This is a genomic window from Chryseobacterium oncorhynchi (assembly GCF_002899895.1).
GTDB classification, from domain to species: domain Bacteria; phylum Bacteroidota; class Bacteroidia; order Flavobacteriales; family Weeksellaceae; genus Chryseobacterium; species Chryseobacterium oncorhynchi.
Map to the genome: position 1 here is coordinate 57,672 of NZ_PPEI02000008.1, position 57,671 is coordinate 115,342.

The window sequence follows — 57,671 nt, forward strand, 5'->3', positions numbered from 1 at the left end:
TTATACCTTTTCAATAACCATTGCATATCCTTGTCCGACACCGATACAAAGGGTACACAGCGCATATTTCTTATCTTGTTTCTGAAGCTCCATAGCCGCTGAACCAATAATTCTTGCACCGGAAACCCCTAGTGGGTGACCGATAGCAATAGCTCCACCATTTGGATTTATTCTTGCGTCATCATCCTGTAATCCTAAGCTTCTTGTTACTGCTAAAGCTTGTGCAGCAAAGGCTTCGTTTAACTCGATAACATCCATATCATCAAGGGAAAGGTTTAATCTTTTTAAAAGCTTTTGTGTAGCTTCTACAGGTCCTATTCCCATGATTCTAGGTTCTACACCTGCTACTGAAGATCCTAAAATCTTAGCTTTAGGTTTTAGACCATATTTTTTTACCGCTTCTTCACTTGCAAGGATCAAGGCTGCTGCTCCATCATTCATTCCTGAAGCATTTCCGGCAGTTACCGTTCCTTCTTTTCTGAAAGCCGGACGAAGTTTTCCTAATACTTCCATTGATGAAGTTGGCTTAATAAATTCGTCTTTTTCAAAAACGATTGGATCTCCTTTCCTTTGTGGGATTTCAACTTTTACAATTTCTTCAGCCAGTCTTCCATTTTCCTGAGCTTTTGTTGCTTTTTGCTGAGACCACAGGGCAAATTTATCCTGATCCTCTCTGTTGATCTGATGCATATCAGCCAGGTTCTCTGCTGTTTCACCCATCCCATCTACGCCATACATTTCTTTCATCTTCGGGTTAACAAAACGCCATCCGAAAGTTGTATCATACATCTGACTGTCTCTTCCGAAAGCTACGCTTGGTTTTGACATCACGTAAGGAGAACGCGTCATGTGTTCTACTCCACCTGCAATATAGATTTCTCCTTCTCCTGCTGCAATGGAACGAAATGCATTAGCCACAGCAGACATTCCAGAAGCACAAAGCCTATTTACCGTTTCGCCTCCAATTTTATAAGGAAGTCCAGCCAATAAAAGTCCCATTCTGGCTACGTTTCTATTATCTTCACCTGCTTGGTTCGCACATCCGAAAATAACATCCTCAATTTCCTCAACAGGAACTTCAGGGTTTCTTGCTACCACTTCTTTGATAACAATGGCAGCCAAATCATCTGCTCTTACTTCCGATAGTCCTCCTTGTAGTTTTGAAATAGGAGTTCTGACATAATCTATGATGTATACGTTGTTCATAATGATTTTAATGTGGCAATCTAACAGTGTAACAATTATCGATACATTGTCATATTGGTTATTGATTTTTATTTAAACTTGTACTTAATATTTCTTTAGCCGCAATTTTAATTTTATTTACAAATTGTTAGATTGGTAAATTATTACATTGCGACATTGAGCTTAAAGCTCTGTTACTTTCTTTCCGATTTTATAGACTGTTCCGACAAATTTTGCAATCAGCTCATCATTTTGATTGGTGATTTTAATGTCATAAACAGCTGTTTTTCTTGTATCATTTACCAAAATACTTTCTGCCCTGAAGATATCACCTTCCTTTCCCGCTTTGGTAAAATTGATGATACAGTTCAAGGCTACGGCTGCATCTCCTGTATTATTAGAGGAAAATGCCAGAGCAGAGTCAGCAAAAGCAAACGTAACACCTCCGTGAACTGTTTTAAGCCCATTGATCATGTCCTTTTTGATGGGCATTTCTATCAGGCAATAATTTTCTTTTACTTCAATCATTTTGATATTCATCCATTGGGAAAAATAATCCTGATTGAACATATAATCTGCAACTTGTCTTGGATTCATTTCTATAGGTTTGTTATTTCTTCATATAACTCATCAGATAATCTGTCGTAAACATTCATCGTCTTACCCAGAATAATCTGTTCGTATGAAAGATCTTCTGATTCTGATAAATTTTCCGAGGGATAGGATGCATTTAAATCAATTCCACTTTCGTTGGCTAATCTTTTGATCAGCTCTTTGTATTTCTCATTAAACTGTCCAAGTAACTCAAGCCTTTCCGATTCATCAATAGATGTTGCTTCCTGAGTTAAATATTGCTTTTCAATGGAAAGCCTTACCTCCAATTCATCCCTGAATTCTTCTATATTCATTTTTTAATGTAACTATTTAACCATCTAACAGTTTACCAATATGATACCTTGACAAGCTCAGCATAGTCACATTATGATATTGGTAAAATGATACATTGGTACATTTTATAGCTTACGAAGTAAAGGACTTTGTCTGTACCTTTCTTCCTGATATTCTTCGTAAAGATTCTGCAGCGTTTCAGAAATTTTTGAATATCCGATTTCTTTTCCCCAACTTAATAATCCTTTTGGATAGTTTACGCCTTTCTGCATTGCCAATTCGATATCATCATCGTTTGCAACGCCTAATCTTTTAGCTTCTACAGCTTCATTAATCAACATTGAAATGATTCTTAAAAAAATCTGCTGATAAAGCGCATCATCTTTTTGAGCTTCCGGCTTTACCACTCCTTCACTATAGTCATAGAAGCCTCTTCCTGTTTTTCTTCCGTGAAGTTTTGCCTCAGACATTCTCTGTTGCAATAGAGATGGTTTATATTTCGGATCGTAGAAATAATCTTTGTAAACAGTAGTTGTTACAGCAAAGTTAACGTCAACTCCAATAAGGTCCATTAATTCAAAAGGCCCCATTTTGAAGTTTCCAAGAGTCTTCATTGCTTCATCTACCTGTTCCGGTGTTGCAATATTTTCTTCAACAATTCTTAATCCCTCACCGTAATAAGGGCGGGCAATTCTGTTGACAATAAATCCTGGAATATCCTTAGCAATAACAGGTGTTTTCCCCCAGTCTTTCATGAGGTTATAGATTTTTTCTGCTAACGTTTTTTCTGTTAATAAAGAAGGAATTACTTCCACTAATGGCATCAGCGGAGCCGGATTGAAGAAGTGAATTCCGATGAAACGCTCCGGTTTCTTTAATTCTGCCCCCAGAGAGGTAATAGAGATGGATGATGTATTGGAACCAATGATACAGTTTTCAGAAACATAGGTTTCAAGTTCTGTAAAAACCTTGGTTTTGATGTCTTTATTCTCAATGATTGCTTCAATAACCAGATCAGAATCTTTTAAATCCTGCAGGGTTTCACCTTTAGCAATATTGTTTCTGATATCTGTAGCTTTTTCCTGAGAAATCTTGCCTTTTTCGACAAGTTTTTGAAGTGTTTTCTCTAAGCCTGAAAGTGCTTTATCTATTTGTGGAGCATTAGCGTCAAATAAAACGACTTTGCATCCTGCTGTTGCAGCGACCTGAGCAATTCCAACGCCCATGGTTCCTGCCCCAATAATTCCAATATTCTTCATTTTTGTACAATGTAAAATGTACAATGTAAAAAGTATTTAACTGTACATTATACATTTTACTTTCTACATTGTACAAATTTTTTATTTTCCTTTATAATTAGGTTTTCTTTTCTGTAAAAAGGCATTTACTCCCTCCAGGAAGTCTTCTGTTTCTGCAGCTTCCTGTTGTAGATCTCCTTCAAGTTCCAACTGCTCTTTCAAAGTGTTTGTATAAGATTGAGCAAAAGCTTTTTTCGTCAGTTTAAGGGCTGCTGTTGGCATGTTTGCCATTTTCTCAAGGATTTCCATTGATTTTGGTCCAAATTCTTCTTCACTGAAAACCTCAGCAACAAGACCGTAAGATTTAGATTCTTCGGCAGATAATTTTTTACCTGTGAAGGCTAAATAATTCGCCAATTGTCTACCTAAAAGTTTCGGTAAGAAATAAGTTCCTCCTGTATCAGGAATCAAACCGATATTTGAAAACGCCTGTGAAAAATAGGCTTTATTGTTTGCCAATACAAAGTCGCAGATTAATGCTAACATTGCGCCTGCTCCTACTGCTGGTCCGTTTACCAATGCAATAACCGGTTTTTTACAACGAGTAACTTCGGTAACCAACGGGTTGTAGTAATCTACCACAATTTTTCTGATGATATCCTGATCATGGTGTTCTTTACCAGTCACGAAAGCTTCATCCAGATTCTGACCAGAGCAAAAAGCTCTTCCTCTTCCGGAAATAGCAACACATCTTACGGTTTCATCATTACTGCATTCTTTTACAAAATCTCTCAAGTCTGCCAAAGCAGGCTTTGTAAGAGCGTTCATTGTTTCAGGCTGATTAAGATATGCTATTTTGAGTTTCCCGTCAAAATGCGATTCAATATCGAGTTGTGTATACATAAAAACATCTATTTAAGTTCAGATAAATATAATAATTTAACAGTATAACAATGTAACAATTTACCAATTAGAGTGCGAATATTTCAATGCTATGCATTATTGGTATGATTAGATTGTCACATTACTAGATTGCTACATTTCTTAATGGCATTTAAAATAATCAAAAGGCTCCAGACAGTCTAAGCATTGATAAGAAGCCTTACACAAGGTAGACCCAAATCTGCTGATCTGTTTGGTATGCTCAGAACCACAACGCGGACATTTTTTTGGTTTCCCAATATGATGTTCGTCTGCTCCTTTTTCAGGAGGCGTGATCCCGTAAACCCTAAGTTTTTCTCTTGCTTCATCTGTCAACCAGTCTGTTGTCCAAATAGGAAACATTTTGGTTACCACCTTTGCATCCCATCCATTCTCTTTCATCATTTTGATAATGTCCTCTTCAATGGTGAACATTGCAGGACAAGCGGAATAAGTAGGCGTAATTATTACTTCACAAGTATTTTCACCTGTGATTTGTGCCTCTCTTACGATCCCTAATTCCACAATATCAATGACCGGAATTTCCGGATCTGGGATTGTTTTTAATAAGTTTAATAAATCGTTCATTATTATCTGAGAATTACCTCATTTTTTCTACCATGTACATCCCGGATACGCTCTCTGCATATACTGAAGTTCACAAAGAATGAATCCAAAATACTCTGTATGGTATCCTGTTCTTGATTTTGGCTGCATAAACGGATTGATCGGATATTCTAATCCAAAATCCTGAAAATCTTTCTCTGTAATGGCAACGAAGTCTTTGTATAACTCATCAACATTGGGAACGATATTTAAAATAGCCAAATCATCTTCTCCGTCTACTTTTGCGAATAATCCTTTTGAATATTCCCAGATATCTTCAATCGCTTTTTCTAAACGAGTTTTGCTTTCTTCTGTTCCCTGAGCAAAAATTTTCATCCAGGAAGCTGTATGAGTGTAGTGATATCTTACTTCTTTTAAAGATTTTTGAGCAATTGCAGAAAGTTCTTCATTAGCAGAATTGGATAATGCTTCATACATCAGCTTTTGATAGACTGCAAAAACATACACTTTCAAAATAGTTTGTGCATAATCTTCATTGGGAAGTTCTACCCAGTGTGCATTTAGATATTCATGCTCGTATCTTAGGAAAGCCAAATCATCCTCACTTTTGCCGTTATCAATCACTCTGGAAGCGTAAACGTAAAAATTGTTAGCCTGGCCAAGCTCATCCAAAGCAATGTTCGTCAATGCAATATCTTCTTCCAGATAAGGACCTTCACCGCACCATGCAGACAAACGCTGCCCCATAATGAAACTGTCGTCTGCTAGTTTTAATAAATAATTATATAATGGGTTCATTGTTTTTCTATTTGTAAAATGACTCAATGTAAAATGTATTAATGATTTGTAAAAGAACCTGTCATTTTACTTTAATACGTTTTACATTAATACTATTTTCTACATATTTTTTACATCGTTTGGAATATCATAGAAAGTCGGGTGACGGTATAGTTTGTCATCAGCCGGATCGAAGAAAGCTTCCTTATCTATCCCTTCTGAAGTCACTATATATTTACTTGGAACTACCCAAACTGATGTACCTTCTTTTCTTCTTGTATAAACGTCTCTTGCATTTTGCAAAGCCATTTCTGCTGTTGGTGCCTGTACTATTCCAACGTGTTTGTGAGATAATCCCGGTTTAGTCTGAATAAACACTTCCCACATATCTAATTGACTCATTATCTATTTTTATTTTTTAATTTAATTTGATATTGAAATTATTTTCAACATATTTTAAAATCTTCATGAAGCTTTCATATTCATCTATCCCTGGAATATCATTTAAATAACTTTCAGGATTAGAATAATGAAATTCATTCTCGTCGTTATTTGATTTATATTTTACTAAAAAGTCTACCCCGCCTGTAATACTACGTTCTCTTGTAAATAATCCATATCTTTTTTCATCATTATCGTATACAGCCTTTGATTGGGATGTCTTATATCTGAAAAAATCTTCTTTAGGGAGATAACCGATATTCATTGATTCCAAAGTAACAAAAGCTTTTTCAAGTATATCTTTAGATTTTAATGGAGTAACTTTTGCCGGAGTGATTCTATATTCATCCCTACTTACGTAATAGGGTGAAAACCATTGTATCAACTCAGCATTCCAATTCTCATCTTTTCCTTGATAAATTCTGAAAATTTTTCCTCCGATTGTCATTTCGGAACCTTGATAAATTATTATTTCTTTTTTATTTTCAATATTAATAGGAAGACCGGCAAGTTTATTTACATCCTGTCCTTTCAATACTGAAACCATAAGGAAAAATAAAATTTGAAATAAAACTTTCACTAATTTCTTAATTTACTTTCTCGTTTTGTTTTTCTGCAAAAGCTGCAGCTGCTTCTTTTACCCAAGAATTTTCTCTTTGCGCTTTTCTCTTCGTTTCGATACGCTTTTTATTACAAGGTCCGTTACCTTTTAAGATTTCCATGAATTCTCCCCAAGGAAGTTCTCCGAAATCGTAGTGTTGTCTTTCCTCATTCCATTTCAGATCTTTATCAGGAATTGTTAATCCTAAGAATTCTGCCTGAGAAACAGTAACGTCAATGAATCTCTGACGAAGACTGTCATTACTTTCTCTTTTTACTCTATAATTCATAGAGATTTTAGAGTTTGGTGAACTGTCATCATTAGGTCCAAACATCATTAGAGCCGGCCACCAGAAACGATTTAACGAAGCCTGTGCCATTTCTTTCTGTTGTTTTGTACCACGGCAAAGTGCCATCAGGATTTCATACCCTTGTCTTTGGTGAAAAGACTCTTCTTTACAGATTTTCACCATCGCTCTTGAATAAGGGCCATAAGAATTCCCCATCAGCATTACCTGATTCATGATAGCGGCACCGTCTACCAACCAGCCGATGGCACCGATATCTGCCCAGCTTAATGTAGGGTAATTAAATATACTTGAATACTTGGCTTTCCCTTCCAGCATATCTTCATAAGTGGCATCTCTATCTGCTCTGATAGTTCCGTTTCCTAACGTTTCTGTTGCAGAGTATAAATACAAGCCATGTCCTGCTTCATCCTGAACTTTAGCCAAAAGAGCCATTTTTCTTCTTAATGAAGGAGCTCTTGAGATCCAGTTCGCTTCCGGCAACATCCCGACAATCTCAGAATGTGCATGCTGCGAAATTTGACGAACCAATAATTTTCTGTAATCATCAGGCATTACATCTTTTGGTTCCACTTTATTTTCGTCGTGAACGTATTGAACAAATTTTTCTAAGTCCATTTCTTTTGTTTTTTGTACTAAAGTAAAATGTCGGTTGTACAATGTATCTTTGATATACTTTTTACATTATACATTTTACACTTTACAAAAAATTAAACATCATAATTAAGCATCACCACATTCGTTGTCGGGTGACATTGACAGGTAAGAACGAAGCCTCTGGCTACTTCATCTTCGGTAAGCGCATAGTTTTTCTCCATGAAAACTTCTCCCTCCAAAACCTCTGCCTTACACGTACAACAAACTCCTCCTTTGCAAGCAAAAGGTACAGGAAGATTGTCTTTCAATGCTTTATCTAAGATACTTTCTTTTTTGGAATTAAGGTGAAACGAATATTCATCATCATCAATGATTACCGTTACCATACTTTCAATATTGGCAATTGCCTTGAATTCATCACTCATCTCCTCCGTATTTTCTTCATCCGGAGCAGTGAAGTATTCAAATAAAACCTGAATTGCAGGCACTTTTTTATCTTTTTTCAGATAATCAGCAATTCCTTTGATCATTTCAGAAGGACCACAAATGAAGTAGGTAGCCTCTTTTACATCAATATCTGTATATCTTTCAAACAGCTGATCTAATTTTTCTGGAGAAATTCTTCCTTCAAAAACAGGGTCCTCATGTTTTTCTCTACTTACGAGATAAACCACTTTAAGCCTTCCATTGAAATGTTCTACCAATTTATCAATTTCAGCCTTTCTCAAAATATGGTTCATACTTCTGTTGCTGTAAAACAAATAGGCATTGCTGCTAGGTTCCTGATAAAGACTTTCTTTAATATTGGATAAAACCGGAGTGATACCACTTCCTGCCGCTAAACCAACATACGTTTTTACGTTTGTAGGGTGATAAGAAGTATTAAAACCGCCCATTGGAGGCATTACTTCCAACACTTCATCCATATGAAGATGCTCATTGAAATATCCTGATACTTTTCCACCTTCCAGTAATTTTACCAGAACCTCCAGCGTATTACTTTTTTCGCTTGGAGCATTGCAGATAGAATAAGAACGTCTCTCTTCATTTCCGTTGATCATCATTCGGAAATTCAGATACTGTCCTTGTTTGAACCTGAACTTGTCTTTCAGTTCCTCCGGAATTTCTACCGCTACACTCACGGCTTCGGAAGTATCTTTCTGAACTTTTACAGTTTTAAGTTTATAAAATGAGTTCATTATTTTTTTAGTATTCTATTAATTTTTCCACCTTCGCACTTCGGCAAACTGTCTTGGGTATGAACTTTCACTTTTGTGGTGATCCCTACCCGTTTTTTGATTTCGTTTTCTATATTTTTTCCGAAGCTTCCGACAAAATTAAAATAATCATCGGTATTTGCTTCTATTTTTTGAGCGTTTACAAGATCGTCTGCAATTTCTACATCAATATCTAAAGCTACACACATTTGTTCTTTTTCAATCGGAGTCAAATAATAATTAGGAACTACTCCTTTTACATGGGAAAAAGCTTCTTCAATCTGACTTGGATAAACGTTCACTCCTCTTACGATCAACATATCATCTGCTCTGCCAACAATCGGTTTCATTTTCACCATTGTTCTTTTGGCATTTTCATCGTAATAAAGGCTGGTGATATCATTAGTCCAATAACGTAGAAGTGGCATGGCTTTCTTCGTTAAAGTAGTAATCACCAAAACTCCTTCTTCTCCAAAAGGAACCGGTTGCTTGGTAATTGGATCTAAAATTTCAGGATAGAAATGATCTTCCCAAATGTAAGAACCTCCTTTTTCTTCAAAGTCTTCCATGGAAACTCCAGGGCCGATAATTTCACTTAAACCATAGATATTGGTTGCATGTACTCCCAATCTTTCCTCAATATGACCTCTGATGATCTCAGTCCAAGGTTCTGATCCTAACACTGCATATTTAAGACTAATTTCATCTGCTGAGATTCCTCTCTTAGCAAACTCGTCAGCAATGGTTAAAGCATAAGATGGTGAGCAACAAATCACTTCAGGTTTAAAATCTACAATCAGATCAACCTGTCTCGCAGTCATTCCTCCAGAAATAGGAAGAACACTCATTCCCAGCATTTCTGCACCATAATGAAGCCCTAGTCCACCGGTAAAAATCCCATAACCATACGCGTTATGCAGCTGCATTCCCGGTCTGGCTCCTGCTGCGTGTAAAGATCTTGCTACAACTTCACTAAAAAGATCTACATCTTCCTTGGTATATCCCACCACTGTTGGTTTTCCTGTTGTTCCGCTTGAGCAGTGAATTCTCTGAAGTTCACTTTTTGGAACGGTAAATAAACCAAACGGATAGTTATCTCTTAAATCCTGTTTGTAAGTAATCGGAAGTTTCGTGATATCTGCGATCGTCCTTATCTCATTGGGAGATATTTCCAATTCATCAAGTTTTCTTTTATAAAACTCTGACTTCTCTCCTAGATAACCGATCAAATTAATCAACCGGTCAGATTGAAGCTGTCTCAACTGACCCAGCTCCAGATATTCAACTGAAAAATCCATAAAACTAACTAACATTTGTTAGGTGTAAATTTAAAAAGATTTTGGAAGCTGGCAAAATTTTCATGACTTTTATCATATTTTGAATGATTCTAAATAACAAAACACAATCTGAGCCACCTTACTTCTGTAAAATTACAATGTAAAATGTATGATGATTTCTTTTGCCTAAGGCTATGATTTTTGGTTTCCTAATAATCCAAAAAGTATTTTTTCTCTTATCTCATCCGTAATTTCATCGGTAGAGTCGCTGCTTCTCTTGAACCAGAAATAGGAATTATTAAGGGTATGAAGAATGAATCTTGTGGTAAATGATGGTGACTTTAGTTCCCAGTTTTCAGCTTTGTAAATTTCAGAAATTAATGCTTCAACTTCCTGTTGATAATTCTTTCTTAATTCTACAAATTCTGGAAGTCTTTCTTCAAGGTGTCTCCATTCCACAGAATAGATGTGCGTAACATCGCGGTTTTTAAGAACAACAGACAAATGTTTATCCAGAAATAAATCCAATTTCTCTCTTGGAACCACATTCGTGTTTTTTACTTCCTGAAGCTTATCGAAAAACTCCTGCGCTATACCAAAACATACCCACTCCAGAATTTCTTCCTTTGAACGGATATGCGCATATAATGATGCAGCCTTGATATTAAGCTTCGTAGCTAAATCTCTTACTGAGCTTCCCATATAGCCTTTCTCTTTGAAAAGCTCTACTGCTACGTCTAATATTTTCCTTTGTTTTTCTTTAAGTTCCATCTGTAAAAATGCAAAAGTAGTTATTCTCTTAATAAAAAGTTGAAATTTAACATAGTGATTAAACAAATTCACTCATTTACAAACTTACGTTCGAGGTCATTATTTTTAAATCTGACTATTTGTTCATGAATTCCAAAGTAAAAGTTGAAGAATCGGAAATTTTGTCAAGTTAATTTTACGTTAAAAATGGTGAATTCGGAAATTTTGTCCATTTTTTTTGTAAATTTAATAATTGAACAGTTTTTGCGATACAGTCATCAAATAAATGATTAAATAATTGATGGCATTAAGAAACTAAGCCTGAAAATTTAGTTTCTTGATGTTTTTTTAAAGCTAAACTTTGAACAAATCATTACCAAAAATATATAAAATATGAACTTAAACCAATATACTGTAAAATCACAAGAAGCCATCCAGGCAGCACAACAAGTTGCAATGGAACTTGGCAATCAAAGTATTGAACCTCAACATCTCCTTGAAGGAATTTTTCAGGTAGATGAAAATATATCGCCTTTCCTATTAAAGAAATCTGAAGCAGATGCTAATTTAGTAAGAGAGCGAAATCGTGAAAATTTAGAAAAGCTTCCTAAAGTACAGGGAGGAAATATTTACCTATCTCAATCAGCAAATAAAGTGTTGCTAGACGCACCAAACATTGCCAAAAAAATGGGCGATGAATTTGTAACGATTGAGCACTTATGGTTATCTCTTATTGAAACCAGTTCGGAAGTTTCTCAAATGTTGAAAGACATGGGAGTAACTAAAAAACTATTGGAAGGGGGAATTAAAGAATTAAGAAAAGGAAGTAAGGCAACTTCTGCAAGTTCAGAAGAAACTTATCAATCCTTAAATAAATATGCTAAAAACTTTAACGAGTTAGCAGCTGAAGGAAAACTGGATCCCGTAATTGGACGTGATGAAGAAATTCGAAGAGTTCTACAGATCCTTTCCCGAAGAACAAAAAACAACCCTATCCTGATCGGAGAGCCTGGTGTAGGTAAAACAGCAATTGCTGAAGGAATTGCCCACAGAATCATCAGTGGAGACATTCCTGAGAATCTAATGGATAAAACATTATATTCATTGGATATGGGAGCCTTAATCGCCGGTGCAAAATACAAAGGTGAGTTTGAAGAACGTCTGAAATCTGTGGTAAATGAAGTCATCAAATCTGACGGACAAATTATTCTTTTCATTGATGAGATCCACACTCTGGTAGGTGCCGGAGGAGGCGATGGAGCAATGGATGCTGCCAATATTTTGAAGCCAGCCTTAGCAAGAGGTGAATTGAGAGCTATTGGAGCAACAACCTTAAATGAATACCAAAAGTATTTTGAAAAGGATAAAGCATTGGAAAGACGTTTTCAGAAAGTGATGGTAGAAGAACCGGATACGGAGTCTGCTATTTCAATTCTTCGTGGAATTAAGGATAAATATGAGGCTCACCACAAGGTAAGAATCAAGGATGAAGCAATCATTGCTGCTGTAGAAATGTCTCAAAGATATATTTCAGACAGATTTTTACCAGATAAGGCGATTGACCTTATTGATGAAGCTTCGGCTAAATTGAGAATGGAGATCAATTCAAAACCGGAAGAGTTGGACGTTCTAGACAGAAGATTAATGCAGTTGGAAATTGAACTGGCCGCTATTTCGAGAGAAGGTAACCAAACTAAAATTGACCATTTAAAAGAGGATATTTCGAAGATTTCTGAAGAGAGAAACGAGATCAATGCAAAATGGTTGAAAGAAAAGCAAAAAAGTGAAGATCTTACCCAGATCAAAAAAGATATTGAATCTCTGAAATTGGAGGCGGAAAGAGCTTCCAGAACAGGAGATTATGCTAAAGTAGCGGAAATCCAATATGGAAAACTTCGTGAAAAAGAAGACCAGCTTGAAAAGCTTGAAATTGAAATGCAAAATCATCAGAACGAGCTTATTAAAGAGGAAGTAACTTCTGATAATATCTCTGAGGTAATTGCAAAATGGACAGGTATTCCTGTCACTAAGTTATTGCAATCAGAAAGAGACAAATTATTGAATCTGGAAGCTGAACTTCACCACAGAGTTGTAGGACAGGATGAAGCTATTGGCGCTGTAGCTGATGCTATCAGAAGAAACAGAGCCGGATTGAGTGATGATAAAAAACCCATCGGATCATTCCTATTCCTTGGAACAACGGGAGTTGGTAAAACTGAGCTTGCAAAGGCATTAGCAGAGTTCTTATTCGATGATGAGAACAATATGACCAGAATTGATATGAGTGAGTATCAGGAACGCCACAGTGTTTCAAGATTGGTTGGTGCTCCTCCGGGATATGTGGGATATGATGAAGGCGGACAATTGACTGAAGCAGTAAGAAGAAGACCTTATTCTGTAGTCCTTTTGGATGAGATTGAAAAAGCCCATCCTGATGTTTTCAACACATTACTTCAGGTTTTGGATGATGGCCGTTTAACTGATAATAAAGGTCGTGTTGTGAATTTCAAAAACTCAATCATTATCATGACTTCGAATTTAGGTTCACATCTTATTCAGGAGAATTTTGAAAATATCACTGACGAGAATCAGGATGCCATCGTGGATAAAACGAAAGTTGAGGTCTTCGATCTTTTAAAACAAACCCTACGTCCGGAATTCTTAAACAGAATTGATGAAGTGGTATTGTTCCAACCTTTAAGAAAAAAAGAAATTGGAAAAATCGTTCAGTATCAGTTGAGAGGATTCAATGATATGTTGGCAAAACGCAACATCATCATGACTTTCACTCAGGATGCAGTAGATTATCTAATGGACAAAGGCTATGATCCGGCTTTCGGAGCAAGACCTTTAAAAAGAGTAATCCAACAGGAAGTATTAAATAAACTGTCTAAAGAAATCCTTGCAGGAAATGTAAACGACGGTGACAGAATTACCTTGGATTATTTTGTAGAAACCGGATTGGTTTTCAGACCAACGGAACAATAAAATAAGAAAGTAGTTTTTTTCATATACATTAATTTTTGTAAGTAAGTGCTGTAGAGAAATCTTCAGCACTTATTTTTTTTCACAATTATCCAAATATCGTGAAATATTATTATATTTATCATCCAAACAAATTAATAACTAAAACAAAATCAGTATGAAAAAGTTAAAAAGAAACGAATTGAAGAACATTGATGGCGGAGTGGCTTCTGCTTTAATAATGTGTGATGAGAATTGGAACTGCCCTACCGGCCTTTGCTGTACTGCAGGATTGGTTTGCAGGGATCCTAAAAAATATGGATGTATTTAAATCAAGCCGGAGATTTTCTCCGGTTTTTTTATGTCTAATCATAACTTCGTTTTAATGAATATAAAATTATTCATATGCAATCCGTAAAAACACGGTAAAAATAACGGTATAATTCCCTATTTAATAATAGTTTTTCTTTCATATTTTTTCCGAAATTTGCAGCAATATGGATATTCCATGATAAAACTAAGTTATGAATACAGAATCTACTAACGAAAATGATCAACTAAGATCAGGAGCAATGTCTAATAGTCTGATTAAGGCTCTTATTGACAATTATCGTCAAAATCACCTGACTGCCATCAATAATGCTTTAGGAATAGAAGATGCTCATTCCATTTGGTTTGATCTTCCTAAACTGAAAAGTTTTATTGCATTGATAGAAAAAGAAGCTAGCAAAATAAACCCTGAGTGCACTGAAGAAGATTTGGGAATCAGATTTTATTATGCTGCCTATCCAAAAGTTGAAAACTGGGACATTATGGAAAGCCACCCTGTTCCTCAGGAATATTCTGAAAGACATACATTAGTGATGATTCCAACACTGAAAAAAGAAAGTGAAGAGGGAGAAAAACTGGATTATGACTTTAATTCATTAACACAACAAAATTTAGCATTAAGCGCACGTGGCGTAGCCCCGAAAGATGATGATGGAGATATTGCAGAAAACCAAGGACAGCTTATCCCTCCTTCAAATCCTAGGGCTTCATCTTACTAATTACAATCCATATCTTTAACACAATATGACAGAGTTCCAGGAATTTGCACAAAAAAGCATGCTTTGGTTTGAAGCGCTCGCTGCAATTATAGCAATTTTCAATTATAACCGTTTAAAAGAACAATATTGGAAATTTTTTGTGTTCTATCTGGTATTCATTTTCCTGGGAGAAGCTTATGGTAAATGGGGAAGCTTTATTCATTTCACTAAAGCTCAATATTATAATTATCTTTTAATGCCTATCCAGTTTATATTTTTTTACTGGTTATATGCTGCAAAATCTCTTAAAAAACCCAAGCTATTCTGGATCTTATCCTTTTTGTATTTACTTTCATTCATCCCTAATGAATTATATTTTTCGAAAGCTAAAATAGTATTTGCTTTTAATTATACATTTGGCTGCCTAATTTTAATGCTATTGGTAGTGATGGAGTATTATAAGCAAATTACGTCACAGGATATTCTCAATTTTAATAAGAATAAGATGTTTTATATTAATCTTGGGATCACTCTGTCATATATAGGAACATTACCTTTTATGGCATTTCTTTCCCTTTTGGTAAATTATAAGGAAATCTGGAATATTTATTTTAGTTATTTTCTAATGTCAGGTGTAGTTATGTATATTTTATTTGCAAGTTCATTCATATGGGGAAAACAGAACTCTTAATAGTCATTATTATCTTTAACATACTTTTTGTAATGTTTGTTGTTGCTGTAGCCATCTATATCAGAAACTACAGACAACGTAAAAAAGAGTATCTGAATGAAATTGAAATGAAAAACGAAATTCATCAGAGGGAACTTCTGGCGACCCAACTGGAGATCCAGCAGGCTACCATGCAACAAATCGGGCGAGAGCTTCATGATAATATTGGTCAAAAGCTGACCTTGGTAAGCTTATATGTTCAACAGATGCTTTATGAGAATAAAGTTCCTGAAGCCAGCGAAAGAATTGATCAAGTATCACAGATCATCAACCAATCCCTGCAGGATCTGCGAAGTCTTTCGAAGACATTAACCGATGACAATATCAATCAAAAGGAAATTGTAACTTTGATTCAGGAGGAGGTTGATAATACCAATTCCTTAAAAAAGTGCAAGATCAGTTTTGAACATAATTTTAATCAACTGGATCTAGGTTTTGTTCATAAAAATGTACTTCTTAGAATCACACAGGAATTTATTCAGAACAGTATAAAGCATTCTCAATGCAAGAATATTTTTATCAGCTTAAATACTTCTGAAGATATCCTTTGGGAACTCAACATTCATGATGACGGAATCGGCTTTGATACCGCTCATACAAAATCCAATGGAATTGGTCTCACAAACATGAAAAACAGAGCACAAATTATAGGTGCAGATTTTAAACTTGAGAGCCAAGATCACAAAGGAACGCTCCTTAATATCACCTTAAAAAAACAACCATGAAAAAATCTATTGTAATTGTTGACGACCACATCCTTATTGCCAAAGCTCTTGAAGGGATTATTGATAACTTTAATGAGTTCGAGGTAATTTATGTATGTGAAAATGGAAAAGACCTGATTCAAAAATTTGAAGAGGGAAACTCTGTTCCTGATATTATCCTTTTAGATATCAGTATGCCAATTATGGACGGTTTTGAAACAGCCGCGTGGCTTGCCAAGCACCATCCCAATATTAAGGTAATGGCACTCAGCATGCAGGGAGATGATAACAGTGTGATTAAAATGATCAAAAACGGAGCAAAAGGATATCTCTTAAAAAACACCCATCCAAAAGATCTGGAAACAGCGCTTACGAGACTGGATACTGATGGATTTTTTTACCCCGAATGGGCTTCAAAAATTATATTTTCCAATTTCAATAAAGATGAGGAAAAGGAAATCACAGTAAGAATATCTGACCGTGAAAAAGAATTCTTGAAATATACCGTCACGGAGCTTAGTTATAAAGAAATTGCAGACAGAATGTGCTGTAGTCCAAGAACTGTAGAAAGCTACCGGGATCAGCTTTGTGATAAACTTGATTTAAAAACCCGTGTAGGACTGGCAGTTTTTGCTATTAAAAATGGCTTTGCTAATTAAATTTTTATATTAAAAAAATTCTACAAAAACGCAAAAACACATAATTGTTTACATTTGAAAATACACTTAAATGTGAAATAAGTCATTAAATTTCGTAGATTAGTTAAAATTCAATATAAGCCGCTTAAAACACATTTATAATCAATAAAACCATTCATTAAATAAGAATAATTCAAATAAACTGTAAAATAATTTGCATATCAATTTTAAATAATATAATTTCACATCCTCAAACCAAAATAAAAGATATGAAAAGATTATTATTTGGAGTCCTTGCATTGGGCTTTATGTCTGCGTGTAACAACGACAGTGTAACTAATCAAAATGAAACTTCGGCAGATAAGGAAATCTCATCTACTTCTGCACTAAAAAGGAATTGTCCATCAGAGGACATGAGACAGGAAGCCTTGGAAAAAGATCCTGCATTGAGACAAAAAGTTGCAGAAATAGATGCTAACGCTGAAAGATTTGCCAACAACTTAGCACTAGGAAAAGTACTTGCAGATGGTACAGTTGAAATTCCTGTCATAGTAAATGTAATCTACAAAACAGCAGCACAAAATGTTTCAGATGCCAGAATTGCAGAACAAATTGCAGTACTGAATGCTGACTACAGCGGAACAAATAGCGATGCTTCAAGCATCCCAACTGAGTTCCAGGCTGTAAAATCCGGTGATGTAAAAGTGAAATTCAGATTGGTAAATACCATAAGAAAAACAACAACTAAAACATCATGGAGCAAAACAGACAGAACAAATAATACCATGAAAAAAGCCTCTACAGGAGGAATTGATGCTACCAACCCTACAAACTACTTTAATATTTGGGTAGTAGGCAGCATGCCGGATACTCAAGGAGAAATCCTAGGTTATGCTACCTTCCCTGAAGATGCTGGTACATGGAAAGACGGTGTAGTTATCGCAGCTCCTTTCTTTGGTAAAACAGGAACATCTTCTCCTTTCAATTTAGGAAGAACTGCTACACATGAGGTAGGACATTATTTAGGTCTTAGACATATCTGGGGAGATACCACATGTGGAGATGACTTAATTGCAGATACTCCTACTCAAACTACTGCTAATACAGGTAAACCAACATATCCACTTTACAACACTTGCTATGGAGTAAAAAGATCTGTTATGTTTATGAATTATATGGATTATTCTGATGATAATTCATTGTATATGTTTACTGCAGGGCAAAAAACAAAGATGCAATCTGTAACAGCTTCTTCTGGCGCAAGATCAGGATTAAGAGTTTACTAATAAATCACACCATTTAAATAATATTTAAAATCTATTCCGCATTTGGGATAGATTTTTTTAATATTTTTACGCAATTTAAATTTAAGGACCACAAGGATGAAAAAATTGGCCCTAGCATCGGGTATACTATTACATTTATATAGTTACAAAGCACAGGATACTGTTCAATCTAGAAATCTTAAGGAAGACATTGCTTTACTTAATTCAACTTCTTCAATACAGGAAAAAACTCCATTTTTGAACAAAGAATGGGTGAAAAAGTCAGTTGCCCCTACACTACTTTTTGCAGCGGCAGCAGCAACTTGGGGGGAAAAGGAGAACATTCGTGAAGTTCGTAACCGCTACTTACCTGCTTTTAAGGTAAAGTATGACGATTACCTTCAATATGCCCCAGCTGTAGCTGTTTACGGATTAAAACTAGGAGGCGTAAAGGGAAGAAATAATCTAGGAAGAGCAACTTTGTCCTATGGAGCCAGTTTAGTTATCATGGGAATCCTTGTGAACTCTATTAAATATACAGCAAAAGTTGAACGGCCAGATGGTTCCAAAAATAACTCATTTCCATCCGGACATGCTGCTATGGCCTTTACCAACGCCAGCTTCCTACACAAGGAGTATGGTATGGTAAACCCCGCCTATAGTATTGCAGGATATGGTTCAGCAACACTTACAGGACTTGGTAGAAACCTCAACAACAGACATTGGCTGCCTGATATTCTGGCTGGAGCCGGAATCGGTATTATTTCTACGGAGCTAGGATATTTTTTTATAGATAAAATATATAAAAATAAAGGGGATAATTTAAGTATGCTATCCAGAATACAAGGGAACGACTACCCCTCTTTCCTGGCAATAAAGCTTGGTACAACCTTTGGTACAACGAACTTTTTGAAAGAATCAGAGCTTGACGACAAGAAGCAAATTGGTTTTGAAGGAGGCCTTGAAGGGGCTTATTTCTTCTCAAAAAAATGGGGTATAGGTGGAGACTTTAGCTTCAGCAGTTTCCCAATAAAACCAATGAAAGTAAACCTTGATGATGGGGATAGTTATGGAGAGCACGAAATCAGAACACAATCTCTAGGCTTTCTGGGAGCAGGAATAGGTCCGTATTTCTCACATGAGTTTTCAGACAAATGGCAACTGACCTTAAAGGCAACTGCTGGATATTCTGCTACTGCCAGTGGAAAAGTTTTTATTAAAAGTGACAGCATTGATAACCCCAACCACCAACTTGAGATTGCCCGATACAAACCAAAGCCTGCGTTCCGTTGGAATACAGGAGCTTCTATAACTTACAAATTCAACCCAGGACTAGGACTAACTTTCTATACTGACTATAACGAGATTAAATCTACCATCCGTTATCGTTTTAGTGATGCTATACAGGAGAACGAAGAACTCAATGAGGAACTCAATCATTTAATAGCTAAGGAAAAAATAAATTACGTTACCCTTGGTTTAAGATTGACAGCCTATTTTTAAAAATAAAAAGCCTTCAGATATCTGAAGGCTTTTTATTTTATAATGTTCTACTGTTATCTCCCGGTGTATAATCCATAAAAAGATCTCCATCCAAGGATACCGATTTTACTTTTTTCTTGATAGGAATCACAAGATCTGTCAGTTTTTGGTCTTTTTCCCAAACTGATGGTGAAAAGTGAAGTTTCTCAGTACTTCCATCCTCATAGGTTAGAACCGCATCAAACGGAATAGCAAATCCTCCGACATTCGCTACATTCACTGTAAGCAAGTCATTCATCTGTGATGCTCCTGCAACTTTTAAATCTATATAATTATTGGTATAAAACCAATTGTGGAAAAACCAGTTTAGATTTTTTTCAGAACCAGTATTCATAGAATTAAAATAATCCCAAGGAACAGGATGTTTTCCATTCCAGTTATTCATATAATGGTGTAATGCTTTTTTGAACAATTCATCACCAAGATAATCCTTCAATGCAAGGTAAGATAAGGATGATTTTACATAAGAGTTATTTCCGTAGCCTGAACCACTAACCTGTGTACTCATTGTAATAATAGGCTGATCCTGTTCTGCTGATGGATCATTAATCCATTTTTTCACCCGAAAGTTTTTATAAAATTCCTTTGCAGCAGCCTCCCCATTTTCATCAATCCCAATTAAATACTCCAAGGTAGTAGCCCATCCCTCATCCATGAATGCATACCTCGTTTCGTTAATTCCCATATAAAATGGAAAATAAGTATGGGCAATTTCATGATCTGCAGTAAGTCTGGCATCCTGTAAGTTATCCGGAATACTGGAATCATTAATCATCATTGGATACTCCATGTCTGCATATCCCTGAATAGCCGTCATTACATTATAAGGATATTCTACGCCTGGCCATTTTTTGGAAAACCAATCCAGATTATAGCGCATCCAATCTACATACTGTTCAAAATCCTTTGCTCCCGCTTTATATCCTGATTGCACACTGGCTCTTTTTGTTTTCAACTGAACACTGGCAGCATCCCATACATAATGATTACTCAGAGCAAAGCAAAAATCTGTAATATGATTGGCTTTGAACTTCCATACATTCCATTTATTCTGCTGGGTAACTTTCCCAGACTTCATTTCCTGTTCTGTAGCAATATGCATTACCTTATCGCTCTTTAATGAAGCTTTATATCTTTTCAAATATTCCGGCTGAAGTACGGCTTCAGGATTTAAAAAATCTCCGGTTGCCCACACCACATAGTTTTTTGGCGCTGTAATGGCAAAGCTATAATCATTAAAATCATTATAAAACTCCTGTCTGTCAGAATGCGGCAGCATATCCCATCCGTTGTAATCATCATATACAGAAATTCTTGGAAAAGAATAGGCTACATAGAATGTTTCAGGATCAATTTGTCCTTCTCTTCCACTTTGTACAGAAAGCGGATACTCCCACTCGATCTTAACCTCAGCTTTTGACTTTGATTTTAATCCTGATTTTAGTTTTACTTTTTCAACAGTTCCCCAATCATCGCTGTCGATATCATATTTTTCACCATTGACAACGAATGATTTAATCTTAAGTCCTGAGGACAAAAAATCACTGGAAACCGATCCAGATCTTGGCGATTGCGGCTTGTGTAAGTTATTAACGAATCGTATCGCCAACTCATTGAGATTATCCGGACTGTTGTTCGTATAAACAATTGTTTCTTTACCAGAAACCACCTTTGTACCGGCATCCACTTTTACTTCAACATTGTAAATTCCTTTATTTTGCCAATAGTTCTTACCCGGCGCCCCGGAAATATCACGCGTACCTTTTTCATAGGCTTTTTTAATATTTCTCGGCATATACAGTTCCTGAGCAGACAACTGTAGCAACGAAACGACCACCAGCACTCCGGAAAAAATTCTCTTCATAATGACCTTTTTTAAAGATAGGTATCAAAAATAACGAAAATGTGACAGTGGGTGGTAATTTCTTTTGTAATAATGTTTTATGATAATTGGTTTTTCATTTAAATTAGTCTAAAGCCTATCCTGTTCCGATGTCTTTTTTATAGTCTTGGCATTTTTCACCGACTGGTTCCCAAAGTTGAATTTTAATGAAAGGGTAAAACCCTGTGTATCTGTATAGTCCTGAAAGTAATTATCCTGATTGGCGTATTTGGTAACAATCTTTTGGCCTGTTGTTCTAAAAATGTCACTAACAATTAAGCTTGCTTCAAGTCTTTTATTAAAGAACTTTCTGTTCATTACAAAATAAGCAGACCATGCACTGGAAATTTTGAAAGTTCCCTGTATTGATGGAGAATAATAACGATGTCCCATTTCCATTTTCCAGTCATTATTTTTATCCAAGGTGAAGCTTGTAGAAATATTAGATTCCAAGTTCCAAACCTTATTCTTGTACAGCATTCCATCAACGCCCTTGAAATAGTTTTCATTGTGTTCAAGGTTCTCGGATAGAATGATATTCCACCAAGACTTCACCTGAAAGTTTTTATATAAGCTTAATCCGAAAGCCTCTCCCTTTTCTATATTTGTAAAATGATAGATGACACTATTGGTCTCCGGTTCCTGATACGAGATCTCCATGGATGGAAAATTTTCCTTGCGATAGTATAAATCCAGATTCCAGTTTTTCCATGAATAGGTTAGATTAAGATTATGAGTTATGGTTGCTTTTAATTTTGGATCTCCCTGATAGTATGAAAAGAGATTATAATAAGATTTCGCCGGATTCAGCCATGAATAGGATGGTCTGCTGATACGTTTTCCGTAAGAGAATCCGAACTCCTGCTTATTTTCTGTAGTATATTGTGCATAAAAAGTAGGAAAAAAGTTCCAGTAATTATTTTTGTTTTGATCATATGGCTCTGAAACTATCCCTTCAAGATCTGTCATTTCTGCACGAAGCCCGCCTTTAAAATTCCATTTTCCGATATTATAAGAAAGCGAGGAATACAGAGCAAAATTATGTTCCTTGTAATCAAAAACACTACTTTTCTCTGGCCTGTATTCTAATACCCCATTTTGATTATCAGAAAAATCTAGTTTGCTGTTTGTTTTCACGAAACTGTACTTTGTTCCGGATTCAAATTCCAACTTCTCTCCTTTCCATTGATAATCTAACTGAGTAGAATACAATTGTACATCTGCTTTATTTTGGGTCATGAAATTATCTTCTCTTGGCGGCTCTCCGGCAAAGTTTAGGTGTGTAATTACATTTTGATATTTACTGGCATTATTTCCTGTAAAATAATTGATCCATGACAGACTGCTCTTTTTATTCAATTTTCTATCTATCTGAAAACTGACTGAATTATTAATGGAGCGAGAGTGATGGTCATTTAGTGTTCTATAATTAGACTCAACAACGTCCTGATTATTGTAAATTAATGTAGGCACATTATACGTTCCATAAGACTTTGGAGAAAAATACCCTGAATAGTTGAGGCTTAGATTGGTCAAACTGTCCAATTCATATTCTACATTAAAATTCAGGGTATTCTGGTTAGTGTTTTTATCCTTCCTATTCATTGTACTCATCCATCTGGTCTGGCTTTCGGAATAATTAACATAGTCGAGCCCCTCTCGGTAGTAGGTTCCCATTCCTTTATAATAGCTTCCCATAATGGAAAATTTATCCCTTTTATAATATTGAGACAGCCCAAAAACAGCCTTTGCATACTGCGTCTGAACATATTTTGAAGACAAAATACCACGATAGCCCTCAATCTTGTTCTTCTTCATAATAATGTTCAGGACCGAACTTCCAGAAGCTTCATATTTTGCGGGTGGGTTGGTAATTACTTCCACAGACTTCACCTCATCTCCCTGAGTATTTTCCAAAAGATTTTTGAGTTCATCCCCCGTCAGCATGACCTTTTTATCATTAATGGTAACCAAAATTCCTGTACTGCCTTTCACTGCGAGTACATTATTATTGGCTGTAACACCGGGTGTATTTTTCAAAATTTCCCATGCATTCAATGATGAAATATTACTGTTTTCTACATTAAACTCCAGACGATCTACTTTTCTTTTTACCAATGGCTTTCGCTTCGTCATTACTACTTCCTCAATCTCTTGAGATTCCTTTTTAAGAATGATCTGTAAATCTTCAGGCTTTTCCAGATTCAGCGTCTTTTCAAATAAAGAATAACCCTTATTTTTTACAACTAGTTTTATATTCTGTTCAGATATATTCTCCAATGTAAATCCACCTTTAGCATCCGTTTTCAGTTCCTGGATTAATTTATCCTGCGAATCGTACAGCTCTATTTGTGCTGCTGAAATTTTTTCATTCTCGGTGTTCACAACTGTTCCCGCAAGTTTTTGTTTCTGGGCCAATACCAACATCGGAAAACACAGGAAAAAAATAATTTTGTTCATGATTATATTTTTAAAGAATGAGGCAAAACAATAGTTATTCTTGTTTTACGGAGCAAAATTCTATATTGAACAGGAGAATTTCGGTTAACGAAAGGTTAATGATGGGTTAACGTCTTTTTCTCGTTTAGAAAGAAAAATCTGAACTCGAAAAATCAGGTTAATGAAAGGTTAATAGCAAAATACAACATCAATAAAATGGTTAAATCTTTATCTTTGTTATCAATGATTTCCAAAAGTAAAAACCTTATTGCTCTTTTCGCTACCCTGTTCCTTCTTCTGCTAGGGATACAGGCTTATTTTATGTACAAGACGTATCAGGTAAAGGAACGCGAGATTTATAGGGATGTTCATGCAAGACTTACCAACTATACCGACAGACTGGAAGATCTGGGTGGTATCAAAAGTAGAACAGATGATACCATTGAGAAAATCTTAATTCGATATCTTGATAAAAAGATCAGTAAAAAAGATTTTCTGGAGTACTTTAATAAAAACAGAAAGGAAAATGAAAAGTATCTCAGCGACTACGTAGATGCAAGTTTTAAAAAAGAAGGTTATGAAATTGCTACGAAAACAGAATACATCTCCATCATTTATACCCCTGACAGCACCCGCCTGATTGATCAGCCAATTACCCTGTATGAAACCCGAAACAAAGTTTCCAATCCTAAAATTTCCAATACAGGTAAATGGGAAACTACATCAAAATCCACGACTAATGATGACACTCCCGGCCGAAATGACTCTTTTCTTCTAAAAAGCAATACCGGTTTCGAGATTTTAAATATCAAAACCATCATATTTAAAGAGCTTGCTCTGCTCACCATATGCTGTGCCGCCATCCTCGCAAGTGTGCTCTTACTTTATATTTTCACTGTTAAAAATCTAGCCCGCCAGCAGAAACAGGTAGAAGTTCTCCACACCGTTGTGGATAATATTTCCCATGAATTTAAAACTCCGATTGCTACATTAAAAATAGCCTCAAAAACTTTAAAAAAAGGCTGGAATCCAGAAACGCTTCCGCTTATTGACAGGCAGATTGCCCGACTTGAAAGTTTAATGATACAGCTCCATAAAGATGAAATACCCGATGAGGTAGTTGCCGTACAGCCTGAAGACTGGGATTTTTTTATTCAGGATCTGGCTTTTACATATCCAAAAATAGATTTTAAATTTGAAAATAAAGTCTCCGAAAAGTTGCCTTTTGATAAAAATCTAATGGAAACGGTCATTAAAAATCTTTGTGAAAATAGTATCAAATACGGAGCATCCTTTGTAATAATAAACGCCAATACTTCTATCCAAAATCTGAATATTGAAATTTCTGATAATGGACAAGGTATGGAAAGCAAAGAACTAACAAACATTTTTGAAAAATTCTACAGAATACAGTCCAATAACATCCATAATAGTAAGGGGCTGGGTCTGGGACTTTATTTTGTGAAAAAAATAATTACAACCTATAGTGGTAAAATAGAGGTTTCCAGTAAGCCTGGATCCGGAAGTACTTTTAAAATAACCATTCCGTATGAAAACTAAGATCCTATTAGCAGAAGATGATCCGGATTTCGGAATGATCCTTAAACAATATCTTGAACTAGAAGATTTTGAGGTCAGCTGGTTTCAGAACCCCGAAGATGTTGTTGAACTTCTTTCCTCTGATTTTCCTTTTCACATAGGCCTTTTAGATGTGATGATGCCTAATATTGACGGTTTTTCTCTTGCCAAAATGATCCTTAAGGAGAAAAATAGTTTTCCGATTTTATTTTTAACAGCTAAAAATCAGAAAATAGATAGGATAACCGGATTGAAGATAGGTGCGGATGATTATATTGCCAAACCATGTGATCCGGAAGAACTGGTTCTAAGGATTAAAAACATTTTGAAAAGGATTTCTCCTCCAATTACTGAAATTCAAATAAAAATCGGGCAATATTTACTGGACACTCAGAAACTGTCACTGTCTCATCCCGACGGAAATGTACGCCTCACGGTTCGGGAGCAGGAACTTCTTTTATATTTACTGAAGCAAAATCACTCTTTGATAACAAGGGATAACATTCTTGATAACCTTTGGGAAACTAATGATTACTTTACAGGAAGAAGTCTGGATGTATTTATCAGCAGATTGAGAAAATATTTTAGCAATGACCCAAAAGTAAAAATCCAATCCCTGAGAGGAATTGGATTTGAAGTTGATTTCCCAACAAATTAATCTTAAAAGGAAAGATTCACAATGACCGGAAAATGATCCGATGGATAAAGGAGATTTTCTCTTCTGTCATTAATGTGTCGGTGAGATTTTATCTTAAAGTCCTTTGTAAAAATATAGTCAATTCTTTCTTTTGGAGCTTCATTTACATTAAAGGCAGTAAAAGTTCCTACAGGTCCATAATGCTTGGTTTCCGAATGGTAAAAGGTATCTTTCATGTTTTGGGAAAGAATCTTAATCGGTTCTGTATCATCCGTAAGGTTGAAGTCTCCACTTAATGTTACCGGCAGATTTCTTGGATTAAGTTCTTTGATTTTTTTCAGAATAAGTTCAGAGGATTTCACTCTTGCAACATTTCCAATATGATCAAAATGAATATTCATGGCAAGGAATTTTTTCTTTGACTTTTTATCCTTGAAGATGGCATAGGTACAAATTCTATTCAAAGCAGCATCCCAGCCTTTTGATGGTTTCTCAGGAGTTTCTGATAACCAGAACGTCCCTGATTTTACAACGTCTAATCTGTTAGTATCATAAAAAATAGCAGAGAACTCTCCTTTTTCTTTGCCATCATCTCTTCCCACGCCAATATAATCGTAGTTTTTTAATCCGCTTTTGATGTCTTTCATTTGTTCAGGAAGGGCTTCCTGAACTCCAAAATAATCAGGGTGATAATAAGTCAGTAAATCGGAAACATCCTGTTTTCTTTCCGGCCATGCATTTTCCTTATCAGATGCAACATTAAGCCTGATATTAAAACTCATCACTGTAAGGTCCTGTGAAAATCCCAATGCAAAAAGCATAAGGAATACGATTGAAAATCTGAAATTCATAGTCTATTTTATCAATTTGAGACAAAAATAAGACTTCCCTGTGACAGAGAAGTCTTATTTACATCATTATATTGTTAAATTATTGCAGGTACTAAAAAACCTTACTTTAATCTAGTTTGATTTCTTTGATTTAATCATGGCCTCCAATGCATCCCACATTTCACTTGGGATTGCTTCAAGCATATTAAACTCTCCTGCTCCCTGAAGCCATTCGCCACCATCAATAGTTACCACTTCCCCATTCATATACGCTGAATAATCTGAAACAAGGTAAGCTGCAAGATTAGCTAGCTCCTGATGTTCTCCTACTCTTCTCAAAGGAACTTTTTTCTTCATATCAAATTTTTCCTGAAGATCTCCCGGAAGAAGTCTGTCCCAAGCTCCTTTTGTTGGGAAAGGTCCCGGAGCAATTGCATTGAAACGAATACCATACTTTGCCCATTCTACCGCCAAAGATCTTGTCATTGCCAAAACCCCTGCTTTTGCACAAGCAGATGGTACTACATAAGCAGAACCCGTCCATGCATATGTCGTTACAATATTCAGCACTGTTCCTGGTGTTTTAGAATCTATCCAGTGTTTTCCTACAGAAAGGGTACAATTTTTTGTTCCTTTTAAAACAATATCCAAAATAGAATCAAAGGCAGAATGCGTTAACTTTTCTGTTGGAGAAATAAAGTTTCCTGCAGCATTGTTTAATAGGATATCAATTTTACCAAACTCTTTTAAAGTAGCTTCTTTCATGGCTTCCACCTCATCCCAGTTTCTTACATCACACGCAACGCAAAGAACTTTTCCGCCTGTTTCATCTTCCAGTTCTTTTGCTGTAGCTTGTAGTTTTTCAAGATTTCTGGAAGTAATTACCACATTGGCTCCCAGTTCAAGAAAGTATTTGGTCATTGCTTTCCCAAGACCACTTCCCCCTCCAGTTACAATTGCTACTTTATCTTTTAGTGCACCTTCGCGCAACATTGGCTGTGTATACATGCTCATAATTTAATTATTTTAATAAATATATAATATAAATTCTACAGGCTGTAAAAGATTCCCATAGAAAATCAATGATACTTTGTATGTAAATTTAATATAATTATTCGTCCTGTCATCTTTTAAAATTATGCAGGAGATAGTAATAAGAAAAAAGCCGTTTCACAAATGATGAAACGACTTTTAATTAATATTGAAATATGAGTTATGAAGTAACTGTTCCTTTAAAAGAAAGTGTTTTAGGAGTTTTGCTTTCGCTGGTTGTAACGTTCACGGTTTTCATAAACGGGCCTGCTGCAGCAGCATTATAACTCGCTTCTACAAATCCTTTTTTTCCTGGCTGAATAGGAGTTTTAGTATAGTCTGCTGTTGTACATCCACATGAAGGAGCTACATTTTGTATAATAATTGGTTTTGAACTTGTATTGGTAAATTCAAATCTGATGATTTTTGGTTTTCCTTGAGGAATATTTCCTACATCTATAGATTCTGATTTCCATTTGATAGCATCGGCAACCATCTTTACGATTGAAGAAGCTTCTCCTGAAAATACATTGGCGTAAAATGGAGAGAAAGCTAAAACTGCTAAAACTGCTGTAATTTTTAATTTTTTCATGAGTATAAATTTTAATAGTTAGAAATAATAAAAAGATCTGTTATTCTCTTTACGATATAACAAATGTAAAGCAGTTGATCCATACAACTTGTTAACTGCTATCAAACATTTGTTAACAAGTTGTTAATGATAAAAGATTAATAGATATTTTTGGATAATATTGTTCCGGAAAATGAAAATCAAAAAACTCAATATCATCATTACGCTGGGGTTTATAGCTATTATTGGAATTTTAATAGCTCAGCTGATGTGGACGCGCCAAGCCTATAATCTTGAAGATAAGAAATTCGATCAAAAAGTAAATATTGCTTTAATGGAGGTCGCAGAAAAGTTATCCGGAGGAAAAAATTCTTTTACTGAAAATCCTGTACAGAATATTGCCAATGATTATTATGTGGTTAATATTAATAATGAATTCCATCCTGTAGTTCTTGAGTATTATCTGAAAACAGAATTCACCCGTTTTCAAATCAATACCGATTATGTATATGCATTATACAACTGCCACAGTGATAAAATGATTTATGGAAAATATATGACTACCCATCAGGAAAGCCCAAGTAATAAGGTAATTAATTTCCCAAAACATAAAAACCTGATCTATTATTTTTCCATACGTTTTCCTGATAAAACCACGTACCTGATTAGTTCATTAAGGTTCTGGTATCTGCTTACATTTGCCCTTATTATCATTCTTTTGGTGTATGTGTACTCCATATATACAATCATTCAGCAGAAAAAATTCTCGGAGCTGCAACGTGATTTCATTAATAATATGACGCATGAGTTTAAAACTCCTTTATCATCAATCCTTTTAGCGTCAGAAGCACTTAACAAACAGGAAGCAGTAAAGGAAAACACTAAGCTGCAAACCTATACTTCCATCATTATTGATCAAAGTTACAAACTTAACAGCCACATTGAAAAGATATTGAATCTTGCTAAGAATGATGCTTCAGGAATGTCATTAAAGCCTCAAAAGATCATCCTGCTTCCTTTTATTCAGGAGATTGCCGATGCTATGCTGCAAAAGGATAAAGACCTCAGCATTCAAATAGAGATTGATAACAGCACTTCGATAATGGCTGATGAATTTCACTTTACGAATATCATTTATAACATTTTAGATAATTCTATTAAATATTGTGAAACCAAGCCTGCTATTGTCATTTCGTCCTATAAAGATTCAAAAGGTTTATATTTAAAGTTTAAAGATAATGGGATAGGTATTCCTGCTAAAAATATTCCTGATATTTTTGAAAAGTTTTACAGGGTAAATACGAAAAGAAGTGAAGAGGTTAATGGTTTTGGATTAGGATTATTTTATGTGAAGAAAGTTGTTCAGCAGCATAACTGGAAAATTTCAGTTGATAATAATGCAGATACCGGAATTACTACCACCCTCTTTTTCCCATTTTAAATTGAATAAGTAAGTATGGAGAAATCTAAAATTTTATATGCGGAAGATGACGAAACCATCGCTTTCCTGATACAGGACAGCCTGGAAACTTATTATGACATCAACTGCTATTCGGATGGGAAATCTGCACTTGAAGCTTTTAACAGCCAAGATTTTGACATCTGCCTTCTGGATATTATGATGCCTGAACTGAACGGGTTTGAAGTGGCCGAGCAAATCCGTAGTAAAAACTCTGATATCCCTATTATTTTTATTTCTGCAAAAACTTTAAAAGAAGATCGTATCAAAGGCCTTAAAATAGGAGCTGATGATTATCTGGTAAAACCATTCAGCATAGAAGAACTGATTCTGAAAATTGAAGTTTTCCTGAAACGTTCAAAGAAAACCAACACTCATTCCTCAAACTATAAGGTCGGGAAATATGACTTTGATCCTAAAAACTATACTTTACAGGATACGACCCATACCATTAGCCTTACCCAAAGAGAATCGGAACTGCTTTTATATTTTATCCGTCATAAAAATACAGTTCTGAAAAGACAGGATATCCTGAAAGCTATTTGGGGCGATGATGATTATTTTATGGGACGAAGTCTGGATGTATTTATTTCCAGATTACGAAAAGTTCTGGCTGATGAACAAAATATACTGATCGAAAACCTGCATGGAATAGGTTTCCGCTTTTCTGAAAAGAATAAATATTGAACAAATTCTAGCTAAAATAAAACAGTAAATGATGATTTTAATTAATTTTAATCTTTGAAAACCTATCATTAATGAAAAATCACAGAACAACTATTTTTCTGTTTCTTTTGTTTTTCAGCTTACATTACAAAGCTCAAAAATTTGAAAAATTAATACAATATGTTAATCCTCTCATTGGGACTGAAAAAATGGGACATACCTATCCCGGGGCAACGGTACCCTTTGGAGCAGTTCAGTTAAGCCCTGAAACAGATAGTATTTCCTATGAACTTAACGGAAAATATAATGGTGAAGTTTATAAATACTGTGCAGGGTATCGTTACGAAGACAAAACCATTGTAGGCTTCAGTTCTACCCATTTTAGTGGTACTGGACATTCGGATTTGGGAGATTTCCTTATCATGCCTACTGTTGGAAAGCTTCAACTTAACCCAGGAACATCTTCCCATCCTGAAAATGGCTACAGAAGTAAATTTACCCACCAAAACGAAACAGCAGAAGCCGGGTATTACAAAGTAAAACTTGACGATTATAATATTCTGGCAGAATTAACGGCAACCACAAGAGTTGGTGTTCATCGTTACACCTTTCCAAAATCTGATCAATCCTACATTATTTTGGATTTGATGGCAGGTATTTACAATTATGATGGAAAAAACGTCTGGACCTACGTTCGCGTAGAAAATGACAACACCATAACAGGATATCGACAAACAAACGGCTGGGCAAGAACCAGAACCGTTTATTTTGCAATGACATTTTCAAAGCCATTTAAGTCTTACGGTCAGAAAAACTATGATGAAAAGCAAGTCTATAAAGGATTTTGGAGAAAATTTGATCAAACCAAAAATTTCCCCGAAATCGCTGGTAAGAACCTGAAAATGTATTTTGATTTTGATACTCAGGAAAATGAGGCTATTGAAGTTAAACTTGCGATCTCACCAGTAAGCCAAGCCAATGCCATGGAAAACCTTGAGAAAGAAACCGGAAGCCTATCTTTCGATCAGGTGAAAGCACTGGCACAGGAAAACTGGAACAAGGAATTAAATAAAATTGTCATCAGAGGTTCCGAAGCAGAAAAAACCAATTTTTATACAGCCATGTATCATACCTTTATCAACCCTACGGTTTATATGGACGCTAACGGAGAGTACAAAGGCTTGGATCAAAATGTGCATAAAGCAAACGGTTTTACCAATTATACCACTTTCTCTTTATGGGATACGTATAGAGCCTTACATCCATTTTTTAATATCATCCAGCCCAAGAGAAATAATGATATGGTGAGATCAATGATGGCCCACTACGATCAATTTTCCATGAAAATGTTACCGATTTGGTCACATTATGCCAATGACAACTGGTGTATGAGTGGTTATCATAGTGTAAGTGTTGTCGCAGACGCCATTATCAAAGGAAACTATAATGGTGATGCTAAAGAAGCCCTGAAAGCCTGCGTAGAAACGGCTAATAAAAGAGATTATGAAGGCATCGGACAATACATTGATTTAGGTTATATTCCTGCCGAAAAAAGTGGAACTTCAGTTTCAAATACTTTAGAATATGCCTATGACGACTGGGCGATTGCTCAATTGGCAAAACATTTGGGAGAAACAGAAATTTACAATCAGTTTATCAAGCGCTCTGAAAACTGGAAGAATAATTTTGACAAAACAATAGGGTTCATGCGTCCAAGGCTGGCGGATGGAAGCTTCAAAAAGGATTTTGATGTATTGAGTACCCACGGACAAGGCTTTATTGAAGGAAACTCATGGAACTACAGCTTCTTTGTTCCTCAAAACCCTGATGAGCTTATTCAGCTGATGGGAGGCAAAAAGAAATTTGCTTTAAAACTGGATGAGCTGTTCTCTATGCATTTATCCGACAAGTTTTTTGCAGATACTGAAGATATTACAAGAGAAGGAATCATTGGTGGATATGTTCACGGAAATGAACCGGCACATCATGTAGCTTATCTTTATAACTGGGCGGGACAACCTTGGAAAACTCAATCACAGATCCGTCACATTCTTGAAATGCAATACAAGGCAACTCCTGATGGATTAGGTGGAAATGATGATACCGGGCAAATGAGTGCGTGGTATATTTTGAGTTCACTAGGTTTTTATCCTGTTGCACCAGGCTCTGAAGATTATTCAATAGGAAGTCCCGCCATTGATCATGCTGTTTTAAATCTTGAAAACGGAAAATACTTTGAAATTGAAGCTATAAATCAAGGTCCTAAAAATGTATATGTTCAAAAGGTTCTTCTCAATGGAAAAGAGATTAAAAATTTCACATTGAAACATTCTGAAATTATGAATGGAGGAAAGCTCACTTTCTATATGGGAAGCAAAGCGAAGAAGTAAAATATTCTCGCAGATTTTGCGGATTTAGCAGATGATTGAGTTTTAAAATTTGCGTAATCTCCCAGATCTGTGAGAGCTAAAAATAAGTTTTGGCTTAAGCCAATGGAAGATGTATAAATAACGAGAGCGGGCTTTAGCCCGCTCCCTATTGAATTATCAGAATAATCTCCTAATCCGAGATTACATGCTGCGATATTGCTTTATTAATCTCTCGCTTCAAAAAGTAATCTTTCTCCGAATTTCTCTTCTGCAATTTTCCCATTATCATACACCAAATGTCCATTTACAAAGGTATGGGTAACTTTAGAATGGAAGTTCATTCCTTCCAGCGGGCTCCAACCACATTTGTAAAGTAAATTATCTTTGGAAACAGTCCAGTCTTCATCTAAATCTACCAAAACAAGATCGGCTTTATATCCTTCTTTTACAAATCCCCTTTTCTCTACTCTGAAAAGAATAGCAGGGTTGTGACACATCTTTTCAACAATTTTTTCAAGAGAAATTTTACCATTCTTATAGTTTTCCAACATCACAACTAATGAATGTTGTACCAATGGTGCTCCTGAAGGGCATTTTGTATATACATTCTGTTTTTCTTCAGCAGTATGTGGCGCATGGTCTGTAGCGATTACGTCAATTCTGTCATCTAGAAGCGCTTCCCACAGGGCATCTTTATCTTTTTGTGTTTTTACAGCAGGGTTCCACTTGATTAAGCCTCCTTTTGTTTCGTAATCGTCATTGGTAAACGTTAAATGATGAACACAAACCTCAGCAGTGATTTTTTTATCTTTCAAAGGAATATCATTTCTGAAAAGTTCCATTTCCTTAGCCGTTGAAAGATGGAAAACATGAAGTCTTGCTCCTGTTTTCTGAGCCAGTTCAATAGCCTTGGAAGAAGATTTATAACAAGCTTCTTCACTTCTGATCAGGTGATGAAACTTAACCGGAATATCTTCACCATATTCATCCATGTATTTTTGAGTATTAGCCTTAATGGTTGCCTCATCTTCACAATGAACTGCAATCAGCATTTTGGTATTGCTGAAAATATTTTCCAATGTTTCAGGATTATCAACCAACATATTTCCTGTGGATGAGCCTAGGAATAATTTAATTCCCGGAACATTTCTAGGATTTGTTTTTAAGACCTCCTCAAGATTATCATTGGTTCCTCCCATCATAAAACCATAATTGGCATAAGCTTTATGGGAAGCTATTTCGTACTTGTCTGCTAATAATTCCTGAGTAACAGCATTTGGAACAGTATTGGGCTGATCGATAAAGCTGGTTACACCTCCGGCAATAGCTGATCTTGATTCAGTCTCAATATCACCTTTATGCGTTAAGCCCGGATCACGAAAATGCACCTGATCATCAATTACTCCTGGAAGAAGATACTTCCCGGAACCGTCAATAACCTGATCCGCATCTTCAGAAATACCGGAAGCTATTTTAGAGATTAAATCATTTTCTATTAAGATATCGCTCTCAAAGACTTTTCCTTCGTTGACGATGTTTACGTTTTTGATAAGGGTTTTCATTTTACTTTTTAGAAATTAGAGATTAAATACTAGAAGCTAAAGAAAATTTTAAGTTAAAAATTATACGTAAAAATGGAATTACTAAATTCTTACTTCTAATACCTAGCTTCTATAAATAGCAAAATTAAGGTTTATGGATGAATTTTAATATCACTCGCAATAAATCAATTTCTAAATATTTACATTTGCATAAAATTTCACATCTTGAAAAAACTTCTCAACGAGACTATTATATATGGGATTGGGGCAATTATGCCGAGGATAATTGTTGTTTTGCTTAATTACTTGTTCATTAAAAATATAAACAACAGTGATTTTGCTATTTTCACTAACCTCTATGCTCTGATTTCATTCGTTAATATTGTTCTCTCTTTTGGTTTTGAAACAGCTTATTTTAGATTTTCTTCTAATAAAGAGAATGAACAAAAAGTATTCAATACATCATTTTGGTTTTTAACAGGGTTATCAACTGTTTTTTTGATTCTCGTTTTATTATTCAATCAACCTATTGCAGATCTTTTTAATTATTCCAACACCCCAGAATTTATCAGATGGTTTGCCTGGATTGCATTCTTTGATAATCTTCTAGTTATTCCATTAGCATGGTTCAGGTTTCATAATAAACCAATAAAATATACTGCAATCAGAGTTATTCAGGCAGTTTTTCAAAGTATTTTTGCAATAGCTCTATTTCTTTATATTCCACAAGAATTTTCAGTTAAATTAGGTTTAAAAGAAAAAGTAGCGTATCCTTTCTACAGTAATTTAGCAGCAAGTTTACTAGGATTCATTTTGGTTCTACCTGTTGTTTTAAAGGTAAAATTTCAATTTTCAAAAAGCCTTTTTACAGAAATGATCAAATACTCATGGCCCATAATGATTGCAGGTCTTGCATTCATGGTTAATGAAAATTTTGATAAATTTATTCAACGATTTTTAATTGAAGATGCTGATGCAGGAGCTTATGGTGGCTGTTATAAAATGGCAGTTTTAATGACTCTTTTTGTTACAGCATACAGAATGGGTATTGAACCATTTTTCTTTAAACAGATGAATAATGAGAATGCAAAAAAGACTTACGCCCAAGTAACAGAATATTTTTCATTTTTCGCTTCAATAGTTGCTTTGGGAATTATTGCAAATGTTTCTTGGATTAAAATGCTATTGGTTCCCAATAGTTCTTACTGGATCGCCATTAATATTATTCCAATCATTGTTATTGCTAATCTATTTTTTGGAATTTATTATAATCTTTCAACCTGGTACAAAGTAACCGACCGAACAAGAGTTGGAACTTATATTTCATGGACAGGGGCAATTATCACTATTATTTTAAACTTCACATTATTAAAAAAATATGGATTTATGGTTTCTGCTTGGGTTACTTTAGCAGCCTATTTTTCTATGATGATTCTTTCCTATTGGTTAGGTCAAAAATACTATCCAATCCCTTACAGAATGAAAAAAATATTCCTCTTTTTAGGAATTTTAATCGTTTTTAGCTTTGTCATTGCCTATTTCTTTAATTATAATTTTTGGATCGGAAATCTATTATTTTTAATCTATGCAGGGATTTTAATTTATACAGAAAAGAATACGCTATTATCCAGAATCAGAAAAAATTAAACTTTGGTCTTTATTTTGATAACTACTAAGTCTAAAAAAATATTAAACAAAGCTTTTAAACATGATAAGTATTACGTTTTTAAGAAACGTTTTAATTATTATATTTAATAAAAAAATAACCTACATTTAAACAAAAAAAACATCTTTATATCATCTATGAAAATTATTGTTCCAATGGCTGGACGTGGTTCCAGATTACGTCCACATACACTTACAGTTCCAAAACCACTTATTCCTATCGCAGGAAAACCTATTGTACAGAGATTAGTGGAGGATATTGCTAAAGTTGCAGGAGAAAAAATTGAAGAGGTAGCTTTTATCATTGGAGATTTTGGAGCTGAGATTGAAAAATCTCTTATCCAGATTGCCGAGAAACTAGGAGCAAAAGGAAGCATATATTATCAGAATGATCCTCTTGGAACAGCACACGCCATCAAATGTGCTGAACAATCCATGCAGGGAGATGTTGTGATTGCCTTTGCCGACACTCTTTTCCGTGCAGATTTCCAACTGGATAAAAATTCAGACGGAGTAATCTGGGTAAAAAGCGTAGAAGATCCATCTGCATTCGGAGTAGTTAAATTAGACAACTATGGTTTCATCACAGATTTCGTTGAAAAACCAGAGACTTTCGTTTCAGATCTTGCCATTATTGGTATCTATTATTTCAACAGTGCTGAAAAGCTAATGGACGAAATTAATTATATCATGGAAAATAATATTAAAAATGGCGGAGAATATCAATTAACTACTGCACTGGAAAACTTAAGAGCAAAAGGTGCCAAGTTTACCCTAGGAAAAGTAAATGACTGGATGGACTGTGGTAACAAGAACGCTACCGTAGAAACCAACAGTAAAATACTTGAATACGAAAGAGAAGAGATGACTCATTTCCCGGCATCAGCAGTGATTGAAAACTCTTTAATTATTCCACCATGCTTTATTGGAGAGAATGTAAAAATCTCTAACTCAAAGGTAGGACCTGGAGTTTCTTTAGGAAACAATACAGCTGTTGTAAACTCTAATATTGAAAACTCTCTGATCCAAGAAAATACAAGAATCAACCATGGTAACCTATCCAACTCAATGATTGGTAATTCCGCACAGTATTTTGGGGTTGCCAGAGAAATTTCATTGGGAGATTACTCTGTTTTAGATTTTTTGTCTAAATAAACAAAGTCAGAAATTATTTAACTTAAACAAAATATAATCAAACCACACAAAACGTTTTGTGTGGTTTGGCGTTAATATTGCTCCGTACCTTTAATTGAAAAAGATAAATACATGAAAAATTGGATACCACTCCTTTTATTGCTTCTTGCCTTATCATCCTGTAAAACCCGTAATGCTGTTAAAAATGACACGGGAAACATAAAGGATAGTATTACAGCCGCAGAGGACAACAAAAATCCAAAAGACGTAAACCAACCGGTGAGAGATAAACTTACCTTTTACGAACATGTATTGATCCCGCCAAAATTCGAACAAATCAAAATCGATAGCAAAGTTCGTGTAGAAACAGGCAGCTTCATCCCAACACTTGATGCTACCATCTACATTGAAAATGATAAAAAGGTTTGGATGAATCTAAGGGCTCTATTCCTTAATGTAGCAAGAGGAATTGCCACACCAGATGGAATAAAAGGACAGGATAAAACTAGCAAAACCTATATAGATTCTGATTTTGATTACCTTAACAATTTACTGAATGTCAACTTCATCGACTATAAATCACTGGAAAAGATTCTATTGGGAAGAACTTTCGTAAAGATCAGCGATTCACAATTTACCTTAACTCAAAATGCACAAGGTTATAAAATGGCTTCTAATGTAAACCAAAAAATTGTAACCGATGAAAAAACAAGAGAGTATAAAATTGCTCTTCAATATGACACCAATTATGACCTGTTAAGTGTTAATCTAAAAGATGTTTTATCCCCGGATGAACTGGAAATATCTTACAGTGACTGGAATGAATACAACGGAATCCGCCTTCCTCAAAATGTTAAAATAATTATAAAAGGCTCAAAATCTAGTCAAATTTTACTGGAAAACACGAAATTTGACTTTTCGAGGATGGAAACACCCTATTCTGTACCATCCAGTTATAAGAAAATTGAGATTAAATGATTAAAAAATTTAGCTTTTTAATAGGTGTTCTGATATTTGGACTGCACCAAGGACAGCAGAACAAAGAACAACTGCAGAAGCAGAATGCCGAACTTAAAAAACAAATTGCACAAATAAATACAGATTTAGCTAAGACAAGAAGCGAATCTAAACTTTCCATAGCCTATCTTACCAACGTTAATCAAAAGCTAGTCTTAAGAGAAAAAGTCTACAATAACACTCAAAAAGAAAAGAGATTTATTGAGGATGATATCTATTTGCGCCAGCTCGAGATCAATCGTCAGAATAAAGAATTGGCTGTTCTTAGAAAGAATTACGCTGAGGTTCTGGTAAATGCTTATAAAAATAAAGGGGTACAGAATAAAGTAACCTTCATTCTTTCTTCTAAAAATTTAGGAGAAGCCATCCGAAGAGTCCAGTATTTAAAGCAATATTCAGATTATCAGGACAAAAAAGCTACAGAAATTTCTGATGCGGCTAACCAGATCAAAAAATCCATTACACAGAAACAAAATTCTGTAAAGGAGAAAGAAAACCTTTTGGTAAACCAACAGAAAGACTTAACGACAATCAATACAGAAAGAGCTCAGAAAGAACAACTTGTAGCTGATTTTAAAAAGAATGAATCAAAGCTTACTGCTGAACTTAAACAAAAACAAGTTCAATCTAAAGCACTTGAAGGTCAGATTAGAGCTATTATTGCTGAGGAAATCAGAATAGCAAAGGCTGAAGAAGAAGCCAGAAGAAAAGCAGAGGCAGAAAAAATACGTTTAGCTAAAATAGCTGCAGAAAGAGAAAAAGCAAGAATTGAAGCGGAAGCTAAAGCAAGAGCGGAAGCCCTTGAAAGAGAAAGAAAAATAGCGGAAGCGGAAGCTAAAAAAGCGGCTGAACTGGCTGCAAGAAGAGCTGAAGAAGAAAGAAAACGTAGTGAGGAAGCTGCAAGAGCAGAAGCCAGTGCAAAAGATGAAGCCAGAAAGCTTGCGGCTAAAAAAGCATCAGATGAAGCAGCGGTGAAAGCTAGAGAAGCAGCAGATAAGCTAACAGCTGCAAGAGCGGCAGAAACAGCCCTTGCCAAGAGAAAAGAAGAAGATAAAAAAGCGGCAGAAACCAAAGCAATGACTAATTATGGTGTTTCTACATCATCTGCAAATAACTTTGCTGAAAATAGAGGACGACTTGGTTATCCTACAGATAAAGCCGGACGAATTACCCACCGTTTCGGAAGACAGCCACACCCAGTCTTTAAAAATATTACCGAAGAAAATAACGGGATAAAAATTGCTGTACCATCTGGCACAAGAGCAAAATCTGTGTATCCAGGATCTGTTTCTTCCGTATTGGCCAATAATGACGGTACGAAAACGGTCATCATTAAACATGGAAGCTACTTTACAATTTATTCCAACCTGGGAAGTGTAAGTGTTTCTAAAGGACAACAGGTCTCTTCGGGTACTCCAGTAGGAACCGTAGCACAGGATTTCGATGGGGCCTATACCCTTGATTTCCAAGTATGGAACGGAAGTACACCAGTTGACCCATTAGGTTGGATTGCATATTAAAAAAAGTGTAACTTTGTAAAAATTTTAAGAGATGAATACACTAACAATACTTGCCTTATCTTGGCAACATATCCTAATTGTAGCGGTACTTTTAGTACTACTTTTTGGAGGAAAGAAAATTCCGGAACTAATGAGAGGTGTTGGTTCAGGAATCAAAGAATTTAAAGATGCGGTAAAAGAAGAAGACAAACCAGGTTCTGAAAATAAATCGTCTTCTACAAACAACAACTCTTCCAGCAACTAAAATTCCTTAGAATTAATGAAATTCACTGAAACTGCATGGACAGTCTTCAATCAATGTATTGAGGACTATCACGTGTCTGATGACGTTAACACTCTAATTAATAACCCGTTCGAAAAAGATAGTTTGGAACGGATTTTGTATGCAAAGAACTGGATTGATACCGTTCAATGGCATCTGGAAGATATAATTAGAGATGAAAATATCGATCCGGCTGAAGCTCTTCAACTGAAGAGAACAATAGACGCCTCCAATCAGAAAAGAACTGATTTGGTAGAATATATTGACAGCTGGTTCCTTACTAAGTTTGAAAATATAACTCCTAAACCTGACGCAAAGATAAATACAGAAACTCCCGCTTGGGCAGTGGATAGATTATCAATTCTTGCATTAAAGGTTTATCACATGTCATTAGAAGCCAATAGGGAATCTGCTTCTGAAGAACACAGAAATAACTGCCAGGCAAAACTGGACGTACTGCTTACTCAGAAAGAAGACCTAACAACTTCTATAAATCAGTTGCTTGCTGATATTGAAAACGGTAACGTTAAGATGAAAGTATACAAACAAATGAAAATGTATAACGATGAAAGTCTTAACCCAATCCTTTATCAAAAAGGGCAACAAAAATGAAAAGACTAGTTTTTTTTGGAGTACTAATAATATTAACATCTTCCTGCGCAACGGAAAAGCTTAACCTTTCTCCGCTGTCAAATAACTTTTATAGTGAAACTAAAGGTTCTGATTCTGATAGAGGCTCAAAGAAGAGCTTTAATATCAATATCAAGGAGAATGTAAATGCTTCTGAAATTTCAAATATAATCTCTACTTTTCCTAAGTTTAAGAACAATGGATTGAATGATGAGATAACAAGTTTGAAATACAGTCTTCAGAATTATTTATATGCTATTGATGCCAATAATTCTACAGGAAAGAGCAGGGCACTTAAAAGCTTCGAAAAATCATACAAAAAAATTCAAAAGCAAAGACAAAATCTTGAAAGAGATGATGACGAAGTTCTTAACAGATACTTGGTTCGTTTAAAAACCAATATTTCTGTAATTGAAGATGCTTTACCAGGAAGTTAAAAACTAATTGAACTATCAATGATTAAAATTCAGGCGGAAGCCAATGTTCCCACAGAGCACGGCAGTTTCCGAATGATTGCTTTCTCTGAAAATGAAAACGACTGGATGCCTCATATGGCTATCGTTGCAGAAAATACAGATTTTTCGAAACCTGTAAATGTTCGTTTTCATTCGGAATGTATTACCGGAGAAGTTTTCCATTCAAAAAAATGCGAATGCGGCCAACAATTGGATGCTGCAATGAAATATACCCACGAAAACGGAGGAATTATTGTTTATCTCCGTCAGGAAGGTCGAAATATTGGTATCATCAATAAGCTTAAAGCCTATTCACTCCAGGAAAAAGGTCTTGATACAGTACAAGCCAATCTTGAATTGGGTTTACCTGCAGATGACAGAAACTTTGGAGTAGCAATTGAAATTCTGAATCTTCTGGATGTAAAAGATATCAATCTGCTGACCAACAATCCTGAAAAGGTAAAATATGTAGTAGACAGTAATATTCATCTTAACTCAAGAATACCATTACAGATACCAGCCAATGAAATTAGCAAAGGCTATCTGCAAACAAAAAAAGATTTCTTTGGACATCTTCTTGATGACAATGATAACTAGATAAAATAAAAGCTTCAGAAATTCTGAAGCTTTTTTTATTGGGATAAATTTTTCAAATTATACCACAGTCTATAAACCTGAATATCTTCCAATAAATACAGCATTGGTTATGACGATTGCCCCTCATTAAATGGACGTTCTAAAGCCTATTTATAACCTCATCAGAAAGTGTACAGATCGCTTTATTTAGCATAAAATAGCTGGGAAGATATAGATCAATTCGCTCCGGTTATTACTACTTATAAATTATTATTCTAAAAAATCAAAAGCCCCGAGATTTCTCCCGGAGCTTTTTTAATTATAAAAAACTGAAAAGATATTTTCTTAATTAGTGTGTGCTAATTGTTTTGATCTTAGATGCATCAAGGTTATAATAATTTACCACCGCATTGTAATCACTTAAGTCAACATTAGCAATTTTTGCTGCTGATTTATTTTTTTGAGGATCAGCAGGAACCAAAACAATTCTAAAAGTCTGGTTATTTAAGAAATCATTAGCTTGATCCGTAGTTAAAGTTGATAAAGTAAAATTTTGGTTTTCAATTCTTACTTGAACTTCTTTATTACTGAAAACAAAATTATATTCAAATCTTCTTGGTGAAGGAGAAGTTGCTGGGTCTACATATACTGTTTTTGGTATTTGCTGCCATGCATTTCCTGCTCTTCTATATACTAAAACAACATCAGTGGTTTCAATATTAATATCTGCTGTTAATGCATAATTGTTTGCTGCTGTAAATGATCCAGGCGCATCCATCATGATAGGAAATGTATCGTGATCCACTGGATTTGGATTAGGTACTACTACCGGATCGTTGCTACTATTATCACAACTATAAGATAGAAAACCAACACCAGCTAGTAATATAAGTGGAAGAATTTTTTTCATTTCTATAAATGTTAAGTTATTATTTATATTGCTTATTCAAATCATATACCAAAAATTTCAAAAACTTTGTTTTCGTCAATTTTTTTAATTGTATTTTTGTTCTTATTCAAAAAGTCATGAAGAAATTATTATATACTTCACTCTTTATTGTTGCATTAATAAGTCCTAAGGCTAATGCCCAGTATCAGCCTAAAAATGCGTCCAAAGAAGATCTGAAAAAAGCTCAGCAATGGGTGGATAAAACATACAAAAATCTTTCTCAGGATGAAAAATTAGGGCAGCTTTTTATTATTGCACTTTATACCAATAAAGGAGAAGACTATATTAACCAGGTTAGAAACATTGTTGTAAATGATAAAATTGGAGGTCTGATCTTAATGCAGGATGATGCAGCAAGGGAAATCAATCTGGTCAACGAATTTCAACAGAAATCTAAGATCCCATTAATGATTGGTATGGATGCTGAATGGGGATTATTCCAGAGAATTGCAACGGCTCATAAATTTCCTTGGGCCATGACATTGGGAGCCATTCAGGATAAAAACCTGGTTTATCAAATGTCTGCTAAAATAGCTGAGGACTGCCACAGAATGGGTATTAACTGGGACTTTGCTCCGGTAGTGGATGTAAATACGAATCCTAACAACCCGATTATCGGTAACAGGAGTTTCGGCTCTGAGGTGAGCAATGTAATAAACTCTGCCCTATCATACTCTAATGGTCTTCAGGACAATAATATATTAGCAGCCATCAAGCATTTTCCGGGCCATGGTGATACCAGTACAGACTCACATCTTGATCTTCCCGTGGTTTCTCATAATCTGGACCGACTTAATTCAATAGAATTGGCCCCTTTCAAAGCTTTAATGGATAAAGGAATTGGCGGAGTAATGGTTGCTCACTTATATGTTCCGAGTTTAGAATCCGGAAAAGGAATTCCCGCTTCTGTTTCTAAAAATATCATAACCGGATTATTGAAAGATAAGATGGGTTATAAAGGCTTAATCATTACTGATGCTTTAAACATGGGAGCTGTAGCCAACAAATATAAACCGGGAGAACTGGATGCCCTTGCATTTAAAGCTGGAAATGATATTATGCTTTTCTCACAAGGTGTTTCTGAAGGGAAAAAGCTAATTCAGAAAGCAATAGATAACAAAGAAATCTCTCAATCCAGAGTAGAGGAAAGTGTAAAGAAAATTTTATTAACAAAATATTTCCTTGGACTTACTCAATACACGCCAAAAAATACTGAGAACATCAATTCCGATCTGAATAATGATTCTCATAAAACATTGGTGCAAAATCTTTACGCCAATGCATTAACTTTAATAAAGGATGATAAAAAACTTCTTCCTATTTCCAGAAAACAAATTTACTATGTTCCTTTGGAAGAAGCACCTTATCAAACTTTTGCCAACAGGCTAGGTTCAAATGTTATGATTAAAAAAGCTAGTGAGATTAGTACTATCCCTGCAGGCTCTACAGTAATTGTAGGTTTCCACAAAGATAATTCTACAGCTTACAAACCTTATAAAATATCAGCGGAATCTAAGAAAGTACTTTCTGATCTGACTAAAAATCAAAAGGTAATTCTTAATGTTTTCGGAAGTGCTTATGCTCTAAAGGATATTGATATCTCAAAGGTTTCAACAGTTCTTGTTTCTTATGAAAACAATGATGACTCAATGAATGCTACGGCTGATGCCTTAAACGGAAAAACAAAAATCTGGGGAAAACTTCCTGTATTGGTTAATGACCAGTTAAAAGCAGGAATGGGTATGGACCTAAATCCTACTTCTTCCATGAATACCAAATAATACAACATCAAAACAACAATAATCTAATGAAAATAGGCATACTTTGCTATCCTACCTATGGTGGAAGCGGAATTGTAGCAACAGAACTGGGAATGTCCCTTGCTAACAAAGGATATGAAGTACACTTCATAAGTTCTGCCCTTCCTGCAAGATTAGACATTACCAACCCCAATATTTTCTTTCACAGGGTAAATGTTCAAACTTACCCTCTTTTCCAGTATCAGCCTTATGATATTGCGTTAAGTTCAATGATCTACAGGGTTGTTAATCTTTATAAATTGGATCTGCTTCACGCACATTATGCCATTCCTTATGCATATGCGGCTTTTACAGCTAAGCAAATGCTGCAGGAAGACAATAATGACATTCCATTGGTTACCACCTTACATGGTACAGATATTACGCTTGTAGGGCAACATCCAAGCTATAAGCATGCGGTAGAATTTTCTATCAATCAATCTGACGCCATTACTTCTGTTTCTGAAAGTCTGAAAAAAGACACGCTTCAGTTTTTCAATATTAAAAAGGAAATCCAGGTGATTACCAACTTTATTGATAATTCTGAATTTGATGACTGTTCCGAATGTCAAAGAACACAGTTTGCAAATCCGGATGAGAAAATATTAATCCATGTATCTAACCTTCGTCCTGTAAAGCGAGTGGATGAAGTATTGCAGATCTTTAAGAATGTGGAAAAAAAGGTGAAATCTAAGCTTATCATCATCGGTGAAGGCCCGGATATGGAAAAAGTAAACCAATTCCTTGAAGAAAACCCGGAGCTTATTTCAAAAATTCGTCTTTTAGGTAAGGTGAATGATCTTTATAAGATATTGCAACTTTCAGATGTATTTCTTCTTCCGTCAGAGCAAGAAAGTTTTGGTCTTGCAGCTCTGGAAGCAATGGCAGCGTATACGCCAGTGATCAGCTCAAATGCGGGTGGAATTCCTGAGGTAAATATTCAGGGAGAAACAGGATATCTTGCAGAGATTGGAAATGTAGAAGCCATGAGCAACTACACGATCAAACTTTTGAGCAATGAAGAACTTTTAGCCAAAATGAAGCAAAATGCGAAAGATCAGGCGATAAAATTCGATTTAAAAAACATTCTTCCTATCTATGAGAAAATGTATAGAACAACCATAGAAAATTTTAAGAATGAGCTGACGAAAGTATAATATTTCTATTATATTTACGTCACACTTATGACGGAAAAACTACTTCAATATCTTTGGAACTATAAGATTTTCAAATATTTTGACTTCAAGGATATTGAAGGACATTCCGTTGAAATTACACAATTCGGAACATGGAATAAGGATGCAGGTCCTGATTTTCTGAATGCTAAAATTAAAATCAACGGCTTGGTTCTGGCCGGAAATATAGAACTGCACGTTCGTTCCTCAGACTGGATTTTCCATAATCACTCACAAGATCCCAATTATCAAAACATCATTCTTCATGTCGTATTTCAACATGATACCGATATTAATGTACTTACCGAGAAAAAAGTTCCTACTCTGGAATTAAAGCACTATATCGATGATAATATTCTTGGGAAGTATGCTAACCTCATCAATGGTGAACAGTTTATTGCCTGTGAGAATATTTTCAGCAAAGAAAAAGTTCCTGTTAATTTTCATGAGGGGAATATTTTGAAAAAACTGGGAGAAAAATCTTTAGAACTTGAGGAAAGTTTAATCCTATATAAAAATAATTTTGAGGCCGTTTTATTTCATAGTCTTTCTTATTCTTTCGGATTAAAGGTAAATGCCCATATTTTTCGACAGATTGCTGAAAGTATTGACTACAGCATTATTAATAAAATCCGCCAAAATCCATTACAGCTTGAATCTTTATTATTTGGAATTTCCGGCTGGCTGGATCATCCTGAAGACGGACAAATGAAGATATGGAAACGGGAATTTGAATTTATTCGGGCAAAATTCAATATTTTAGATTTAAAATTCAGACCTAAGTTTTTAAGGTTACGTCCACCGAACTTTCCTACGATCCGTTTGTCCCAACTTGCAAACCTTTATCAACAACAGAATTTATTCTCAAAGATAATGGATGCTGAAAGTGTGGATGAACTATATGACATTTTTAAATCTGTAAAAGCTTCTGAATATTGGGATTGCCATTTTAATTTTGGTGCTATTTCAAAATTTCAGCAGAAGACTTTAAGTAAGGATTTTATTGATCTTCTTATTTTAAACTCAATTCTTCCTTTAAAATATACCTATCATAAATACCATTGTGAAGAAATTGCAGATAAGATCATAACATTCTACAGAAACATTTCTGCTGAAAAGAATTCAATAATCCAAGGATGGAAAAACCTTGGGGTGCCTATTACTAATGCTATGGAGAGCCAGAGCCTGATTTACCATCATAAAAATTCATGTGACGAAAAAAATTGCTTAACTTGCAGTATTGGATTTAAACTTTTAAAAGAATCTTGAAATGTTGAGTAATATCCGTCATAAAATGGAAAGAGAATGGTTTGGTGTTCTTACGAGAACAGGTGCTAAGCTGGGAATTCCTGTATCCAAATTAAGGATTTTCTTCATCTACTCTACTTTTGCTACAGCCGGTTTTTTCTTTCTGATTTATTTGGGTTTGGCATTCACTTTGTGGATTAAAGATATTTTTATCACAAGAAGACCAAGTGTCTTTGATTTATAATTATGGAATTTTTACCGATTACTTCTGCTGAGGATTATAGAGTTCAGGAAATCTATTCTTCCTATATCAGCACGTTTCCTGTAGACGAACAAAGAGATAAGGAACAGTTTTTAGATTTATTTTCAAATCCGAAAGTAAAATTCATGTCCGTAGTACATGAGTCTGAACCTATTGGATACCTCATCTTATGGGAATTAAGCTCCTTTGTTTTTGTGGAACATTTTGAAGTGTTTGAGGCTTTCAGAAGTAAAAAACTGGGATCTCATATCATAGGATACTTATTGGAAAACTATCCAAGAATCATCCTGGAAATTGAGCCTGAGGATTTGAATGAAGATGCTAAAAGACGTTATTCTTTTTACCAGAGAAATAGTTTCAGCCTGATTGATACTACCCATGTACAGCCAAGTTATGGCGAGGGAAAACAATCCCTGAATTTATGGCTACTAGCCAATTATTCTCCTGATAATGTAGAGGAGCTTAAAAAAGAAATTTGTGATATTGTTTATCCTTAAATATAAAACGCCGGAAAGTATCCGGCGTTATTTTTTATAGTAAATAATAAGCATTTAAGTTTTTGCTTTCATTCATTAGTCTACTTCATACTCAAGCTTTATTGTAATATTCGCTTCTTTCTCTTTCGAAGATGTATTAAATGTTCCACCATACGAATAATCTTCATTTGAATTCGGCTCTGTGATCTGGATAACCCCCATCGTTGCTTTTTTTAGATTTCCAAGGCTGCTTCCTGAATTTTCCGCAATTTTCTCTGCTCTTTCCTTAGCATCTTTTGTCGCACTGGCAATCATTTCCTGCTTTACAGTGGCCAACTTGGTATAAAAATAAGCCGGTGAAGAAGATGTAAACTCAATTCCTCTGTTAATAATTTCTGTAATATTTCTGGATAGATTTTCAATTTTAGCTACCTCTTTACTTTCAATGGAAACCTTTTGAGTCAGATTATAACCTGAGAATTCCCCTTGAACATAATTTCCATTGGCATCGTTATAGCTTCTGAACTGTTTTTGGATATCTACAGACGAAAAAACAATTTCACTTTGTTTTATCCCTTTGGAAACCAGATAATCATTAATTACCTTTCTGTCTAACGCCAGCTCATCATACGCTGATTTTAAATCAAAATTATTTTTAGAAAAACTTCCGGACCATGTGATCAGGTCGGAGGTAAATTGTTTTGTTCCTAACCCGGTAACAGAAATAGTATTTTCAGATTTATTTCTGTTCTTAATAGAATTGCCCAGTAAGCCCAGACCAAGCACAAAGCCCAAGGCTCCTATTGCCACAGCAATAATGTTTTTATTCATAATAATTTGTGAATTTGTTTTTGGTTATGAGAATATTACATCAATTTCTATTCCACTATTTTAAGGTTTTTTTAACACAAATCAGAAAGTGGATATTATTGGATGTGAAAAATTCAAAGTTTATTGATGGCTGTTCTTTAATCTTTCTATAAAAAGAGGGACTGTTTCCTCCATTCTTAGCATGACACCGGATAAATTTCTTGCTTTTACATAGGTACGAACCTGAGGTTTTACAGCAAATGAAAACTCTATAAACTCTGAAATTCTGTCTACCGGAATTCCTGCGTTGGTAAAATATTCATCCTCTACTCTTTTCCGAACCCACATAATATGTTCCTGCAAATCATCGTACCTGTATTGTCTTTTCTGCTTTCTAGCTTTACCGCTGACAAGATCATAAACACCCTGAACATTTAGGTTCCCCAAGAGTATTGGTAAAAGAACGCTTTTCACTTCTGCTGGTGTCTCCCTCATTTTGCCAACAGGTTGCGGCAGACCTACAGCTTGTCTTACCTGCTCACCTTTATCCACTTTTGCTACAATTCTGGAATCCTGCTCCAGATCTCCGGAAAGTTTCTTTACAATCTTTACTTCACCAATATCTTTAGGAATCTGAAAGAGCGTGATCAACAATTCTGAATTAATTCCGTTTTGAAGCACTCTTCGGGAAACTCTTTTGAAGTCTTCCTTTACAAACCTTAATTCATCATTAGGGTTGGCATCAATAGAGAACATTCCTAGTGAATTGGAAAGTGTTTTTTTATCCGTGGAAATATTAACAACAATAACTCCGCTTAGGTTATCTCCATTATCATCAATAGTCCTCCCCGTTACTGTTTGCTGGGAAAACAAAACATTACTGCATAGAAAAACAATGAAAAGAAAAAAAAATTTCCAACATGTGCTTACAATATGTTTGAAGTTATAATTCAATTGTTATTTTATCTTTTAAAGCACGAATATTTCATTTAATATCAAGCTTATTTAATTTACGATATTCTAGAAAAGCTAATTGTAGTTCAAACTTCAATACATCCTTATTGAAATCCTTTCTGAATTTTTTTGAAAGGAATCTTGTTTCTTCTGCATACAGCAAAAATGTATCCATCTGCTCATCTTCCATTCCATATTTCTTAAAAAAATCTAAGTCTACTTCATTTTTAAGGCGAGTCATAAAAGTTTGAAATTCCAAATAGTTTGCCTTTGTAATTTTAGGTTTTGTTGCTTTTTTAACTAAGCCAACCGCAGCCCCAATAACTCCCTTAATATCTACCTGACCAGCTTTAAAATCATGTCCAGTGAAAGTTTTGGAAATAGATCGATCTGCCAAGGGCTCACTTAAAGGACTTCTCATATATTTTGACATATTCGACTTTAAAGATCTAAGCTTTTGAGATTCATTCAAAAGCTTACTATCTTTTTCTAGATTTCCGGTAGGTCTGAAAGTTATTTTTACTTCCGCTATTTGAATTTCTTCTTTTTGAAGAATCATTAGTAAAGGGTTATTAAAGTCCTCTTTTGAAATCTTCTTACTGGCACGATAATATCCTTCTTTTACGGATCTTATTTCATCATTTTCATCAGCATCTATTACAAACTTCCCTGAAGAATTGCTCAATACAGAAATATTTTTTGATATATTAATGATTAATACAGGGTTGATATTAACGTTCGTATTATCTGTAATGAACCCTACTATTTTTTGCTGAGAGAATAATGGAACAGATACAAAAAGTAAGCTTATGTATAGATTTTTCTTATAGACTTTCATTTTGGTTACCTTTTAGTCTCTGGTGTACGATAGGTTGAAATTCTTGTCAGTACAAAACGCTGGAATCTATATAAATCAGCATCACTACAGAATCCGTATTTCAAAATCTTTTTTCTTTCAAAACCACCGGCCAAAACATAGGAAATAAAATGATCAATGAGTGGTTTTTCTATTTTAAGGTTCGTAAAATATTCTTCACCCAAGCTTGCTTTGATATAGCTCATCAAATCAATGTCATCCCATTTGTTCTTCACTTTTCCTATAGAAAATCCCTCACCTTTTGGCTGAACAAATTCTCCAGGTCTTGCTGCCAGTATTCTTGGATCTGATTTTTGTGCAATATAAGAGTCTATCTCTTTGCTCAGCTTTTCAACCTTTTTAGGCTTGTTATAATTTCTTGAATCTATTTTTAAGTTTCCGGTAAGCCCTTGCTTCACTTCCACTTCAGGAATCTGAATGGTTTGCCGAACAAGGCTAACCTCCATTGGAGATTGTACATTTTCCTGCGAAATCTTTTTTATTACCCTTTCATAGCCGGCCTTTATAAAGCGAAGCTCATCACCTGCTTTCCCGGAGATCATAAAATGTCCGTCTCTATTTGAAAGCACCATTTCATCTGTTCTAATGTTGATAACGTTCACGTCCTCCATCTCTGAGCCTCCTTCAGAAATAATCTTTCCGAAGATATAGCTTTGAGCATGGGTATGAATGAAAAAGATAAAGGTTAATAAAAAGAATAGTTTAAATTTCACGGATTGTTTTTAATAAAGCAAAGCTAAAATTATTTTTAAATATTACCATAAATTTAACCACACTTAACGCCTTTTAATATTTTCTTTCAGGTCTTTGCTAATTTTTGCTGTCGAAACTGTTAAATAGCTCCATTGAATTGTTAAAGTTTGTTTTAAATTTTAGCTAACTTGCAGTCTCAATTCTCTTTTAACAATGCAAAATTCTTATACAGTCATCAATGCTTCCGCAGGATCCGGGAAAACTTACGCCCTGGTTCAGAGACTTCTGATGATCTGTCTCCGCTATCCTAATCAACAGCAATCGATCAGGAATATTCTCGCTTTGACCTTTACCAATAAGGCAGCGAATGAGATGAAAGAAAGAATTTTGACGTGGCTGGGAAATTTTTCTTCAAGTGATTATGCAGTAAATGCTGATCTTAAAAACATGCAGAAAGCTTTTGAAGAACAGGGCCTGAAGATCACAATTGATGAACTTCATCTTCGTTCTAAAAGACTTTTGGATCATATTCTTCATAACTATTCCACATTGAATATTGGAACGATTGACCGTTTTAATTCAAGATTAGTAAGAAGCTTTTCTTATGAACTAGGATTAGCCAAAAATTTTAATCTGGAAATTGAAGCTGAACCATTTTTAATTGAGGCTGTGGATAAAATGTTAGATCAGATCGGGGAAAATGAAACGATCTCCAATTCTTTCATGGATTATGTAGACTACAGTCTTGAGAATAATGAAAGAATTAATCTTAACAAAAATCTGTATGATTCTGCAAAGGAGTTTGTAAAGGATATTCATTACGAACATCTGAAAAACAATGATAGTTTTGATGATGCCAATTATGAGGATATCAAGAATACACTTCGTAAAGAGATTGTTCTTAATAAGAAACAAGCTGCAGAGTTGGCTGCCTCCTCCATTGAATTATTCAAATCCAGAAATATCGAGATTGAAGATTTTGCCCAAGGGAAAAATGGTATTGGAGGATTCTTTACAAAGGTTATTGATTTTTATCAACAGAAAAGAGCAGGTTTTCCTTTTCCGACGACTCTAGAAGAATCTGTAATCAACAATTACAGAAAGGGAGCTTCATCAAAATCAAAGCACAAGGAAACTGAAATTTTTGAGGTTCTGGATCAGCTTATTGAGAACAGAATGCAGCTTATTCTTTTATATATTGAAACCCAGAAGAAAGAAAAGGTTCTATCTGCTTTGCTTCCTTTAAAGGTTAATAAGGATATTCAGGATGAGCTTAAAAAAATTGAGGAAGAAAATGACCTTGTTCTATTATCCAAATTTAATATCCTGATCAATGAAAACCTTAAGAACGAGCCGTCAGCATTTATTTATGAAAAGGTAGGTTCACAGTTTCAGCATTATTTCTTTGATGAATTTCAGGATACTTCTGAGCTTCAGTGGCAGAATTTTGTTCCATTAAGGGATCACAGTGTTTCTACAGAAAACACTTCATTTACTTTGGTGGGAGACCCTAAGCAGAGTATCTACAGATTCCGAGGTGGGGAAAGTAAGTTGATGCTGGATATTATCAACAAAAAAGAATTTTCTCCTAAGGAAGCTGATCTTCTTGTCTTAAAGGATAACTGGAGAAGCGCAAGAAATATTGTACAGTTTAATAATGAGCTGTATCAGTATCATTCCAGAGATCTGGAAGAAGAGCATAAGAATATCTTTGGAACAGATGCTGAGCAAACCCCAAAGTCAAAGATTGATGGACGGGTAAAGGTTAACCTTATTGAGAATCTTACCAACGATGAGTTTTATGATGATACTTCTGAACGGATGCGAAAAGATATTCAGGAATGTCTGGACAATGGTTTCAAGTTCTCTGATATTACCATTCTCTGTCGTGGAAACTTTGATATTTTCAGTTACTCTCAAAAACTAGGAAATTTAAAAGCTAACTATCATGGTGAGGAAACAAATATTAAAACAATTTCTGACAAAGGTCTTACCCTAGAGCTTTCCAATACGCTGAAAGCCGTCATAGAATTTTTAAGATGGGAAATCAATCCCAAGAATAAACCCTGTCTGATCATGATGATGTATCATCTGAATACGCTGGGCAAAATTCACATGGCAGATTTTACCCTCGAGATGAAAGAAATTCTGGATGTAGAGGGACATGAGGAAATTCTTCAGTTTATTCAGCAAAAATATTCTCTACAGCTTAGGCAGGATAATTTTCCGAGATTTAATTTATACAATTTCATAGAGTATTATATCAACGAATTCTCTGTAGAAAATAAGGAAACGGATTTCTTGCTTAACTTTTTGGAAATGCTTTTCAACTTTACCCAAAATGCAGGGGCAAGTACAAAGGAATTCTTAAAGTATTGGGATGAAGAAGCTTCTTCCTATACTATTCAGGCTTCGGAAAACATTGATGCTATTCAGATCATGACCATTCACAAGTCAAAAGGGCTGGAATTTCCTATTGTTTTTATTCCTATGATGAACAAAAATAGGGATAGTGAGTTTACCAACTGGTTTGAGACAAGTGAGAGTGCTGCTTTGAAGTCCGTAAATATTAATCAGTTCAGTAAAAATCTGGAAGTTTATGACGAGCAGATTCAAAGCTTTAACAAAAAAAATTCTTACAAAAATTTGATCGACAGATTATGCTTGCAGTATGTAGCTACTACCAGACCTGTTGAACAGCTATTCTTCTATCTTCAAAAAGCTAACAAAACATCCAACAATCTTGAATTGTTAGAATTTATTCAGACAAAAAATACAGAGAATGCTGATGAGTTTGATCTGTATGAAGTAAATCCTGAGATGTTGAAGAAACATTCAAAGACTAAAAGTTCTTCTTTTAAGACACAGAATATTGAAAATCTGAAGAATGTCAATGAGAATAGTACTTCCATAAAAATTGCCACTCCATCCAAGAACTATCAGGTAAGGAATGAAAAAGTGAGGATCGGGCTTTTCGTTCACGAGCTTTTATCAAAGATCAATACTAAAAAGGATATCAATAAGGTTTTGGAGGGCTATGCCTTGGAGGGCTTAATTACCCTGGAGGAGAAGAACGAAATTCAAGTTACTCTGGAAGATATTGTGAAGACCTATGCTGAATTTTTCGATGAAAAATGGGAGGTTATCAATGAGAAAGACATTATGATCTCTGAAAATGGAGAAAGTCATATTTCAAGACCTGACCGTATATTAAAAAGTGAAGAAGGTTATATTATTGTTGATTTTAAAACCGGAGAACGTAAAGATAAGGATCTCGCTCAGGTACAGGGTTATAAAAATATTCTCGAAAGGTTGGGCAAAAAAGTTCTTAAAACTCAAATCATTTACTTGTAAATTTCAACTCATATTATCAAAATATAGTATAGAATTAAAAGAAAAGATACTTATAATAAAAAAGGATTGTTTATTTTTATTCTATATAATATCAGCCCAAATATATATTAAGGCTGGTAAAGAGATTTCAGGTAACCATGAAAATATATTTTATCTCTTTTGTCATAAGTGTTCTTATGATGGCATTCTCATCAGTAGCCATCTACAATATTGCAGATTATATGGATCCACCGGTAACAGCCGATGGCCATAGGTATATGCCTACTGAAAATGTAGCAAAGGCTTTATTCTTAAGTATTATAGTAGGTGCTATAACTTTTATTTCTGCTATTCGAATTCAGAGGCAAAGACAAAAGAAGTAAGTTTTCAAAAGCTTAAATTTTATAAAAGCTATGAAAAACTACATTGTGAAAAACTGGAGAATATTATTCAAAATCCAGATAACAGGTTTCATTATATTTATTATTTCGACTGTTATTTATTATTGGAATACTTCTGCGCATGCTTCTTTTAACCGAAATACAAAAATAATTGATCTTCAGGGAGTATTCTCATTGATAATGACCTATCTTTTTGTATTCTTTTCTGTGGTTACTTTAGTATATCCTGTTCTTTTCTTCATGCAGGCATACTTTATCCGGAAAGAAAGGTCAGTCGGAAAAGAGCTCATCCTTTTAGCTTTTTTATACTTACTATCTATCTTTTCCGTTTTCGCTTTATTTATGATCAATACTGCACAAGCAATTAAAAATAGTGGATAAATAAAGGCAAACGGTTATTAGCATTATCTAAATTACGAAGCAAAAATTACTCTTACCATATAGAGAAACAAAAAACCACCATTCCCTTGAATAGTGGTTTTTATATTGTTGAAAACTTTTCAGTTTAAGCGGTTGGATCCGGAGTGAATACTCTCTGTGCCAATTCCTGATCAAAAAGGTATAATGCGGATGGATTATCACAAACCATTTTGATTTTTGTTACATACTGAGAAGCACTTGCTTCTTCTTCTACCTGCTCATTGATGAACCATTGCATGAAAGAAGTTGTTGCAAAATCTCCCTCTTCATTGGCATTTTTCACAATATTGAAAATACTTTTAGTTACTATTTTCTCATGTGCCAGTGCTTTCTCGAAAATATCCGTTGCGTTTTCGAACTCATGAGGAGGTTTTGCTATTTCTCCGATGATAATTTCTCCACCTACATCATTCAGATAATCAAACATTTTATCTGCGTGCATCAGTTCTTCCTTGCTTTGTACTCTGAAGTAGTTGGCAATCCCGTCCAGATCTTTTCCGGAAAACCATGCAGACATTGAAAGATAATATTGAGCGGCGTATTGTTCGTGGGCAATTTGTTCGTTAATTAATTTTGCAATTTTTTCGCTAACCATAAGTATTAAATTTATATTCAAAAATAGGGAATAAAAGCCCGAAATCAAAAGTTTTACGGAAAATTAATACAAAAAGGATGGAAAAATATCCATCCTTTATACATTAAAAAATCAAAATTACAAATAGTTATTTTACTTCAGAACCAGCTGTATTCATCGGCTTTTTCATCATTCTTTTATCTTTCATTGCCATTCTTTTCTGCTCCATTTTAGCCTTTCTGTCAACCTGCCATTTATCATATTGTTCAGGCGTAAGTATTTTTTTCATGTCAGCATCCATTTGTGCTCTTTTGGCTTTCATTTCATCCATTTTAGCCTGTCTCATGTCTTTATTTTTCTCGAATTCGGCTTTCATTTCAGATTTTCTTTTTTCATGTAATGCCTTTACCTGAGCTACTTGAGATTGGTTAAGATTAAGGTCTTTTTGCATCTGTGCTAAATGCTCCTGTTCTTTTTGTTGCATTTTTTGCTGCATTTCAGCTCTTCTTGTCTCTCTGTCTTGTGGAGTTGTCTGTTGTGCCATTGCAAAACTTCCCATTCCGATAAATGCTATTGCTAAAACTAATTTTTTCATCTTTTAAAAATTTAATTAATTGTTATTATACCTTTTTGATTATGAAACAAAAGAGAAGTTAAATTAACATATTCATAAATAATGTTAAATTTTAACTAATAATAATTAATAATACAACAAAAAAAGGACAGATTATAAAAACCTGTCCTTCACACCACTTAAATATAATATATGAAAATTAATTCCTTACTAAGCTTCCTCTAAAGCCTCCGCTATTACCACGGCTTTGCTGGCTTGGGGCCTGGCTTTTTGATTCTTGTCTAAAACCACCACCATTTCCTCTAAAGCCACCACTACTCTCTCTGGATGGAGCAGGAGCTGTTTCTCTTCTTGTTTCGGTATTTCCTCTAAAACCGCCTCCATTATCACTTCTAAAACCTCCGCTTCTTTCTGAGTTTTCTTTTCTGAACCCTCCATTATTACTATTTCCTCTAAAACCACCGGAATTTTCATTTCTAAAACCGGAATTTTGATTGTTATCCTGTCTGCGGAAGCCTCCATTTCCTGATCCATTGTTTTCGAATCCATTATTTCTAAATCCGTTATTTTGTCTGGAGCTGCTTCTGATAACATCAAAAGTAGGATTATCGGTTCTTCTAAACCTTGATCGGTCTACTCTGTAAATATTGATGTTTACATTTCTATATCTTGGCATCACTGTGTATCTCGGTACGTAGTATGTTCTTCTATAATTCTGGAAGTACACAATAGGGCTGCTGCCACGATAATAGTTATTTTGGAAAACCACAAATATTCTTGGTCCCATAATTCTTTCTAAGGCATAAAACCTGTCATAATACCATCTGTCCGGATTATATCGATAGAAATTATCCCAAGCCGAAAAGCTAGCATATAGGTTATTTAATCTCATAATCTGATCAACCTGCCAGCGGTTTAATCTGCTTTGTACAAAGAAACCGTTCCAGTCAATATTAATGATACTACTTCTATAATCGTTATAATAATTCTGATAATAATCAGTTGGATAATAATCCTGAGGATAGTTGTAATAATAATCATCAGGGAAATAGTTTCTGTCATCTTCATCGTTATAATAACCACTACCATTCTGATAATAACCATCATCACCCCAACCATTATTTGGATACTGCTGAGCTGACGTCAAAACGCCCAACCCAAAAGCTAATCCTAAAAATATTTTTTTCATCTCTATAGTCGTTAATTGGTTAGTGTATAACAGAATA

Annotated in this window: 56 protein-coding genes; 29 read left to right on the forward strand and 27 right to left on the reverse strand. The window is 34.9% G+C overall.

Annotation, left to right across the window (positions count from 1 at the left end):
• The 13 genes from pcaF to C1638_RS20265 form a co-directional block, all read right to left on the reverse strand.
• Complete coding sequence (pcaF, locus tag C1638_RS20205) at positions 1 to 1,206, reverse strand: 3-oxoadipyl-CoA thiolase (protein WP_109623739.1); 1,206 nt, start codon at positions 1,204 to 1,206, stop codon at positions 1 to 3.
• Positions 1,207 to 1,368: 162 nt separating this feature from the next.
• A complete protein-coding gene (locus C1638_RS20210; RefSeq protein ID WP_109623740.1) occupies positions 1,369 to 1,782 on the reverse strand; it encodes a PaaI family thioesterase in 414 nt (137 codons plus the stop codon).
• A 2-nt stretch (positions 1,783 to 1,784) separates the two neighbouring features.
• A complete protein-coding gene (locus C1638_RS20215) occupies positions 1,785 to 2,093 on the reverse strand; it encodes a hypothetical protein (RefSeq protein WP_109623741.1) in 309 nt (102 codons plus the stop codon).
• Between the two features lie 105 nt (positions 2,094 to 2,198).
• Positions 2,199 to 3,332 carry a 3-hydroxyacyl-CoA dehydrogenase NAD-binding domain-containing protein gene (locus C1638_RS20220; protein ID WP_109623742.1) on the reverse strand — a complete coding sequence of 378 codons (1,134 nt, stop codon included), beginning with the start codon at positions 3,330 to 3,332 and terminating at the stop codon, positions 2,199 to 2,201.
• Between the two features lie 81 nt (positions 3,333 to 3,413).
• Positions 3,414 to 4,214: an enoyl-CoA hydratase/isomerase family protein gene (locus C1638_RS20225; protein ID WP_076357310.1), complete on the reverse strand. Its 801-nt coding sequence runs from the start codon at positions 4,212 to 4,214 to the stop codon at positions 3,414 to 3,416.
• 141 nt (positions 4,215 to 4,355) lie between these two features.
• Positions 4,356 to 4,820, reverse strand: a complete 465-nt coding sequence (gene paaD / locus C1638_RS20230) for a 1,2-phenylacetyl-CoA epoxidase subunit PaaD (protein WP_185140449.1) — start codon at positions 4,818 to 4,820, stop codon at positions 4,356 to 4,358.
• A gap of 27 nt (positions 4,821 to 4,847) precedes the next feature.
• Entirely contained in the window at positions 4,848 to 5,597 is a 750-nt protein-coding gene (paaC, locus tag C1638_RS20235; RefSeq protein ID WP_109623744.1) for a 1,2-phenylacetyl-CoA epoxidase subunit PaaC, read from the reverse strand.
• Positions 5,598 to 5,696: 99 nt separating this feature from the next.
• A complete protein-coding gene (paaB, locus tag C1638_RS20240; RefSeq protein ID WP_034703047.1) occupies positions 5,697 to 5,978 on the reverse strand; it encodes a 1,2-phenylacetyl-CoA epoxidase subunit PaaB in 282 nt (93 codons plus the stop codon).
• Between the two features lie 16 nt (positions 5,979 to 5,994).
• The gene (locus tag C1638_RS20245) at positions 5,995 to 6,564 is read right to left on the reverse strand and encodes a hypothetical protein (protein ID WP_123838406.1); all 570 of its coding nucleotides are present in this window, start codon (positions 6,562 to 6,564) and stop codon (positions 5,995 to 5,997) included.
• 40 nt (positions 6,565 to 6,604) lie between these two features.
• A complete protein-coding gene (gene paaA / locus C1638_RS20250) occupies positions 6,605 to 7,543 on the reverse strand; it encodes a 1,2-phenylacetyl-CoA epoxidase subunit PaaA (protein ID WP_109623746.1) in 939 nt (312 codons plus the stop codon).
• 92 nt (positions 7,544 to 7,635) lie between these two features.
• Positions 7,636 to 8,721, reverse strand: coding sequence for a 2Fe-2S iron-sulfur cluster-binding protein (locus tag C1638_RS20255; RefSeq protein WP_109623747.1), 1,086 nt, complete (start codon positions 8,719 to 8,721; stop codon positions 7,636 to 7,638).
• Positions 8,721 to 10,037: a phenylacetate--CoA ligase family protein gene (locus C1638_RS20260; protein WP_109623748.1), complete on the reverse strand. Its 1,317-nt coding sequence runs from the start codon at positions 10,035 to 10,037 to the stop codon at positions 8,721 to 8,723. Before C1638_RS20260 ends, C1638_RS20255 begins: the two co-directional genes overlap by 1 nt.
• A gap of 171 nt (positions 10,038 to 10,208) precedes the next feature.
• Complete coding sequence (locus tag C1638_RS20265) at positions 10,209 to 10,787, reverse strand: TetR/AcrR family transcriptional regulator (protein ID WP_109623749.1); 579 nt, start codon at positions 10,785 to 10,787, stop codon at positions 10,209 to 10,211.
• Positions 10,788 to 11,159: 372 nt separating this feature from the next.
• Here C1638_RS20265 and clpB point away from each other — a divergent pair, with 372 nt between their 5' ends.
• The 8 genes from clpB to C1638_RS20300 all read left to right on the forward strand — a co-directional run bounded on the left by clpB (position 11,160) and on the right by C1638_RS20300 (position 19,598).
• A complete protein-coding gene (gene clpB / locus C1638_RS20270) occupies positions 11,160 to 13,754 on the forward strand; it encodes an ATP-dependent chaperone ClpB (protein WP_109623750.1) in 2,595 nt (864 codons plus the stop codon).
• Positions 13,755 to 13,908: 154 nt separating this feature from the next.
• Complete coding sequence (locus C1638_RS22465) at positions 13,909 to 14,061, forward strand: hypothetical protein (protein ID WP_164463079.1); 153 nt, start codon at positions 13,909 to 13,911, stop codon at positions 14,059 to 14,061.
• A gap of 193 nt (positions 14,062 to 14,254) precedes the next feature.
• Positions 14,255 to 14,779 carry a hypothetical protein gene (locus tag C1638_RS20275; RefSeq protein WP_109623751.1) on the forward strand — a complete coding sequence of 175 codons (525 nt, stop codon included), beginning with the start codon at positions 14,255 to 14,257 and terminating at the stop codon, positions 14,777 to 14,779.
• Between the two features lie 25 nt (positions 14,780 to 14,804).
• The gene (locus tag C1638_RS20280; RefSeq protein ID WP_109623752.1) at positions 14,805 to 15,449 is read left to right on the forward strand and encodes a hypothetical protein; all 645 of its coding nucleotides are present in this window, start codon (positions 14,805 to 14,807) and stop codon (positions 15,447 to 15,449) included.
• The gene (locus tag C1638_RS20285) at positions 15,428 to 16,213 is read left to right on the forward strand and encodes a sensor histidine kinase (protein ID WP_109623753.1); all 786 of its coding nucleotides are present in this window, start codon (positions 15,428 to 15,430) and stop codon (positions 16,211 to 16,213) included. The genes C1638_RS20280 and C1638_RS20285 overlap by 22 nt, the downstream gene beginning before the upstream one ends.
• A complete protein-coding gene (locus C1638_RS20290) occupies positions 16,210 to 16,851 on the forward strand; it encodes a response regulator transcription factor (protein ID WP_109623754.1) in 642 nt (213 codons plus the stop codon). The genes C1638_RS20285 and C1638_RS20290 overlap by 4 nt, the downstream gene beginning before the upstream one ends.
• Before the next feature lie 248 nt (positions 16,852 to 17,099).
• Positions 17,100 to 18,116: a zinc metalloprotease gene (locus C1638_RS20295; RefSeq protein WP_109623755.1), complete on the forward strand. Its 1,017-nt coding sequence runs from the start codon at positions 17,100 to 17,102 to the stop codon at positions 18,114 to 18,116.
• A gap of 96 nt (positions 18,117 to 18,212) precedes the next feature.
• A complete protein-coding gene (locus C1638_RS20300) occupies positions 18,213 to 19,598 on the forward strand; it encodes a phosphatase PAP2 family protein (protein WP_109623756.1) in 1,386 nt (461 codons plus the stop codon).
• 37 nt (positions 19,599 to 19,635) lie between these two features.
• Here C1638_RS20300 and C1638_RS20305 read toward each other — a convergent pair whose 3' ends face one another.
• Positions 19,636 to 21,501: a M1 family metallopeptidase gene (locus tag C1638_RS20305; protein WP_109623757.1), complete on the reverse strand. Its 1,866-nt coding sequence runs from the start codon at positions 21,499 to 21,501 to the stop codon at positions 19,636 to 19,638.
• 108 nt (positions 21,502 to 21,609) lie between these two features.
• Entirely contained in the window at positions 21,610 to 23,979 is a 2,370-nt protein-coding gene (locus C1638_RS20310; RefSeq protein ID WP_109623758.1) for an outer membrane beta-barrel family protein, read from the reverse strand.
• A 195-nt stretch (positions 23,980 to 24,174) separates the two neighbouring features.
• Between C1638_RS20310 and C1638_RS20315 the strand changes: the two genes are divergently transcribed.
• Both C1638_RS20315 and C1638_RS20320 read left to right on the forward strand, forming a co-directional pair.
• Positions 24,175 to 25,518, forward strand: a complete 1,344-nt coding sequence (locus C1638_RS20315) for a sensor histidine kinase (protein ID WP_109623759.1) — start codon at positions 24,175 to 24,177, stop codon at positions 25,516 to 25,518.
• Entirely contained in the window at positions 25,508 to 26,194 is a 687-nt protein-coding gene (locus tag C1638_RS20320; RefSeq protein ID WP_109623760.1) for a response regulator transcription factor, read from the forward strand. Before C1638_RS20315 ends, C1638_RS20320 begins: the two co-directional genes overlap by 11 nt.
• Positions 26,195 to 26,196: 2 nt before the next feature.
• Here C1638_RS20320 and C1638_RS20325 read toward each other — a convergent pair whose 3' ends face one another.
• The 3 genes from C1638_RS20325 to C1638_RS20335 all read right to left on the reverse strand — a co-directional run bounded on the left by C1638_RS20325 (position 26,197) and on the right by C1638_RS20335 (position 28,627).
• On the reverse strand, positions 26,197 to 27,024 hold the full coding sequence (locus C1638_RS20325) for an endonuclease/exonuclease/phosphatase family protein (RefSeq protein ID WP_109623761.1): 828 nt from the start codon (positions 27,022 to 27,024) through the stop codon (positions 26,197 to 26,199).
• A gap of 111 nt (positions 27,025 to 27,135) precedes the next feature.
• Positions 27,136 to 28,017, reverse strand: coding sequence for an SDR family oxidoreductase (locus C1638_RS20330; RefSeq protein WP_109623762.1), 882 nt, complete (start codon positions 28,015 to 28,017; stop codon positions 27,136 to 27,138).
• 199 nt (positions 28,018 to 28,216) lie between these two features.
• A complete protein-coding gene (locus C1638_RS20335) occupies positions 28,217 to 28,627 on the reverse strand; it encodes a DUF1573 domain-containing protein (protein WP_109623763.1) in 411 nt (136 codons plus the stop codon).
• A 172-nt stretch (positions 28,628 to 28,799) separates the two neighbouring features.
• Between C1638_RS20335 and C1638_RS20340 the strand changes: the two genes are divergently transcribed.
• The 3 genes from C1638_RS20340 (at position 28,800) to C1638_RS20350 (ending at position 33,121) form a co-directional block, all read left to right on the forward strand.
• Entirely contained in the window at positions 28,800 to 30,047 is a 1,248-nt protein-coding gene (locus C1638_RS20340; RefSeq protein WP_109623764.1) for a sensor histidine kinase, read from the forward strand.
• A 15-nt stretch (positions 30,048 to 30,062) separates the two neighbouring features.
• Positions 30,063 to 30,752, forward strand: a complete 690-nt coding sequence (locus C1638_RS20345) for a response regulator transcription factor (protein ID WP_109623765.1) — start codon at positions 30,063 to 30,065, stop codon at positions 30,750 to 30,752.
• 71 nt (positions 30,753 to 30,823) lie between these two features.
• Entirely contained in the window at positions 30,824 to 33,121 is a 2,298-nt protein-coding gene (locus C1638_RS20350) for a GH92 family glycosyl hydrolase (RefSeq protein ID WP_109623766.1), read from the forward strand.
• A gap of 203 nt (positions 33,122 to 33,324) precedes the next feature.
• On the opposite strand, the gene C1638_RS20355 is transcribed toward C1638_RS20350, so the two are convergent.
• Positions 33,325 to 34,662: a dihydroorotase gene (locus C1638_RS20355; RefSeq protein WP_109623767.1), complete on the reverse strand. Its 1,338-nt coding sequence runs from the start codon at positions 34,660 to 34,662 to the stop codon at positions 33,325 to 33,327.
• 204 nt (positions 34,663 to 34,866) lie between these two features.
• On the opposite strand from C1638_RS20355, the gene C1638_RS20360 reads away from it, so the two are divergent.
• The 8 genes from C1638_RS20360 to ribA all read left to right on the forward strand — a co-directional run bounded on the left by C1638_RS20360 (position 34,867) and on the right by ribA (position 41,921).
• On the forward strand, positions 34,867 to 36,288 hold the full coding sequence (locus C1638_RS20360) for a lipopolysaccharide biosynthesis protein (protein WP_109623768.1): 1,422 nt from the start codon (positions 34,867 to 34,869) through the stop codon (positions 36,286 to 36,288).
• 156 nt (positions 36,289 to 36,444) lie between these two features.
• Entirely contained in the window at positions 36,445 to 37,461 is a 1,017-nt protein-coding gene (locus C1638_RS20365) for a sugar phosphate nucleotidyltransferase (protein WP_109623769.1), read from the forward strand.
• Between the two features lie 111 nt (positions 37,462 to 37,572).
• The gene (gene lolB1, locus C1638_RS20370; RefSeq protein ID WP_109623770.1) at positions 37,573 to 38,418 is read left to right on the forward strand and encodes a lipoprotein insertase outer membrane protein LolB1; all 846 of its coding nucleotides are present in this window, start codon (positions 37,573 to 37,575) and stop codon (positions 38,416 to 38,418) included.
• Positions 38,415 to 39,977, forward strand: coding sequence for a murein hydrolase activator EnvC family protein (locus C1638_RS20375; protein ID WP_109623771.1), 1,563 nt, complete (start codon positions 38,415 to 38,417; stop codon positions 39,975 to 39,977). The genes lolB1 and C1638_RS20375 overlap by 4 nt, the downstream gene beginning before the upstream one ends.
• A 31-nt stretch (positions 39,978 to 40,008) precedes the next feature.
• Entirely contained in the window at positions 40,009 to 40,221 is a 213-nt protein-coding gene (locus C1638_RS20380; protein ID WP_109623772.1) for a twin-arginine translocase TatA/TatE family subunit, read from the forward strand.
• A 15-nt stretch (positions 40,222 to 40,236) separates the two neighbouring features.
• Complete coding sequence (locus C1638_RS20385; RefSeq protein ID WP_076357367.1) at positions 40,237 to 40,851, forward strand: DUF4254 domain-containing protein; 615 nt, start codon at positions 40,237 to 40,239, stop codon at positions 40,849 to 40,851.
• Positions 40,848 to 41,306: a hypothetical protein gene (locus C1638_RS20390; protein ID WP_109623773.1), complete on the forward strand. Its 459-nt coding sequence runs from the start codon at positions 40,848 to 40,850 to the stop codon at positions 41,304 to 41,306. The genes C1638_RS20385 and C1638_RS20390 overlap by 4 nt, the downstream gene beginning before the upstream one ends.
• An 18-nt stretch (positions 41,307 to 41,324) precedes the next feature.
• The gene (gene ribA, locus C1638_RS20395; RefSeq protein WP_109623774.1) at positions 41,325 to 41,921 is read left to right on the forward strand and encodes a GTP cyclohydrolase II; all 597 of its coding nucleotides are present in this window, start codon (positions 41,325 to 41,327) and stop codon (positions 41,919 to 41,921) included.
• Positions 41,922 to 42,249: 328 nt separating this feature from the next.
• Here the strand turns inward: ribA and C1638_RS20400 are convergent, their stop codons facing one another.
• Complete coding sequence (locus C1638_RS20400) at positions 42,250 to 42,810, reverse strand: hypothetical protein (RefSeq protein WP_109623775.1); 561 nt, start codon at positions 42,808 to 42,810, stop codon at positions 42,250 to 42,252.
• A 116-nt stretch (positions 42,811 to 42,926) separates the two neighbouring features.
• Between C1638_RS20400 and C1638_RS20405 the strand changes: the two genes are divergently transcribed.
• Genes C1638_RS20405 through C1638_RS20425 form a run of 5 tightly spaced genes read left to right on the forward strand, consistent with a single transcriptional unit; the run spans position 42,927 to position 47,830 of the window.
• On the forward strand, positions 42,927 to 44,630 hold the full coding sequence (locus C1638_RS20405; protein WP_109623792.1) for a glycoside hydrolase family 3 protein: 1,704 nt from the start codon (positions 42,927 to 42,929) through the stop codon (positions 44,628 to 44,630).
• Between the two features lie 26 nt (positions 44,631 to 44,656).
• Positions 44,657 to 45,805, forward strand: coding sequence for an N-acetyl-alpha-D-glucosaminyl L-malate synthase BshA (gene bshA / locus C1638_RS20410; protein WP_109623776.1), 1,149 nt, complete (start codon positions 44,657 to 44,659; stop codon positions 45,803 to 45,805).
• A 27-nt stretch (positions 45,806 to 45,832) separates the two neighbouring features.
• A complete protein-coding gene (locus tag C1638_RS20415; RefSeq protein ID WP_109623777.1) occupies positions 45,833 to 47,092 on the forward strand; it encodes a DUF2851 family protein in 1,260 nt (419 codons plus the stop codon).
• A gap of 1 nt (position 47,093) precedes the next feature.
• Positions 47,094 to 47,315: a PspC family transcriptional regulator gene (locus C1638_RS20420; protein ID WP_034695702.1), complete on the forward strand. Its 222-nt coding sequence runs from the start codon at positions 47,094 to 47,096 to the stop codon at positions 47,313 to 47,315.
• Between the two features lie 2 nt (positions 47,316 to 47,317).
• Positions 47,318 to 47,830, forward strand: coding sequence for a GNAT family N-acetyltransferase (locus tag C1638_RS20425; RefSeq protein WP_109623778.1), 513 nt, complete (start codon positions 47,318 to 47,320; stop codon positions 47,828 to 47,830).
• A 75-nt stretch (positions 47,831 to 47,905) separates the two neighbouring features.
• Here C1638_RS20425 and C1638_RS20430 read toward each other — a convergent pair whose 3' ends face one another.
• The 4 genes from C1638_RS20430 to C1638_RS20445 all read right to left on the reverse strand — a co-directional run bounded on the left by C1638_RS20430 (position 47,906) and on the right by C1638_RS20445 (position 51,163).
• On the reverse strand, positions 47,906 to 48,640 hold the full coding sequence (locus C1638_RS20430) for an SIMPL domain-containing protein (protein ID WP_109623779.1): 735 nt from the start codon (positions 48,638 to 48,640) through the stop codon (positions 47,906 to 47,908).
• Between the two features lie 120 nt (positions 48,641 to 48,760).
• Positions 48,761 to 49,573, reverse strand: a complete 813-nt coding sequence (locus C1638_RS20435; protein ID WP_228428238.1) for a carboxypeptidase regulatory-like domain-containing protein — start codon at positions 49,571 to 49,573, stop codon at positions 48,761 to 48,763.
• A gap of 31 nt (positions 49,574 to 49,604) precedes the next feature.
• Complete coding sequence (locus C1638_RS20440) at positions 49,605 to 50,411, reverse strand: hypothetical protein (protein WP_109623780.1); 807 nt, start codon at positions 50,409 to 50,411, stop codon at positions 49,605 to 49,607.
• 5 nt (positions 50,412 to 50,416) lie between these two features.
• A complete protein-coding gene (locus C1638_RS20445; RefSeq protein ID WP_109623781.1) occupies positions 50,417 to 51,163 on the reverse strand; it encodes a hypothetical protein in 747 nt (248 codons plus the stop codon).
• A 193-nt stretch (positions 51,164 to 51,356) separates the two neighbouring features.
• Between C1638_RS20445 and C1638_RS20450 the strand changes: the two genes are divergently transcribed.
• From C1638_RS20450 to C1638_RS20460, 3 genes are all read left to right on the forward strand, one after another.
• A complete protein-coding gene (locus C1638_RS20450; RefSeq protein ID WP_109623782.1) occupies positions 51,357 to 54,497 on the forward strand; it encodes a UvrD-helicase domain-containing protein in 3,141 nt (1,046 codons plus the stop codon).
• Between the two features lie 137 nt (positions 54,498 to 54,634).
• Positions 54,635 to 54,859: a hypothetical protein gene (locus C1638_RS20455; RefSeq protein WP_123838407.1), complete on the forward strand. Its 225-nt coding sequence runs from the start codon at positions 54,635 to 54,637 to the stop codon at positions 54,857 to 54,859.
• A 30-nt stretch (positions 54,860 to 54,889) separates the two neighbouring features.
• Positions 54,890 to 55,258 carry a hypothetical protein gene (locus C1638_RS20460; protein ID WP_109623784.1) on the forward strand — a complete coding sequence of 123 codons (369 nt, stop codon included), beginning with the start codon at positions 54,890 to 54,892 and terminating at the stop codon, positions 55,256 to 55,258.
• Positions 55,259 to 55,382: 124 nt separating this feature from the next.
• Here C1638_RS20460 and C1638_RS20465 read toward each other — a convergent pair whose 3' ends face one another.
• The 3 genes from C1638_RS20465 to C1638_RS20475 form a co-directional block, all read right to left on the reverse strand.
• Entirely contained in the window at positions 55,383 to 55,892 is a 510-nt protein-coding gene (locus C1638_RS20465; RefSeq protein WP_109623785.1) for a ferritin, read from the reverse strand.
• 127 nt (positions 55,893 to 56,019) lie between these two features.
• Positions 56,020 to 56,466: a DUF4890 domain-containing protein gene (locus C1638_RS20470; protein ID WP_109623786.1), complete on the reverse strand. Its 447-nt coding sequence runs from the start codon at positions 56,464 to 56,466 to the stop codon at positions 56,020 to 56,022.
• 178 nt (positions 56,467 to 56,644) lie between these two features.
• Positions 56,645 to 57,634: a hypothetical protein gene (locus C1638_RS20475; RefSeq protein WP_109623787.1), complete on the reverse strand. Its 990-nt coding sequence runs from the start codon at positions 57,632 to 57,634 to the stop codon at positions 56,645 to 56,647.
• Between the last annotated feature and the right edge of the window lie 37 nt (positions 57,635 to 57,671).

What these genes read in the sequence shown, in the direction of transcription:
- C1638_RS20465 (WP_109623785.1), bottom strand. Translation starts at nt 55,892, where the DNA reads ATGGTTAGCGAAAAAATTGCAAAATTAATTAACGAACAAATTGCCCAC.
- C1638_RS20390 (WP_109623773.1), top strand. Translation starts at nt 40,848, where the DNA reads ATGAAAAGACTAGTTTTTTTTGGAGTACTAATAATATTAACATCTTCC.
- C1638_RS20315 (WP_109623759.1), top strand. Translation starts at nt 24,175, where the DNA reads ATGGTTAAATCTTTATCTTTGTTATCAATGATTTCCAAAAGTAAAAAC.
- pcaF (WP_109623739.1), bottom strand. Translation starts at nt 1,206, where the DNA reads ATGAACAACGTATACATCATAGATTATGTCAGAACTCCTATTTCAAAA.
- C1638_RS20335 (WP_109623763.1), bottom strand. Translation starts at nt 28,627, where the DNA reads ATGAAAAAATTAAAAATTACAGCAGTTTTAGCAGTTTTAGCTTTCTCT.
- lolB1 (WP_109623770.1), top strand. Translation starts at nt 37,573, where the DNA reads ATGAAAAATTGGATACCACTCCTTTTATTGCTTCTTGCCTTATCATCC.
- C1638_RS20290 (WP_109623754.1), top strand. Translation starts at nt 16,210, where the DNA reads ATGAAAAAATCTATTGTAATTGTTGACGACCACATCCTTATTGCCAAA.
- C1638_RS20285 (WP_109623753.1), top strand. Translation starts at nt 15,428, where the DNA reads ATGGGGAAAACAGAACTCTTAATAGTCATTATTATCTTTAACATACTT.
- C1638_RS20365 (WP_109623769.1), top strand. Translation starts at nt 36,445, where the DNA reads ATGAAAATTATTGTTCCAATGGCTGGACGTGGTTCCAGATTACGTCCA.
- C1638_RS20450 (WP_109623782.1), top strand. Translation starts at nt 51,357, where the DNA reads ATGCAAAATTCTTATACAGTCATCAATGCTTCCGCAGGATCCGGGAAA.
- C1638_RS20275 (WP_109623751.1), top strand. Translation starts at nt 14,255, where the DNA reads ATGAATACAGAATCTACTAACGAAAATGATCAACTAAGATCAGGAGCA.
- paaA (WP_109623746.1), bottom strand. Translation starts at nt 7,543, where the DNA reads ATGGACTTAGAAAAATTTGTTCAATACGTTCACGACGAAAATAAAGTG.
- C1638_RS20340 (WP_109623764.1), top strand. Translation starts at nt 28,800, where the DNA reads ATGAAAATCAAAAAACTCAATATCATCATTACGCTGGGGTTTATAGCT.
- C1638_RS20375 (WP_109623771.1), top strand. Translation starts at nt 38,415, where the DNA reads ATGATTAAAAAATTTAGCTTTTTAATAGGTGTTCTGATATTTGGACTG.
- C1638_RS20210 (WP_109623740.1), bottom strand. Translation starts at nt 1,782, where the DNA reads ATGAATCCAAGACAAGTTGCAGATTATATGTTCAATCAGGATTATTTT.
- paaD (WP_185140449.1), bottom strand. Translation starts at nt 4,820, where the DNA reads ATGAACGATTTATTAAACTTATTAAAAACAATCCCAGATCCGGAAATT.
- C1638_RS20475 (WP_109623787.1), bottom strand. Translation starts at nt 57,634, where the DNA reads ATGAAAAAAATATTTTTAGGATTAGCTTTTGGGTTGGGCGTTTTGACG.
- C1638_RS20305 (WP_109623757.1), bottom strand. Translation starts at nt 21,501, where the DNA reads ATGAAGAGAATTTTTTCCGGAGTGCTGGTGGTCGTTTCGTTGCTACAG.
- C1638_RS20255 (WP_109623747.1), bottom strand. Translation starts at nt 8,721, where the DNA reads ATGAACTCATTTTATAAACTTAAAACTGTAAAAGTTCAGAAAGATACT.
- C1638_RS20310 (WP_109623758.1), bottom strand. Translation starts at nt 23,979, where the DNA reads ATGAACAAAATTATTTTTTTCCTGTGTTTTCCGATGTTGGTATTGGCC.
- C1638_RS20260 (WP_109623748.1), bottom strand. Translation starts at nt 10,037, where the DNA reads ATGGATTTTTCAGTTGAATATCTGGAGCTGGGTCAGTTGAGACAGCTT.
- C1638_RS20440 (WP_109623780.1), bottom strand. Translation starts at nt 50,411, where the DNA reads ATGAAAGTCTATAAGAAAAATCTATACATAAGCTTACTTTTTGTATCT.
- C1638_RS20420 (WP_034695702.1), top strand. Translation starts at nt 47,094, where the DNA reads ATGTTGAGTAATATCCGTCATAAAATGGAAAGAGAATGGTTTGGTGTT.
- C1638_RS20280 (WP_109623752.1), top strand. Translation starts at nt 14,805, where the DNA reads ATGACAGAGTTCCAGGAATTTGCACAAAAAAGCATGCTTTGGTTTGAA.
- ribA (WP_109623774.1), top strand. Translation starts at nt 41,325, where the DNA reads ATGATTAAAATTCAGGCGGAAGCCAATGTTCCCACAGAGCACGGCAGT.
- C1638_RS20430 (WP_109623779.1), bottom strand. Translation starts at nt 48,640, where the DNA reads ATGAATAAAAACATTATTGCTGTGGCAATAGGAGCCTTGGGCTTTGTG.
- C1638_RS20400 (WP_109623775.1), bottom strand. Translation starts at nt 42,810, where the DNA reads ATGAAAAAAATTCTTCCACTTATATTACTAGCTGGTGTTGGTTTTCTA.
- C1638_RS20355 (WP_109623767.1), bottom strand. Translation starts at nt 34,662, where the DNA reads ATGAAAACCCTTATCAAAAACGTAAACATCGTCAACGAAGGAAAAGTC.
- C1638_RS20455 (WP_123838407.1), top strand. Translation starts at nt 54,635, where the DNA reads ATGAAAATATATTTTATCTCTTTTGTCATAAGTGTTCTTATGATGGCA.
- C1638_RS20295 (WP_109623755.1), top strand. Translation starts at nt 17,100, where the DNA reads ATGAAAAGATTATTATTTGGAGTCCTTGCATTGGGCTTTATGTCTGCG.
- C1638_RS20220 (WP_109623742.1), bottom strand. Translation starts at nt 3,332, where the DNA reads ATGAAGAATATTGGAATTATTGGGGCAGGAACCATGGGCGTTGGAATT.
- C1638_RS20385 (WP_076357367.1), top strand. Translation starts at nt 40,237, where the DNA reads ATGAAATTCACTGAAACTGCATGGACAGTCTTCAATCAATGTATTGAG.
- C1638_RS20245 (WP_123838406.1), bottom strand. Translation starts at nt 6,564, where the DNA reads ATGGTTTCAGTATTGAAAGGACAGGATGTAAATAAACTTGCCGGTCTT.
- C1638_RS20405 (WP_109623792.1), top strand. Translation starts at nt 42,927, where the DNA reads ATGAAGAAATTATTATATACTTCACTCTTTATTGTTGCATTAATAAGT.
- C1638_RS20325 (WP_109623761.1), bottom strand. Translation starts at nt 27,024, where the DNA reads ATGAATTTCAGATTTTCAATCGTATTCCTTATGCTTTTTGCATTGGGA.
- paaB (WP_034703047.1), bottom strand. Translation starts at nt 5,978, where the DNA reads ATGAGTCAATTAGATATGTGGGAAGTGTTTATTCAGACTAAACCGGGA.
- bshA (WP_109623776.1), top strand. Translation starts at nt 44,657, where the DNA reads ATGAAAATAGGCATACTTTGCTATCCTACCTATGGTGGAAGCGGAATT.
- C1638_RS20380 (WP_109623772.1), top strand. Translation starts at nt 40,009, where the DNA reads ATGAATACACTAACAATACTTGCCTTATCTTGGCAACATATCCTAATT.
- C1638_RS20265 (WP_109623749.1), bottom strand. Translation starts at nt 10,787, where the DNA reads ATGGAACTTAAAGAAAAACAAAGGAAAATATTAGACGTAGCAGTAGAG.
- C1638_RS20350 (WP_109623766.1), top strand. Translation starts at nt 30,824, where the DNA reads ATGAAAAATCACAGAACAACTATTTTTCTGTTTCTTTTGTTTTTCAGC.
- C1638_RS20470 (WP_109623786.1), bottom strand. Translation starts at nt 56,466, where the DNA reads ATGAAAAAATTAGTTTTAGCAATAGCATTTATCGGAATGGGAAGTTTT.
- C1638_RS20415 (WP_109623777.1), top strand. Translation starts at nt 45,833, where the DNA reads ATGACGGAAAAACTACTTCAATATCTTTGGAACTATAAGATTTTCAAA.
- C1638_RS20330 (WP_109623762.1), bottom strand. Translation starts at nt 28,017, where the DNA reads ATGAGCATGTATACACAGCCAATGTTGCGCGAAGGTGCACTAAAAGAT.
- C1638_RS20320 (WP_109623760.1), top strand. Translation starts at nt 25,508, where the DNA reads ATGAAAACTAAGATCCTATTAGCAGAAGATGATCCGGATTTCGGAATG.
- clpB (WP_109623750.1), top strand. Translation starts at nt 11,160, where the DNA reads ATGAACTTAAACCAATATACTGTAAAATCACAAGAAGCCATCCAGGCA.
- C1638_RS20345 (WP_109623765.1), top strand. Translation starts at nt 30,063, where the DNA reads ATGGAGAAATCTAAAATTTTATATGCGGAAGATGACGAAACCATCGCT.
- C1638_RS20215 (WP_109623741.1), bottom strand. Translation starts at nt 2,093, where the DNA reads ATGAATATAGAAGAATTCAGGGATGAATTGGAGGTAAGGCTTTCCATT.
- C1638_RS20460 (WP_109623784.1), top strand. Translation starts at nt 54,890, where the DNA reads ATGAAAAACTACATTGTGAAAAACTGGAGAATATTATTCAAAATCCAG.
- C1638_RS20300 (WP_109623756.1), top strand. Translation starts at nt 18,213, where the DNA reads ATGAAAAAATTGGCCCTAGCATCGGGTATACTATTACATTTATATAGT.
- C1638_RS20425 (WP_109623778.1), top strand. Translation starts at nt 47,318, where the DNA reads ATGGAATTTTTACCGATTACTTCTGCTGAGGATTATAGAGTTCAGGAA.
- C1638_RS22465 (WP_164463079.1), top strand. Translation starts at nt 13,909, where the DNA reads ATGAAAAAGTTAAAAAGAAACGAATTGAAGAACATTGATGGCGGAGTG.
- C1638_RS20225 (WP_076357310.1), bottom strand. Translation starts at nt 4,214, where the DNA reads ATGTATACACAACTCGATATTGAATCGCATTTTGACGGGAAACTCAAA.
- paaC (WP_109623744.1), bottom strand. Translation starts at nt 5,597, where the DNA reads ATGAACCCATTATATAATTATTTATTAAAACTAGCAGACGACAGTTTC.